Genomic DNA, 56,233 nt, shown 5'->3' on the forward strand with positions numbered 1-56,233 from the left:
GGGCATGAGGGGGCTCCGGTTGGGGGAGCGTCAAGAATACCCTTTTTGGGCAGTCCGGAGCAGGGCGGGAGAGGGGGCGACCGACCGCTTCTGTCGCCCCTTTGCCACCAGCGTGTCGTTAAATGGCAACACTCTGGCGATTTAGCCCCATTCAGGGCTTTGCTGCGAAGATCCGCTCGGCATAACGGGCAAGACCCGCGGCCACCGAGCCGAAGTCATCCCCCCCCTCAAGCGGGATGGACGGGAGCTTCTGGCGGATAAAGCTGGCGATCAGCGGCGAGCGGGCGCTACCGCCGGTGACGAAGATGCGATCCGGCTGCACACCGGCGGCGGCAATCGCTTCGTCCATCAGCTCGCCAATCTTCTCCAGCAGCAGGGCCGATGCGTTGGCCAGCTGTTCGCGGGTCAGCTCCGCTTCCAGCCCTTTTTCCAGCTCGGCCAGCGACTGGCGATTGAGCTCCTGCTCCGAGAGGGCGATCTTGCCCTGCTCGGCACGCCAGACCAGCTGGTGGCTCAGCTTGTGGGCCCGCAGGTTGGCCAGACGCCCCAACTTGCTGCCGGGCTGGCTGTCGAGCTGCAGATCCTGCAGCTGGCGGGCGGTATCGAGGCTGTAGAAGCGGCTCTGGGCGCTGACGTCGTTGATGGCGGCCGCATCCCAGAACAGCGGGTGGGGCAGCGGCTTGCCGGTCTTGAGGGTCTCGTGCATGCCGAGCAGCGGCATCATCCCCTCCACCGTCAGGCGGATGTCGAAGTCGTTGCCGCCGATGCGCTGGCCGCTGTGGCCGAGCAGATCGCCGCTGCGATCCAGCTGATCGCGGTAGCTGGGGCCCATCCGCAGCATGGAGCAGTCGGTGGTACCGCCGCCGATATCCACCACCAGTACCACGGCGTCTTCGGTGAGGCGCGCCTCGAATTCAAACCCGGCGGCCACCGGCTCGTAGAGGAACTCCACCTGCTCGAAACCGGCCAGACGGGCCGCCTCGGTCAGGATGGCGATAGCTTGCTGGTTGCTCTCTTCCCCTGCCAGGCCCTGGAAGTTGACCGGGCGGCCGATCACCGCCTGGCGGATCGGGGCACCGAGTTGCTGCTCCGCCTGCTGGCGGACATGGAGCATCATGGCGCAGACGATATCTTCAAACAGGGCGATCTGGGGGGCCTTGAGGCCATAGGCGCCGAGAAAGGATTTCGGCGACTTGATGTAGTAGCCGTCGTCCGGCTCTTCCAGATAGCGCTCCAGCGCGGCACCACCAAAGCTCAGCTCGTCGATCAGTCCCTCTTCGCGCATCTGGCGGCGAACCATCTGGGCACGGGTGACCACGGGGCCACGCAGCTTGAGGTACTCCGCCTGCTGGGCGGGGGCCAGCCCTTCGGCCAACAGACCGGCGATAGCATCCCGGTGGGGCGCATGCAGGGTGGAGGGGAGATAGCGGGATGCGCCAAGATTGAGCAGCCTGGGGCTACCTTGTTCCATCACGGCCACGGCACAGTTGGAGGTGCCGTAATCAAATCCGATAAACATGGGCGCCAGACTCCTGAATAAAAAAGGGGGGCTAGCCTACCCGAAGGCGCCGGGTCTCACAACCCGGCACCCCGGATATTGAGGGCGCAGGGGAAAATACACAGGGGGAGCATATTGGTGTGGAAAACAGAGGGAATGGCTCCCTCTGTCGTTCATGGCTACGGGTGCGAGAGGATTACTCCACTTCGTTATCGCAGCGACCCTGGTTGGTGATGGCCTGGATGTTGCCGAGGGTAGTGTCGGCAATGGCGTGCAGTGCTTCGCGGGTCAGGAATGCCTGATGGCCGGTAAACAGTACGTTGTGGCAAGCTGACAGGCGGCGGAACACGTCATCGGTGATCACCTCGTTGGACTTGTCGGCGAAGAAGAGATCCTCTTCCTCCTCGTAGACGTCCAGCCCCAGCGCGCCGATACGGGAGGTCTTGAGCGCCTCGATGGCGGCGTTGGAGTCGAGCAGGCCGCCACGGCTGGTGTTGATGATCATCACCCCGTCCTTCATCTTGGCGAATGCCTCCTTGTTCAACAGGTGGTAGTTCTCTTTGAACAGCGGGCAGTGCAGGCTGATGATGTCGGACTGGCGGAACAGGGTGTCGAGATCCACATACTCGGCCCCCAGCTCGATGGCTGCCGGATTCTGGTAAGGATCGTTGACCAGCAGGCGAACCCCGAAGCCCTTGAGGATGCGCAGGGCGGCCAGACCGATCTTGCCGGTGCCGATAACGCCGACCGTCTTGCCATACATGTTGAAGCCGACCAGCCCTTCCAGCGAGAAGTTGGCATCGCGGGTGCGCTGATACGCCTTGTGAATACGACGGTTGAGACACATCATCATGCCCACCGAATGTTCGGCCGTCGCCTCGGGGGAGTAGGCCGGAACCCGCACCACCTTCATGCCCAGCTCCTTCACGGCCGCCAGGTCAACGTTATTGTAACCGGCGCAGCGCAGGGCGATCACCTTGGTGCCGTTGGCGGCCAACTCGGTCAATACCTCGCGGTCGGCATCGTCATTGACGAACAGACACACCACCGGGAAGTCGTGGGCCAGCTTTGCCGTCTTGGCTTCCAGCCGCACATCGAAAAATTCCAGTTCAAAGCCAAATTGGCTGTTGGCATGAACGAAATGCTCTTTTTCATAGCTCTTGGTACTGAATACGGCGACTTTCATGGTGTGCTCTCCTCAGATGATTTGTCGTCAAATTACAACAAAGCCTGTTAACTATCACCGGACAAACCGGCTGATTATTGCCCCCATGGCATAATGGGGACGGCGCTGACTGCACTCTTGTACGAACCATCCACCAGCTTGGTGCTGTAGGTCAGGTAAACCAGTGCATTGCGTTTCTTGTCGTAAAAACGCACCACTTTCTGCTCCTTGAACACCAGCGAGGTGCTGACATCGAACACCTCTTCCCCCGCCTTCAGCTTCGCGGGCAGGGTGATGGGGCCAATCTGGTGGCACGACAGGGAGGCGTGGGAGGGATCTTCCGCCAGTCCCAACCCGCCCTTGACGCCACCGGTCTTGGGGCGGGCCAGATAGCAGGCGACGCCGTCGATGCGTGGGTCGTCAAAGGCCTCTACCAGGATTTTGTGGTTGGGGCCAAGCAGCTTGAAGGAGGTACTGACTTCACCAACGCTGTCTGCTTTGTCGGCCAGTACCGGCATAGCCAGCAGTGAGGCGACCAGCAGCAGTGCCGTGTTCCGTGTTTTCATATCGGTTCCTTGTTGTACCCCGAGAGTCGTAATCAGGTGCAGGGCCACCAGATGGGCAACCCTCTCTGGCCCCATGCTGACGTTTATTGGGGCGGATATTGCCAATATTGGGCCGGAATGCGTTTTAGCAATGGGGTCATGTCAGGGTTAGGCAGATTGATGGTGACCCGTTGTTCGATATTGGCACTGGCAAGGGCCTCGCGGATCTTGGGATTTTCGTTGAAAAACGTCATAAAGCTGCCATCGGCATAGGCCCGCTCCAGCCCGCTCTGAATCGCCTTGGCCAGCTTGGGGTATTCGGGGCTGACGAAGAAGAACTGGGCGAAAGGGTAGCGGATCAGCAGATGTTGCTCGATGGCGAGGTTGGGGTATTGCGCCATCAGTTCGCTGCGTTCGGCGAAGATCTCCACCATGGCGCGCGGGAAAAAGTCCAGCTTGTCGCCGTCATTGATCAGGCGAAACAGGTTGCTGTAACGGCCGGAGACGGTCGGGATGCCCGCATTTTCCAGAATTTTGTTATCGGCCCAGCCGACCCCTTGCGCCGCCTTCAGCTGTTTGAGGTCGGCCAGGGTATTGATCTGGTTGAACCTCTCCTGGTCATTCACGTGGATGAAGGAGAGCCGCAATCCTTCCAGTCCGCGAAACAGCGGAATGGGGACGGCAATCAGGGAGGATTCGAGTGCGCTGGAGGTGCCCATCCAGAAGACGTTGATGGTCTTGCCCTTGCTCAGCTGCTGCTGGAGGGTGAACTGGTTGAGATCGAGCTCGACAGGCTGGATACGAAAGGGTTGCCCGGCGCGGGTCAGGGCCAGTTCCAGCAGCTTGTACTGGTACTCCTGGTCAAGATTGTTGACGGGACGACTGGGCACCTTGACCGTCAGAACCTGTGCTTGTGCCAGCAGCGGCAGGCACAAACACAGTTTAATGAGCCATTTCACACACTGTTCTCCTGTAGATTCCGGAACCTGTCCGGAGTCTAACAGAACTTGTCACCATCTTGCTGCCAGGCTGTGTGCAAGGTTTGGGCATCACCCTGCCTTGTCGCCAGCTGTTGCACCAGAATGGTGACAGTTCTTCGAAGAATCAGGCAACGCGGCGGAACACGTGGGTATCGTTAAATTCCTTGGTGCTCTGGCATTCGACGCAGAAACGGGATTCCGGACGGGCATGCAGCCGCTTGAGGGAGATCTCGTCACCGCACGATTCGCAGTAACCAAAATCCCCTTCGCTGATGCGCTTCAATGCGCCCCGCAGCTTGCGCAGGTGCAGCTTGTCGTGTTCGATGCGGTTCAGCTCCAGACGGCGGGCTTCCTCGATACTGGCACGGTCAATTTCATCAGCCATCTCGTTGGTGTCGGTGGCGATGGCCTGGCTGGCCTGAGAGTTCAGGCGCTCTTCGAGCTCGGCGATCTGCCGCTCGATCTGCCCCTTGTAAAAGGCCAGTTGGTCTTCAGTCATGAAATCACACATACGATTAACTACCAGTCAGTTTACTAACCCAATTATCTCTGTTTATGGGGGCTGTCTGCCTGCAGACCAAGCCCTTGTATCCCGACTTGCACCTGTTTCATGCAAGAGAGTGCAAATCAGGGCGGGCCTTGTACCAAAAAAAAGCAGCCAAGCAAAGCAAATAGGATACGGATTGTGCGCCTTTGCAAATAAATGGCCCCTTTCGGCCTGGAAACTGACGATATCTGACACCTGAATCAGGTCGGCTGGCATCGGCTTTGCACTGGTGAAATATGAAGCTACGAGTGTTTAGTATTTGGTGTCTACTTGGTCATTATATGCGCCATTATTTATAGTTTTTTAAACACACACCTTGACATTGCCCTTGCTGGCGGGCTTTTATGGTGTTGTTGATTACATTTTTATAACAAGGGTGTTCCATATATTAGACACCCTTGCCAATGGCAACCGTAAAGTCGGGGTTTAACATGGACAGTATCAAGGGCTGGATGGAGAGCAATCGCATCACGGAAGTGGAGTGTCTGTTCCCGGATTTCACCGGCAACGCCCGGGGCAAGATCATCCCAGCCAACAAGTTTTTGCGCGAAGGGGGCATGCGACTGCCCGAGGTGATCTTCACCCAGACAGTGACAGGTGAGTATCCGGATGACGACAGCATGATCGACCCGCTGGAGCGGGACATGCAGCTCTACCCCGACCCCAACACCATCCGTTTTGTCCCTTGGGCGCTGGAGCCCACTGCCCAGGTGATCCACGACTGTTTCGACGTCAACGGCAAGCTGATCGATATCGCGCCGCGCTCTGTGCTGCGTCGTGTTCTGTCATTTTACGAGAAGCAGGGGTGGAAACCGGTCGTAGCGCCCGAGCTGGAGTTTTATCTGGTCACCCGCAACGAAGATCCCGACTATCCGCTGATGCCGCCAGTCGGCCGCAACGGTCGCCCGGAGACCGCCCGCCAGTCGTTCAGTATCGATGCGGTCAACGAATTCGACCCCATCTTCGAAGATATGTATGACTACTGCGAGGCGCAGGAGCTGGAGGTGGATACCCTGATCCACGAGTCCGGCGCCGCCCAGATGGAGATCAACTTCCTGCACGGGGATGCCATCGATCTGGCGGATCAGGTGTTCCTGTTCAAGCGCACCATGCGGGAAGCGGCCCACAAACACGGCATCTATGCCACCTTTATGGCCAAGCCGATGAGCAACGAGCCGGGCTCTGCCATGCATATCCACCAGAGTCTGGAGGATATGAACGGCCATAACCTGTTCGGTACCCCGGATGGCGGCAACTCCGAGCTGTTCATGCACTTCATTGCCGGTCTGCAGAAATACACCCCGGCGGTGACCGCCCTACTGGCTCCCAACGTCAACTCCTACCGCCGCCTCACCTTTGGCGAGAGCGCGCCGCGCAACGTCCAGTGGGGTGTCGAGAACCGCACCTGTGGTCTGCGGGTGCCCTTCTCCGACCCGAGCGCACGGCGGGTGGAGAACCGCTTCGCCGGTGCCGATGCCAATCCCTATCTGGCGCTGGCCGCGACCCTGGCCTGTGGCTATCTCGGCATGATGGAGAAGCTGGAGCCGCTGCCGGAGATGAAGTCGAGCGCCTATGACCTGCCCTACAGCCTGCCCCGCTCGCTGGAGGAAGCTCTCAGCCATCTGGAGCAGTGCGAGCCCATCAAGGAGATGCTGGGTGAGCGCTTCACCCGTGCTTTTGTCGCGGTCAAACGCAAAGAGTACGAGACCTACTTCGGGGTGATCAGTCGCTGGGAGCGGGAGTTCCTGTTGCTGAACGTCTGATCCCTCTGTAACGGGGAGGCAGTAGTCGGCCTCTCCGGTCCCTGTATCGAAGAGACCGGAACGCGAGTCAGGTGGCGGCAGTCACCAGTGAGTGGCTGCGAGCATGCAAGTCCGCCTGACTACCCACCTGACTGTTTGACGACTGAATCATGCCAAATCGAAGGCGCAGGGGAGTAACGAATGCAGCAGACACGCCGTGAGTGACTGTGGCTGCGAACGTGCCGACTCACCTGAATATTTGACGACTGAATCTTGCTAAATCGAAGGAACCGAGGAGCAACACATGCAGCAGACAACCCGTGAGTGGCAAAAGCTGGATGCCAGCCATCACCTGCACCCCTTTACCGACTTTCAGGCCCTGAACAAGAAGGGCAGCCGCATCATCACCAAGGCCAGCGGCGTTTATCTGGAAGACTCCGAGGGCAAGCGCATTCTGGACGGCATGGCGGGGCTCTGGTGCGTCAATATGGGTTATGGCCGCCAGGAGCTGGTGGATGCCGCCACCCGTCAGATGCAGCAGTTGCCCTATTACAACCTTTTCTTCCAGACCGCTCACCCGCCGGTGATCGAGCTGGCGACTCTGCTGGCCGAAGTGACGCCAGCCCATCTCAACCACGTCTTTTTCACCGGCTCCGGCTCCGAGTGCAACGACACAGTGCTGCGGATGGTGCGCCACTACTGGGCCAGCAAGGGTCAGCCTGACAAACAGGTGATCATTAGCCGCCACAACGCCTACCACGGCTCCACCGTGGCGGGGGCGAGTTTGGGCGGTATGAAGGGGATGCATGCCCAGGGTGGCCTGCCCATCCCCGGCATAGTGCATATCGACCAGCCCTATCACTTCGGTGAGGGGCAGGGGATGAGCGCCCACGAGTTCGGGCTGGAGCGGGCCCGCCAGCTGGAGCAGAAGATTCTGGAGCTGGGGGTGGAGAAGGTGGCTGCCTTTATCGGTGAACCGATCCAGGGGGCGGGCGGCGTTATCATTCCGCCCGACAGCTACTGGCCCGAGATCCAGCGCATCTGCGATCACTACGGCATCCTGCTCATCGCCGACGAGGTGATCTGCGGCTTTGGCCGCACCGGTCACTGGTTTGCCAGCGAAGGGTTTGGCATCAAGCCGGATCTGATGTGTCTGGCCAAGGGGATCACCTCCGGATATTTGCCGCTCGGTGCCGTTATGGTGGGCGATCGGGTTGCGAAAGTGCTGGTGGAGGAGGGGGGGGAATTCAACCACGGCTTCACCTACTCGGGCCATCCGGTCTCTTGCGCCGTGGCGGTGGCCAATATCCAGCTTATGCAAAAAGAGAGCATAGTTAAGCGAGTGCGTGATACTATCGGCCCCTATTTGCAGCGCCGCTGGGCCGAGCTGGCCGATCATCCGCTGGTGGGGGAAACCCGTGGCCGCGGGCTGGTGGCTGCGCTGGAAATTGTGCAGGACAAGCAGACCAACCAGCGTTTCCCGGCCCAGGCAAATGCGGGTATGACCTGCCGGGAGTTCTGCTTTAACAATGGCTTGGTGATGCGGGCGGTAGGCGATACCATGATCATATCGCCCCCCTTGGTCATCACCGAGGAACAGGTTGATGAATTGGTCAAACTCGCCAGGCTCAGTCTGGATCTGACAGCCGCAAAGCTGAAAGGTTGAGGTAGGCCGGGCAGGTTGGCATGCGCATACAATTTGCTTAGGAGACAAGGATGATGTCTTTCAAAACAGGAGTGATCGCTGCCTCTGTGGCTCTGGTCATGGCAAGTGCCGGAGCAATGGCTGAAGAGAAGGTGTTGCACGTCTACAACTGGAGCGACTATATCGCGCCGGATACTCTGGATAACTTCCAGAAGGAGACGGGGATCAAGGTGGTCTATGACGTGTTCGACAGCAACGAGGTACTGGAAGCCAAGTTGCTAGCGGGTGGTTCCGGCTACGACATCGTGGTGCCGTCCAACCCCTTCCTGGCCAAACAGATCAGGGCTGGCGTGTTCCAGAAGCTGGACAAGTCCAAGCTCTCCAATTGGCAAAATATGGATACCGATCTGCTCAAGGCGCTCGACCCGAGCGATCCGGGCAACCAGTACTCCATCCCCTATCTGTGGGGCACCATCGGCTATGCCTACAATGCCGAGAAGGTGAAGGCGGTGCTGGGGGCCGATGCGCCGGTCAACTCATGGGATCTGGTGTTCAAGCCGGAGAACATGGCCAAGCTGAAAGAGTGCGGTGTCTCCTTCCTCGACTCGCCGACCGAAATGCTGCCGGCTGCCCTGCAATATCTGGGCTTCAAGCCGGATAGCCAGAAGCCGGAGGAGTTGAAAAAGGCCGAGGCGCTGTTCCTCTCCATCCGTCCCTATACCGCCTACTTCCACTCCTCCAAATACATCTCGGATCTGGCCAATGGCAACCTCTGTGTGGCGGTCGGTTACTCCATGGATTTACAGCAGTCCAAGGCGCGGGCGGAGGAGGCGAAGAACGGCATCGCGCTGACCTATACCATTCCGAAAGAGGGGGCGGGCAGCTTCTTTGACATGATCGCCATCCCGGCGGATGCCAAGAACGTGGAGGCGGCTCACACCTTCATCAACTACCTGATGAAGCCGGAGGTGATTGCCAACATCACCAATCAGGTGCATGCGCCCAATGGCAACAAGGCGGCGACCCCGTTGGTTGACGAGGCGATCCGTACCGATCCGGGTGTTTACCCCGACTCGGCGACACTGCAGAAGATCTACACCTTCCCGGATCTGCCGGCCAAGGTACAGCGTCTGATGACCCGCAGCTGGACCAAGATCAAGTCCGGCAAGTAAGTAACGAGTGCCCCTCCCGGTCCGCAGTTCGGCCGGGAGGGTAGTGATGCCATCCATCCGGATGGGCCGCGCGAGAGGATGCGCAGACGGTCAACCACTGAACAGGAGAACTGACACCGTGAATACAACCAGATTGCTAACCATAGCGCTGACCATGGGATTGGCGAATGTGGCCCAGGCTGCCCCTGTGCTGCACTTCTACAACTGGTCTGACTATATCGGCGAGACTACCCTCAGTGATTTCCAGCAGGCGACCGGGATCAAGACCGTCTATGACGTGTTTGACTCCAACGAAACCCTGGAAGGCAAGCTGCTGACGGGGCGGACCGGTTACGATCTGGTGGTGCCCTCCAATAATTTCCTGGCCAAGCAGATCCAGGCGGGAGCCTTCCAGAAACTGGATAAATCCCTGCTGCCCAATCTGGCCAACCTGGATCCTGTGCTGCTCAAGCAGCTCGACAAGGTGGATCCGGGTCATCAGTACGCGGTGCCCTATCTGTGGGGGACCAACGGCATCGGCTACAACGTCGACAAAATCAAGGCGGTGCTGGGGGTCGACAAGATTGACTCCTGGGCCACCATCTTCGAACCGGAAAACATGGCGAAACTCTCTCGCTGCGGCGTCGCCTTCCTCGACTCTGCCGACGAGATGATCCCTGCTGCCCTCAACTACCTCGGACTCGATCCCAACAGTCATGCGACGGGGGATATCAAGCAGGCCGAGGCGCTGCTGCTCAAGGTGCGGCCCTATGTGGCCTACTTCCACTCCTCCAAATACATCGGCGATCTCGCCAATGGCGACATCTGCGTGGCTGCCGGTTTTTCCGGCGACATCTTGCAAGCCGCTGCCCGCGCCGATGAAGCGGGCAAGGGGGTGAAAATTGCCTACAGCATTCCGAAAGAGGGGGGCAATCTGTGGTTCGACATGATGGCGATCCCGTCCGATGCCACCAATGTCAAAGAGGCGCACGCCCTCATCAACTACGTCCTGCAGCCCGAAGTGATCGCAAAGGTCAGCGACTATGTGGGCTACGCGAATCCCAACTCAAGGGCGGGCGAGTTTATGGATGAGGCGGTGCGCAACAATGAGGAGGTATATCCCCCTCAAGCCGTGCTGGAGCGACTCTATGTGCAGGAAGCACATCCCCGCTCGGTACAGCGTCTAATCACCCGGAGTTGGACCAAGATCAAGTCCGGTACCTAACCTTGGTGCCCGTTCGGGGGCGCCAAATCGCTTTAATGGATTGGCCGCAAGGCCGGTATCACCTTAGGGAGTTTGGTAATGGCGATAGCCTCCAGTGCCTACAAGAAAGCCCTCGAGGGCAGCCAGCAACGCAAAGAAGTGCTGGTGAAGATTGATCGGGTAAGCAAGCAGTTCGATGAGACCCTGGCGGTCGATAATGTCTCTCTCAACATCCACAAAGGGGAGATTTTTGCCCTGCTCGGTGGGTCAGGCTCCGGCAAATCGACCCTGCTTCGGATGCTGGCGGGGTTTGAGCGTCCGACCGAGGGACGGCTGTTCCTCGACGGGGTCGATATCACCGACATGCCGCCCTATGAGCGCCCCATCAACATGATGTTCCAGTCCTACGCCCTGTTCCCCCATATGACGGTGGCCCAGAACATCGCCTTTGGCCTCAAGCAGGATGGCCTGCCCAAGGCCGAGATCGATGCCCGGGTGGAGGAGATGCTCAAGCTGGTGCAGATGACCCAGTATGCCCGTCGCAAACCGCATCAGCTCTCCGGTGGCCAGCGTCAGCGGGTGGCGTTGGCTCGTTCCCTTGCCAAGCGTCCCAAACTGTTGCTGCTGGATGAACCCATGGGGGCGCTCGACAAGAAGCTGCGTTCCAAGATGCAGCTGGAGCTGGTAGAGATCATCGAGCGGGTTGGGGTGACCTGCGTCATGGTGACCCACGATCAGGAAGAGGCCATGACCATGGCGGAGCGGATCGCCATCATGCACCTCGGCTGCATCGAGCAGATCGGCAGCCCGATGGATATCTACGAGACCCCGGCCAGTCGGCTGGTGTGCGAGTTCATCGGCAACGTCAACCTGTTTGACGGCCTGCTGGTGGAGGATGAGCAGGACCACGCCACCATCGCCTGCGCCGACTTGGAGCAGCCCATCTATGTGGGCCACGGCATCAGCTCCCGCGCCGAGAACAAGAAGGTGACCTACGCCCTGCGCCCGGAAAAACTGCTGATGAGTCTGCAAAAACCGGAGGAGATCGAGCACCCGGACTTCAACTGGACCAAGGGTGAGGTCTATGACATCGCCTATCTGGGCGGTCACTCGGTTTATCACATCCAGCTGCCCTCGGGCAAAATCGTTCAGGCTTTCATCGCCAATGCCGAACGCCACGGCAAGCGGCCAACCTGGGATGACCAGGTGTTCCTCTACTGGGAAGATGACAGCGGCGTGGTGCTGCAATCATGAAGTTCTTGCAACGACTGAAGCGGGTCGGGGGGCGCCGACTGGTGATTGGCATCCCCTTCTTCTGGCTGTTCCTCTTCTTCCTGCTGCCCTTCGTCATCGTGGTGAAGATCAGTTTTGCGGAAGCGGATGTGGCGATCCCGCCTTACACCGATGTGGTGAGCTGGGCCGACAATCAGCTCACCATCCTGCTCAACATGGGCAACTACCTGCTGCTGCAGGAGGATGAGCTCTATATCGCGGCCTATCTGGGCTCCCTCAAGATGGCCTTCGTCAGCACTTTGCTCTGCCTGCTGATTGGCTATCCGATGGCCTACTCCATCGCTCGGGCCAACAAGGAGACCCAGACCGTTCTGCTGCTGCTGATCATGATGCCGACCTGGACCGCCATTCTGATCCGGGTCTACGCGTGGATGGGGATCCTCAGTAACAACGGCCTGCTCAACAGCGTCTTGCTGGGGATCGGGGTGATCGACGAGCCGCTGCAGATCCTCAACACCAACCTGGCGGTCTATATCGGCATCGTTTACTCCTACCTGCCCTTCATGGTGCTGCCGCTCTACGCCAATCTGGTCAAACATGACCAGAGCCTGCTGGAGGCTGCTTCCGACCTGGGGGCCCGCAACCTGACCCGTTTCTGGCAGATCACGGTGCCGCTCTCCAAAAACGGCATTATCGCCGGTTGCATGCTGGTGTTTATTCCGGTGGTGGGAGAGTTCGTTATTCCGGAAATGCTGGGCGGCCCGGAGACCCTGATGATCGGCAAGGTGCTGTGGCAGGAGTTCTTCAACAACCGCGACTGGCCGGTCGCCTCTGCGCTGGCGGTAGTGATGCTGGCGGTGCTGATCATTCCGATCATCCTCTTCAACCGTAACCAGGCCAAAGAGCTGGAGGGCAAGGCATGATGAAAACAGCGTTGTTCAATCCTGTCTCCATCCACTGCAACCGTAACCAGTTCAGAGCGCTGGAGGGCAAGGCATGATGAAGCGTTTCGGTTTTGCCAAACTGATGCTCTGGCTGGGGCTGTTGTTTATCTACCTGCCCATGATCATCATGGTGATCTACTCCTTCAACGCCTCCAAGCTGGTGACGGTGTGGGGTGGCTGGTCGCTCAAGTGGTACTTCGGCCTGCTCGACAACAAGCAGCTGATCGGGTCTGTGTTCCGCTCGCTGGAGATCGCCTTCTACACCGCGATCGCCGCGGTGGCGCTGGGGACGGTGGCAGCCTTCGTGCTGACCCGAATTCCCCACTTCCGTGGTCGCACCCTGTTCGGCGGCATGGTGACGGCGCCGTTGGTGATGCCCGAGGTGATCACTGGTCTGTCGCTGCTGCTGCTGTTCGTGGCCATGGCCCAGCTGGTGGGCTGGCCCGCCGAGCGGGGCATGCTGACCATCTGGATCGCCCACACCACCTTCTGTACCGCCTACGTGGCGATCGTGGTGTCGGCGCGGTTGCGGGAGCTGGATCTCTCCATTGAGGAGGCGGCAATGGATCTCGGCGCCAAGCCGTGGAAGGTGTTCTTCCTGATCACCATCCCGATGATCGCCCCCTCGCTGGCTGCAGGCGGCATGATGTCGTTCGCCTTGTCGCTCGATGATCTGGTGCTGGCGAGCTTCGTCTCCGGCCCGGGCTCGACCACCCTGCCGATGGAGGTCTTCTCGGCGGTGCGGCTCGGGGTGAAACCCGAGATCAACGCGGTGGCGAGTCTTATCCTGCTGTCGGTGTCGCTCTTTACCTTCGGCAGTTGGTATCTGATGGCGAGGGCGGAGAAGCGCCGTCGTGCCGAGATCGCCATGAGCAACCAGATGCAGGCAGTCGCCTGACTCGTCAGGTGATAAGATCCGCCTACTCTCGTCAACCTGGAGGATGAGTATGCGGATCTCCCTTTTTAGCGGTCGTGGCACCGAGCTGGTGCCAGGCCTCACCAGCGCCATTCACAAGCAACCGATCGCTGCACCAGTTCGCTGTACCTTTGCCGGTCTGGAAGGGGATGAGCAGTGTGACCTGCGCCACCACGGTGGCCCGGATCGGGCGCTTCACTACTATCCTGCCGATCACTATCTCTGGTGGCAGACCTGGCAAATCGCGCTGGGCTTGCCTGCGCCACGTACACCCTGGCAACCTGCCGCCTTTGGCGAGAACCTCTCCGGTCTCGGGCTGACCGAGGCGCAAGCCTGCATTGGCGATGTCTATCGACTCGGCGAGGCGCTGATCCAGATCAGCCAGCCGAGATCCCCCTGCTTCAAGCTCAACCAGCGCTTTGGCTATGGCCAGATGTCCCAGGTGATGCAGCTAAATGGCCGTTGTGGCTGGCTGCTGCGGGTGCTGGAGGAGGGCATGATCGTGCCTGACATGGCCATGGAGCTGGTAGACAGACCCTATCCCGAACTGACGGTGAAGCGCACGGCGGATATCCTGTTCAATCAGGTGCGCAATGAAGCGGATCTGCTGATGTTGCTGGAGAATCCTGCTCTCTCCCCCAACTGGCGCCAGCATGCAGCCGATTGGCTGGAGCATGGCACTGTGGCTGACTGGCAGCGCCGTCTGCTGGGGCCTGCATCCCTGCGCCTGGCCTGACGTCCGGTTGCCGGAATGTCACCAGCTGGCTGCAGTCCGGTAAACGGGTGAAAAGAGTGTTGAATAGTTGAGCGAACGGCACTTTTTTTTCCTGCCAAACGCAAAAAAGGCTTGTGTCGGGTCTGGGCTTTCGGTAAATTCCCGTCCCGCAGACATCGGTGTGTAGCGCAGCTTGGTAGCGCACTTCGTTCGGGACGAAGGGGTCGGAGGTTCGAATCCTCTCACACCGACCAAATTCATCAAGGGCTTAGCTTCGGCTAGGCCCTTGTGCGTTTCTGTCCCTCCAGCTCTGTGGGGCATTTTGATTTTCTGCCCCGTTTACTACAGCTGCAATCGTTAGCTATTGACTCCTCATAAGTTGTTTCCCCTTTCTTGGAAACGTGTTAACTATTTCCTTCCATACAGATTGCCAGACTCGTTGCGGACCTCAAATGAGCGGCTGATTTCAATCTCTTTGAATATCAAGGTTCGGCGGCAGGAAAAGGATGACCAGATATGCAAGGCCAGGAACGGCAATGCCAGGAATTTTACCAGACTCATTTTGCTGGACATGCGCAGCAGCTTGCCCCATTCGTCGCACTTGATGAGTGCTTGCACGACTTTCTGGATCAACGTCCGAGTGGTAAATATACCGCGCACAATCGTGCTGTCGGACTGGCTGCCGCATCCTTTTGGTGGGAGCCAGTCAATCTTGAAGGTGCTCAACTGGCAAGCTTGGCACTGGGACGTATTTTGCATTTTGAGGATGCTATTAGCACTGCGCTGTTGGATCATCTGGCCGCTCGTCATCCAGATGTATTGCGCTGGGCGATTCGTTACTCGAAGCTGTTTACACGCAGCGATTCACCGCTCTGGCGGCATCTTCGGGACAATCTCGTCAGCAAGGATTGGTGCGAATTTTTTGGCGTCTGTGATCGCTTGCTTGAGCAACTCGAACCATTCGATGAAGCCATCGCACTGGCTGAGTCCCACCTGAAGTCGCTTTCGCTACTAGAGCTGCTTTCCTATTTGAGCGTGACCGCTTATGGGCAACTTGGTGCCGCTAAGGATAGAGACAGCAGTGCGGAAGATTGGGATGTCTATGATCGGATTATCGCACGCAAACTGTTGAATTGTTCCGAGCGTGATTTTCAACTGACAGAGGAGGTTCTCGGCCGATCTCTCAAGCGTCATTTGTCGCCACTCCTTTTTCCACAGTCAGGTGTGGGGCGAGAGTGTGTTGCCAACCTAGAATCGGTTGCCCTGCTTATTGCCGCTATGCGCGAGCGAATCGACTACGAGAATTCCATCAATTGGTTCTGTTTTGACAGCGATTGCGGTTACCAGCTCAAGCCGGGACAACCGATCATCTTCAATAAAACTGATTTGGGCTCACAGCGCTGGCAGCGTACCGGGCGCAAAAGCAAGTTGCTTTGGTACTACTGGATGTACCGCGCGATTGACCAATTCGCAGCTTCGGATATGGCTGGCGCCATCATAGGGAGGCCGGAAAACCACGAAGCGAATCAGCTTGCTTACATAAAAGCCATTCGCAGTCAGCTCTACCTGCAGACCATTTTCGGGCTGGGTGAGCGAGTCAGACTGAACGATGGGGCTGAGGTAGCCCTGCACCACGCGATATTAGCCAGTGAGCTGACGACAGTATTCTTCGAGCAGGCGTTTCTTCAGCCTTTTCTTCGCTATATGGCCGACTCAGGGGTAGCAGTGAAGGCTCTGGGTCAATTGGCTTTTGAAGGACTTGGGCAGGGTGAGAACCGCTTTCCCATCACCTGGTCGCAACCGAAAGATAAGATCCGTCGTATTTGTGGTTGGACCGTCAGCCCTGAGCATCCCAAGGGCGACCCCGAGGCGGCCGAGGCCATCCTGAAGTTCTGGACCAGTGATCTGCAGGCTCTATCCGCGCAGATGAGGCAAGTACCAAATATGCCGTCACCACGGCTGTACGAGCGACCGTTCTACAAGATTGGCCGCTACAGTTTTCAGTTCCCCTGGGTTGTCGGTCAACAGAACAATCTGACCGCTGCGGTGAATAACCTGCGTCGTGTTGAACAACGCAGGCCAGCTTTGCGCAGCGAAACGGAGCGTATTGAATATACCCTTGCCGAAGCGCTAAGGCAGAGGGGGTTCCGCGTTGTCGTGGGTTACCAACCGCCATTGAGTGATGAGCGTGATGCGGGTGAAGTGGACCTGATCTGTCACCTGGATGGGGTCGTGTTGCTACTGGAGGTCAAGTCTGGCTTCATTCGTTCAACTCGTCATGAAGTCTGGTTGCATCGAACCAATACCCTGCGCAAGGCGGCAAGACAGTTAAAGCGCAAGCAACCGGTTGTGCTTCAAGCCCTGCAAAATGACCAAGGGTTGCGTTCAGCTCTATTGCTGAGTGATGTTAATCCTCTGCCAGCCCTGCATGCCTGGGTTGTGGATACGTCGATTGAATTTGATGGTGAGGTTGTCGATGGGTTCCACGTCGTCTCCCGCGAGATCATGGAGATAGCTTTGCGCGATGAATCGCATTATCTGCGGGAGTTTGAAGAGATGGACGAGGCTGAGGTTGGGAATGAGGAAGAGACACTGTATGCCGACGGATTTAGTGCGCAAGCTCTTGTTAGGTTGATCGAGTCCGATGGGGTCTGGCGTGATGTGCTGTAGAGCGTGACAAGCAGGCCTGCGGGATTCATGAGGTGTGGGGCACCACACTTTGGCTATCTGCTTGGCAATACAGCAGTAGCTGTGGACATTAAAAGGGCCACCGCTCGGTGGCCCATCGGTGGAGTCTGATCCTGACTCCGGCACTCTAGATTGTGGCAATCTCGCTATGGGTCTTGTCTATGGTGCCCTCCTTGCGCGCCAGGCGCTTGTTCAGATATGCCAGTGCTGATGCCGCAAAGCCTTGAAACTGTGTTGGGGCTGCAAGGCCGCGTGCTTGGGGTACTCACAAATAAAATGTTCGATTCCCTCCATCAGTTGTGCACGTAACGAAATCACGGGCTCATGCCAGGCTTGCAGGCATAGTTGGCCGGGGATCAGCTGCTCCTGATAATCTTCCAGCAGCTGTTCTGGCCAGGGCTCAATACCGGAATTGCGTTGCAGCAAATAGTGGGCGGCGGGCTCACGGGCATAAATGAACTGAATTTGGGCCAGATCGCGTTGGCATAGCGTTTGACTGTTGATGTGACAGGTCAAATATTTTCCCGTTTTCAGATCCAGAAAGTGACCGCGTTGCCGACAGGGAATGATGCGATACCAAGGCAGGGGTGAGGAGAGAGAATATCCCTCAAGCTCCTGTTCCAACCAGTGGCGACACTCGGGTGTCTGTACCTCATCGAGCATGGACTCGATCTGTGTCAACAAGGCTCTGGATGGTTTGATGGCCAGTTTCGCACTCATCGTCTGCAATCCTCCCTCTGCATACAATCCCGATTATCAGTATGGACCTGCTTTAACCAGAGGGGGTAAGGAATCTAATGATTAAAAGTGGATTAGCCGCGTGGTTTTTATGCACTAACTTGGTTCAACCCACCAGATAGGTACCGGTGCCGAAGGCGATGTGGGTGCCCTCTTCGTTGTGCAGTTCCATCCGGGCGACCGCGACCTTGCTACCCGCCCGGATGATGTGGGCGGTGGCAATAAACTCGTTGCCGCGCCCCGGGCGCAGGTAATCCACCCGCAGATCTATGGTGCCGAGGCGGGCGAAGCGCTCCTTGAGATAGCTGGGGGAGAACTCCTCCAGCTCGTCGATGCAGGAGGCGGCGACGATCATGCCGCCCGCTACATCCAGCAGCGTGGCGGTGACGCCGCCATGCAGGATGTTGTGGAAAGGGTTGCCGATCAGCTTGTCGTCCATCTTGATGCGCAGTTCCACCTTGTCGAAGTCGTAGTGGGTCACCTGCATGCCGATCAGCTTGTTGAAGGGCATCTTCTCGGCAAACAGGTTGGCAATGCCACTGAGCGCCATCTTCTTGAGCATCTGTTTCATTCTCTGATCCCAATCCTTGTCATCAAAGCTGAGTAAAAACTCCAGCCAGTCTGCAACAGTTCCTTAACAGTCGCAATGGCAGGTTTATTGTGGGCGGCGGGTGCTTTAGAATGGCGACCCCAAAGGAGAGCCCATGACCGCGATTGCCGAAACCCTGCCAGATCCTCAGTCAGAGAGTCCGCTTGCCCTGCTGCAGGCGGTCTTCGGCTATCAGCAGTTTCGGTCGGGTCAGCTCGAGATCATCGAGCAGATCGTCGCAGGGCGCGATGCGCTGGTGCTCAAACCCACCGGCGGCGGTAAGTCGCTTTGCTACCAGATCCCGGCGCTGCTGCGGCCCGGGCTCGGCGTGGTGGTCTCTCCCCTTATTTCGCTGATGAAGGATCAGGTCGACAGCCTGCGCGCCAACGGCGTGGCGGCGGTCTATATCAACTCGGCCCTCAGTCGAGAGGAGATGATTCAGAACTTCGCCGCCATGCGCCGCGGCGAGATCAAGCTTGTCTATGTCTCCCCCGAGCGCTTGCTGCAGCACGAGTTTATGGATCGGCTGGCCGAACTGCCGCTCGGGCTGTTTGCCATCGATGAGGCGCACTGCGTCTCCCAGTGGGGCCACGATTTCCGGCCTGAGTATGCGGCGCTGGGGCGGCTAAAACAGTGGTTCCCGCAGGTGCCGGTGGTGGCGCTAACAGCCACCGCCGACGAGGCGACCCGCAGCGACATGCTGCACCGTTTGGAGCTCAACGATCCCTTCATCCACACCGCCAGCTTCGATCGCCCCAATATCCGCTACAGCCTGGTGGAGAAGTTCAAGGCGGCCGAGCAGCTGCTGCGTTACGTGCAGAGCCAGAAGGGCAACAGCGGCATCGTCTACTGCTCCAGCCGCAATCGGGTGGAGGAGGTGGCCGAGCGCCTCTCCCGCCACGGCTGCAAGGCCGCTCCCTATCATGCGGGGCTGCCGCTCGAGCAGCGCCAGCAGACCCAGGATGCCTTCCTCAAGGATGACATCGAGATAGTGGTGGCGACGGTGGCGTTCGGGATGGGTATCGACAAGCCCAATGTGCGCTTCGTGGTGCACTACGACATCCCGAAGAACATCGAATCCTACTATCAGGAGACCGGCCGCGCCGGGCGCGATGGCACCCCCGCCGAGGCGCTGCTGCTCTACGATCCCGCCGATATCGGCCGGGTGCGCCGCCTGCTCGACAACATCGAGAATCCCCAGCAGCTGCAGGTGGAGCAGTACAAGCTCAACGTGATGGCGGCGTTTGCCGAGGCACAAACCTGCCGCCGTCAGGTGCTGCTCAACTACTTCGGCGAGTACAACGACAAGCCATGCGGCAACTGCGATATCTGTCTCGATCCGCCCAAGAGCTATGACGGCACTGAAGATGCCCAGAAGGCGCTCTCCTGCGTCTGGCGGGTGGGACAGAATTTCGGGGTGGGTTATGTGGTGGAGGTGCTGCGCGGCTCGCTGAACCAGCGCATCAAGGATCACGGCCACGACAAGCTCTCGACCTACGGCATCGGCAAGGATCAGAGCCACGAATACTGGATGAGCGTGATCCGCCAGCTGATCCACAAGGGGCTGCTGACCCAGAACATCACTCGCAATCTGGTGTTGCAGCTGACCGAAGCGGCCCGCCCTGTGCTGCGTGGCGAGGTGAAGCTGGAGCTGGCGGTGCCCCGCCTGCAGCCTATCTCCAGCCGCAAGGAGAAGCGCAACGGTCTGCTCGACAATGCCAACTATGACAAGCGGTTATTCAAGGAGCTGCGTGGCCTGCGCAAGCAGATTGCCGAAGATGAAGAGGTGCCGCCCTACGTGGTGTTCAACGATGCCACTCTGGTGGAGATGGCACAGCTGATGCCGATGACCGAGGAGGAAATGCTGGCGGTCAACGGCGTCGGTCATCGCAAGCTCGAGCGTTTCGGTGAAGCCTTTATGGACCTGATCATCGACTATTGCCGACGGTAAGAAAGCTTGGCGAAGCACGGCCGAATGGATGCTTCGCCAACGGGGAAGCGCCCGACAGTCGGGCGCAGCAGATTACTTGAGGCTGGCGTAATAGGCCGCCAGATTCTCCATATCTGCATCGGTGAGCGGCGCCATAAAGGGAACCATCAAGGGCTCTTTGCGAGTGCCATCCTTGAACGCTTTCAACTGTTTCACCAGATAGGCGGTATTCTGACCCGCCAGATGGGGATAGTTGGGGATCATCGCCTTGCCTTCCACCCCGTGACAGGCGGCACAGACCGCTGCCTTGGCTTTGCCGGCTTCTATATCGGCAGCCTTGGCCTGATGGCCCCACGCCAGTGCCAGCAAGGGCAGGGCATATACCCATTTTTGCATCTTCTTCTCCTTGAATTGAAAAATGATGGTCGCCAGTTAGCGCAAGCATGGCTGACGGCAGTATAAAGAGTGACACGAGCATACGCAGGGATGAATGGCACAACTATGAAGCTGATCAACACTTTTGCGACCGAGTTGCCCTGGGCCTGTGAACCAGTGGCTCCCCAGCCGCTGCAGCAGCCCCGGTTGCTTCATCTCAACCGGGCTTTGCTGGATGAGCTGGGATTGGGAGGCGTCAGCGAGGCTGACTGGATCGCCTGTTGTGGCGAGGGAAAAGTGCTGCCAGGTATGCAACCGGTAGCGCAGGTCTATGCTGGCCATCAGTTCGGGGGTTATAGCCCCCGGCTTGGGGATGGTCGCGCGCAGCTGCTGGGTGAGCAGCTGGCGCCGGATGGCCAGCGCTGGGATCTCCACCTGAAGGGGGCAGGAAAGACGCCGTTTTCCCGCTTTGGCGACGGCCGCGCTGTATTGCGTTCGAGCATTCGCGAATATCTCGCCTCCGAAGCGCTCCATGCCCTCGGCATACCGACTACCCGGGCGCTGGTGCTGGTGGGCAGCCAGGAGCCCGTTTATCGCGAGCAGGTGGAGACCGGGGCAACTGTGCTGCGCACCGCCCCCAGCCATCTGCGCTTCGGTCATATCGAGTATTTCGCCTGGAGCGGGCAGGGGGAGAAGATCCTGCCGCTCATCGACTATCTGCTGCGCCACCACTTCCCCGAACTGGAGAGTGGTGCCGAACTGTTTGCCGAGGTAGTGCGCCGCACCGCGCGGCTGATTGCCAAATGGCAGGCTGCGGGCTTCTGTCACGGGGTGATGAACACCGACAACATGTCGCTGCTCGGCCTGACGCTGGATTACGGCCCCTACGGCTTTATCGATGCCTACGTGCCCGATTTTGTCTGCAATCACTCGGATCCGGCGGGTCGTTACGCACTGGATCAGCAGCCTGCGGTCGGTTACTGGAATCTGCAGAAGCTGGCGCAGGCGCTGGCTGGCCATGTAGACGGTGATGCGCTGGCTGCAGCGTTGGCCCAGTATGAGCAACAGCTGATGCTGCACTACTCCGAGTTGATGCGGGCCAAACTCGGGCTGGCAGTGTGGGAGGAGGATGACCCGGCGCTGTTCCGCGAGCTGTTCCGGTTGCTGGCGGCCCACAAGGTGGATTACCACCTGTTCCTTCGTCGTCTCGGTGAGGTAACGCAAGAGGGGGCGTGGCCTGCGCCTCTGCTGGCCCTGTTGTCTGAACCAGGTGTTTGGCAGGCGTGGCTGGAACGCTATCGGGCGCGGCTAATGCGCGAAGGAAGCGAGGATGCCGTGCGCAAGGCGCAGATGGATGCCATCAACCCCAAGTATGTGCTGCGCAATGCGCTGGCCCAGCAGGTGATAGACGCCGCCGACGCAGGGGATATGCAGCCGTTCGAGCGGCTGTTCGCCGCCTTGCAGCGCCCCTATGATGAACAACCCGAATATGAGGATCTCGCCACTCCGACTCCGGCATGGTATTGCGGTGGTGAGCTCTCCTGCAGTAGCTGAGAGACAGGGGATGAGTTGGCAAATCAAACAGGTAGATAGCGAAGCTGGCATAGTGACGCTGGATTGTCCGGCGCTCGAGTGGGACACGTTTCCGCTGTTGGCGCAGGCCTTGCTACGAGATTGGGAGCTGCAGCCGCTAGAGCAGGATGCGGGGGCCGACCGCCATAGCTGGTTGCTGGAGTTTGAAGGGAGCCAGTTCAGACTGGAGTTTGAGCACTACAGCGGCTGCTGGCTGGAGGCGGTGCGCCCGGCGGATCGGGAGGCGCTGCTCTGGCTCGCCAGACAGCACAAGGCGTGACTATCGCCCACAAGGCATTCTCTTTGTCTGGCCAACTTGGGCGAGCGTAATCGCATAAAGATTGAACTATCGGTTTTGGGGCGTATAATCCTGCCCCTCGATTATCGCCAATGGTGGCGATATGGGTTCCCTAACCCCATTAACCAAAAAGGTCACAAGATGAATCTGACCCCTGCGCAGTACCAAACGGCGCTCGTTCGCCTGTCGTTGTTCCACATCCTGATCATTGCCAGCAGCAACTATCTGGTGCAGCTGCCGATCACCGTGTTTGGCTTCCACACCACCTGGGGTGCGTTCAGCTTCCCGTTTATCTTCCTCGCCACTGACCTGACGGTGCGGATCTTCGGTGCCGGTCTGGCGCGCAAGATTATCCAGACCGTGATGCTGCCAGCACTGGCGGTCTCCTATGCGCTCTCCGTACTCTTCTTTGAAGGGAGCTTCCAGGGCGTTGGTCATCTGGCCGAGTTCAACCTGTTCGTAGCGCGTATCGCGCTGGCCAGCTTTATGGCCTATCTGGTAGGGCAGTTCATGGATGTGGTGGTGTTCAACCGGCTGCGTCTGCTCAAGCAGTGGTGGATTGCACCTGCGGCCTCCACCCTGTTCGGTAATCTGGTCGATACCATCGCTTTCTTCAGTGTGGCCTTCTGGCGCACTACAGATCCTTTCATGGCAGATCACTGGGTCGAGATCGCAACCGTCGATTACGTATTCAAGTTGCTGATAAGCCTTGGTCTGTTCGTGCCGCTCTACGGTGTCTTGCTGCGCTACCTCAGCCGCAAGCTGGTGGGCGAGGCCGGATTATCCAGCCTGCCAACGGCCACCCGGCAAGCCTGACCATATTGACCACCCTTCGCGGTGGTCAATTTTTTGCACTTTCTGCAAATAGCGCTTGCCTAGTTAAATGAGAATGATTATTGTTAACTTGTTTTCCGGGAAAGACTTCATTCGTTCCAACGTGATGGACTTCTTGTGAAGGCACGACATTGCTCACATTGCTTCCAGTTAAGGGCCAGTTTATCTGGCCCTCTTTTTTTGTCATTTTTCAGCAAGTTACAGGCATAAAAAACGGGAGCCTTGGCTCCCGTCGTCACTCTGTCTGTGGCTTACTCGATATCGAGTGCCTCGGGGGAGAGGATCACCCCTGTGGTATCGGCGTAGAGGTGGTCGTCAGGCAGGAAAGTCACCCCACCGAAGTTGACCGGCAGATCGGTCTCCCCTACATCCTTGCTGTCGGCCCCGACCGGAATGGCTGCCAGTGCCTGAATGCCGATATCCAGATCTTCCAGAATATCGACTTCGCGGACGCAGCCGTAGCAGACAATCCCTTCCCACTCGTTCTCTGCTGCGGTTGTGGCGATGTCGCTGTCGATCAGGGCGCGGCGCATGGAGCCACCGCCATCGATCAGCAAGACGCGTCCCAGTCCGTTCTCTTTGACGAGTTCACGGATAAGGCCATTTGATTCGAAGCATTTGACGGTGGTGATGACGCCGCCGAAAGAGGCACGGCCGCCGAAGGAGCAGAGCATGGGTTCAAGTACATCCACCATGTCCTGATAGATGTCGCACAGTTCTGAAGTGTTGTATTCCATAGTGTCACATCCACGGCTGGAAACAGGTGGATCCAGTATAAGGAGTGAGACCGGCATTTCAATGAATATTCCTTGAACAGTCACAGGGATAACGTTTTCTACATCGGCTCGATGCAGCTCATCCGTACAGGTGAGAGGCTCATTGGGCTGATCTGTTGCAAGTGGATCTTCAATAGCGTTCAGGTTGCCGTTGCCATGCCACTATTGAGCGGCCTGCCGAGAAAGGGGTCATGCTCCGCAAGGACATGGCATTTGCCAATAGGCCAAGCTACTCAGCAAGGCGATGCCAACTGTAGGGTTTAGTGAGCGGACTGGCATCCTTGTGAGGTTTTTGCACCAGAGTGGCAATGATTTGATCGTAATGGCTGTTATTGGGGTAATTCGCTCATATAATCGCCGCCACTATGATGATTCGGAAGGATTCGATGGCAAAGTTGCTGGTGGCCGTATTCGGGCTGCTCTGTTCCTGTCTGGTGTTGGCAGGGCCGGCACCTCAGGCTACCCCACTCAAGCCCGGTATGGAGCCGCTACTCAGCTGGTTCAATGGGGCCTTTACGAGCCGGGAGCAGGCCAGTTACGACAGCCGCTTTACTAGTGCCGAGCTGCGCCTGATGGAGATCTGGCCCGGCTATCAGGGCTATCGCTGGGTCTATGCCGAGCAGTATCTGAGCATGCGCTCTATTCGCCCCTTTCGTCAGCGCATTTATCGCTTCTCACCCGCCCCTGACGGGCGGATCCTGATGGCCGAACTGACCATGCCTCGGGCTACCGATTTTGCCGGTGCCTGGCATGATCCCGCCCTGCTCGACAGTCTGACCCCGCAGCAGCTCTCCTTGCGCCACGGTTGCGAGATCTGGCTGACCCGCACCCCCTCCGGCGAATATGCCGGTCATACCCGGGTGGGCCATTGCTCCACCGATTTTGGCGGTGCCACGACGCTGGTGCAGCATATCTGGATTGGCCCCGATAGCGTCAGATTGCTGGATCGCGCCTATGACAACGCAGGGAGCCCGCGCTGGGGTAGCCCGGGTGAGGGGTATGTCTATTTGCGTCGTGCCAGGGGGGTTGGCCAGTAGGATCAGTACGGCTGGTTGCGGGCAGCTGAAGGAAGAAAAAAGCCATAAAAAAAGCGCCCATTGGGCGCCTTTTTCAGAATTCTTCAGAAGTAAAATTACTTCTTGGTGGTCATCGCACCGAAACGCTTGTTGAACTTGTCTACGCGGCCGCCGCTAGAAACTTCTTTCTGCTTGCCGGTGTAGAACGGGTGGCACTCGGAGCACACGTCCAGGTTCAGATCTTTACCGATGGTAGAGAAAGTGTTGATGACGTTACCGCAAGAGCACTTGGCGGTGATGGCTACGTAGTCAGGATGGATACCAGCTTTCATGGACAACCTCAAAGTAATAGGCCGTGTCGCCATCCGATCTCTTGTCGGACACCACACGATTGTTGAACACAGTTTCAAAGGCTGCGAATAATATAGGAAATGCCTGAGATCAGGCAAGTGGCTTCGCAGAAAAAATAGGCAACCTCTGGTGAATTCTTCCCAAACGCTGGATCTGGTTCGTGTGGCTGTACCGGTGCCACTACGCCGTCATTTCGACTATCTCTCCCCCCTGCCGTTACCTGCTCCCGGTTGTCGGGTCGAGATCCCTTTCGGCCCGCAGACATTGGTCGGGCTGGTGGTGGAACACCCGGCCGACAGTCAGGTGCCGCGCAACAAGCTCAAACCCATCAAGCGGGTGCTGGATAGCGCCCCTGTGCTGGGGCCCGACATTCTGGCGCTGATGAACTGGAGCGCCAGCTACTACCAGCATCCGCTGGGGGAGGTGCTGCCCCATGCCCTGCCGGTGCTGGTGCGCAAGGGGGAGCCTGCCGCTTATCGTGAACTGGAGTTCTGGTTTGCCACCGAGGCTGGCATGGCCATCGACCTTAACGAGCTCAAGCGGGCGGCCAAGCAGCAGCAAGCGCTCGCCTTGCTGCGCAAGGGGCCACAGACACCTTCCGCTCTCAAGCAGGAGGAGATCCAGAGCGCAGCTCTCACCGCGCTGGAGAAGAAGGGGCTGCTGGAGAAGCGCATCCTGGAGCCGAGCCACGATGGCGACTGGGCTGCCCGCTTTGAGCCGGGGGAGGGGCTGCGTCTCAACGGCGAGCAGGCGCTGGCCGTCTCTGCCGTTACCAGCCAGAGCGACAAGTTCGGCGCCTTCCTGCTGGACGGCATCACAGGTTCCGGCAAGACCGAGGTTTACCTGAGCATCCTCGAGCCTCTGCTCAAGGCGGGCAAACAGGCGCTGGTGATGGTGCCCGAGATCGGCCTCACCCCGCAGACCATCAACCGCTTCCGACGCCGCTTCAACGTGCCGGTGGTAGCGATGAACTCCGCCATGAACGATCGGGAACGGCTCGACGCCTGGCTCGCCTGCCGCGACGGCGGCGCCGCCATCCTGATCGGCACCCGCTCCGCGGTGTTCACCCCGTTTCACAACCTCGGCATCATCATCATCGACGAAGAGCACGACGGCTCCTTCAAGCAGCAGGACGGTTTTCGCTACCACGCGCGGGATCTGGCGGTGATGCGGGCCCATCGTGCCGGTATTCCGATCCTGCTTGGTTCGGCTACCCCATCGCTGGAGACATTGCACAACGCCCGCACCGGCAAGTATCACCATCTCACCCTGACTCGCCGCGCCGGCAATGCCCAGACCGCCCGTCAGGTGATCCTGGATATCAAGAACGTGCGGTTGCAGGCCGGGCTCTCCCCTCAGCTGGAGCAGTTGATGGCGGAGCATCTGGCGGCGGGCAACCAGGTGATGCTGTTTCTCAACCGCCGTGGCTATGCCCCGGCTCTTATTTGCCACCAGTGCGGCTGGAGCGCTGCCTGCGAGCGCTGCGATGCCTGGTACACCTGGCATCAGGCCGGACGACGGCTGCACTGCCACCACTGTGACAGCGTGCGCCCGTTGCCCCACCACTGCCCCGAGTGTGGCAGCAACGAGCTGATCGGATCGGGAGTGGGCACCGAGCAGCTGGAGCAGCTGCTCACTACGGTGTTCCCGCAATATCCGGTAGTGCGCATCGATCGGGACAGCACCCGCCGCAAGGGGGAGCTGGAGACCCATCTCGGCGACATCAAGGCGGGCAAGTACAAGATCCTGATCGGCACCCAGATGCTGGCCAAGGGCCACCACTTCCCGGATGTGACGCTAGTGGGTCTGCTGGATGTGGATGGCGCTCTGTTCAGCGCCGATTTTCGCGCCGCCGAGAAGCTGGCCCAGCTCTACACCCAGGTGGCGGGCCGCGCCGGTCGCGCCAGCAAACCCGGGTTGGTAGTGCTGCAGAGCCACCATCCGGAGCACGCCCTGCTGCAGGATCTGACCCAGAACGGTTACGGCCACTTCGCCGATACGGCGTTGAAAGAGCGCCGCCTGCTGGGGTTGCCGCCGTTCAGCTATCAGGGGCTGTTTCGGGCCGAGGCCAACGGCCGTGACGAGGTGCAACTGTTCCTCTCTCGCCTCGCCGATACCCTGCGCAGCGCCCGCTATCCCCACGTTCAGGTGCTGGGGCCCATCAGCGGTTTTATGGAGCGCAAGGCGGGCAAGTTCCGGATGCAGTTGCTGGTGCAGGGGCCGAATCGGGCACCGCTGGCCCAGCTGCTGGACTGGGCGGTTAAGGAGCTGGAAGGCTGGCCCGAGACCAAAAGGGTGCGCTGGAGTCTGGATATCGACCCCACCGAGCTGAGTTGATGGCGGCACCGGAGCCGGTCGCTGACAGTTATCGTCAGCGACCGATGGGTGATTTCATTTCAAGGCTCAGACCCGCAGATCGATCTGCTGCACCCAGCCTCCTTTACCCTGTTCGGTGAGATAGAGGCCGGATTGGCGCAGCACCCCCTGATTGCCGCTCTCCCCCAGATGGTTGAAGGGGGTGTCGAGGGGGCGTAGCAGGATGGCGCCGATCCCCAGTTCGACCAGCGCGATGGGGGCGTGCTCGGGATGCCAGAACTGCAGGGCTGAAAACTGGCTATCCCCCTCGTCCAGCACACCGTTGCCATCCTCATCCAGGGTTGCCAGCTCGCCGAAGCCATTGCCGGAGCGAGCACCAAACAGCTCGCCCCCATCGTCTATGGTGCCGTTGCCATTGCGATCCAGCGCCACAAAGCCGCTGCCTTCCCGCAGACCCGGCAGGCTATCCTCTTTGCCATCCTGATCAATATCGAAAGTGACCCGTGCCTCGGTCAGATCGGCAATCTTGCCATCCAGACTGAGCACCAGCGGATCCTTGAGGGCATTGAGGGTGGTGCGCCGCTGGCTCACCTCCAGCTGGCGCCAGTCGAGCACAAAGCCGAGATCGAGCTGAATAGTCTGACCATCCCGAGTCGCTACGCTGGCCGATGCCACCACGTTGAGCTGCTCCTGTTGCAGCAGGGTATCTGTCACCTCCACCAGTTGATCCGGCTCGGCGGCCTGAGCTGCGGCTTCTCCTTGGGTCACCCCTTCGCCCCCCTCTTCGGAGGAGTTGATCGGCTTGGGCAGCTCGATTTCGTGGCCCAGCATCGCCTCGATCATCAGCTTGATCAGCCGCTGGCGGTTATCCAGCCCATCGTCGGGAATGCCATCCTGCTCTTTGCCGACGTCCGCTGCGGGCGGTGTGGGAGGCGTTGAAGCTTGCTGACTGGCGGTGGATTGCCTCGCGGTTTGCAGCGTCAGGGCGCTGGTGAGGGTCAGGGTGCTGCTGCGTTCGCCGGCCGCGGCCGTGTTGTTGCCTTCCGGTGGATTGACGACGGGTGGCACGGGCCCAAGGTTACGCACCTTGCGGCTCTGGGCCTGTTGTTGCCGGTATTGCACCTCCCCCTGGAGGTCGTAGTGATCGATGCGCATATCTTCGCCCTCGGCGCTATACATCTGGTCAGTTATCGACCGATAAATAAACCGGGATTAACACCAAATCGGACTAACAGGAAGAATTGTTAGTTCCATGTTGCAAAGTGACGGTGAGGCTGGATGATGGGCATTCAGGTTGCCAGCCCGGTGGCCGGGACGACAATGGAAAGGGGAGATAGGATGAGAAACTGTCTGGTGATGGGGGCGGCGGGCTATATAGGCTCCTATCTGGTGCCCCACCTGCAAACCCTGGGCTACAAGGTGATTGCCGGGGCGCGCCGTCCCTGCCGCTTGCCTGAGGGAGTCGAGTTTCGCCTCGCCGACAGCCTCAAGCCCATCACCCTGCTGCCTGCGCTGGCGGGCATAGATACTGTCTTCTATCTGGTGCATGCCATGGGGGCAGGGGCAGACTTTCACCGGTTGGAGCAGCAGGGGGTGAAGAACTTTGCTGCCGCCGCCCGCGCTGCCGGGGTGCGTCGCATCATCTATCTCGGGGCGATCCAGCCAGAGCAGTGCAACAGCCGCCATCTCAACTCCCGCCGCTACTGTGGCGAGTTGTTTCGTGACTCCGGCGTGCCGACGGTGGAACTGCGTGCCGGCATCATCATCGGGCCCGGTTCGGCGGCGTTCGAGGTGATGCGGGATCTGGTATTCAACCTGCCGCTGATGGTGACACCGAAATGGGTGCGCTCGCGCACGCCGCCGATTGCGCTGTCCAACCTGCTGCACTATCTGGGCGGGCTGGTAGAGGCCGACGAGGTGGATGGCCGCATCTTCAACGCGGTCGGCCCCGAGCTGCTCAGCTATCAACAGCAGTTGCAGAAGTTCGCCGCCCATATCGGCAAGCGCTGCCCCATCATTCCCATCCCGTTTCTGAGTCCGCGCCTCTCCGCCTGGTGGCTGCAGTTCGTCACCTCGGTACCGCAGCCGGTGGCCAAGGCGCTGGTGGGTGGCCTCAAGCACGATATTCCGGCCGACGATGGCCCGCTGCGCGCCTTGCTGCCGCAGACCCTGCTCAGCTTCGACGAGGCGCTGGCGGAGAGTCTGGCGCTGGAGCAGACGCTGGGTGCCGAACAGCAGGGGCAGGAGACGCCGCTTGGCCTGCGCTGGCGCCATCCCGAATATGGTTTCTATGACCGTACCGCCAGCGGCGAGGCCATCTGCCTCGCCTCTCCCGAGGTGGTGTGGCAGGTGTTGCAGCAGCTGGGGGGTGAGCAGCGCTACTTCTACATGAACCAGCTGTGGGTGGTGCGCGAATGGATGGATCACCTGATCGGCGGCCCGGCCCGCACCCGTGGCCGTACCAATCCCGACCGCTTCGTTAAGGGGGATATGCTCGACTCCTGGCAGATCCTCGGGGTGGATGAGGGGCGCAGGCTCGATCTCTTGTTCAACATGAAGGCCCCGGGTGTCGGGCGGCTGGAGTTTAACATCCTGCCGGAGGAGTCCGGGTTGACCCGCATCCGGGTCACCGCTCACTGGCACCCGCAGGGCGCCTGGGGGCTGGCCTACTGGCTCGCCATGCTGCCGTTCCACCTCTTTATTTTTCAGGGGATGACCGAGGCCATCGCCCGTCAGGCCGAAGCGAGGGCAGGTATCCCGGTGATGGATTAAACCCTCTTCACATCATTCCCGCTGATAGAGTGCCCCGTTCGGGGCACTTTTTATGCGGCGGCCATGCCCGGTTATGGCAGATAGTGGTAGGCGTCTCATGGCAAAGGCTGGCATCATGCCGCGGTCTTGTTTACCGCGGATAGATAATCAGTCAGAAAAAGAAGGGATTATGAAGAAAAAACCGTCAATTTTGGGGGGCGCCTGCATCATTGCCAGCGTCTGCGTGGGAGCTGGCATGCTCGGTCTGCCGAGTTCGGGGGCGGGGGCCTGGACCCTCTGGTCGGTGCTGGCGCTGACCGTCACCATGGTGATGATGACCCTCTCCGGCTGGATGCTGCTGGAATCCTTCCAGCACCACGACATGCGGGTCTCCTTCAATACCGTGACTCGCGAGCTGCTGGGAGAGAAGCTCAATCTCCTCAACAACCTTTCGGTCTACTTTGTTGGCGGCATTCTGCTCTACGCCTATATCACCTCCTCCGGTGCCATCCTGCAGGGGATTCTGGGGATCGACAGCAAGCTTGCATCCGTGCTGTTTGTGGCGCTCTTCTCTGCGGTGGTGTGGAACTCGACCCGCGCCGTTGACCGCATCTCTGTGGTGCTGATCGCCTTCATGATCCTCAGTTTCGCCCTCGGTGTGGCCGGTCTGCTCGGCAGTATCAAGCTGCCGACCCTGCTCGATCTGGCGGGCAGCGAGAGTCGCTACGCCCCCTATGCCATGGCGATGCTGCCGGTGGCGCTCACCTCGTTTGGCTATCACCACTCTGTTGCCTCCCTGCGTGCCTATTACCAGAACGAGCAGCAGGCCAGATGGGCCATTCTGGGGGGAACCCTGATCGCGCTGGCGCTCTACGTGCTCTGGCTGCTGGGGATCTTCGGCAACCTGCCCCGTCAGGATTTTGCCCCCGTGATTGCCAAGGGGGGGGACGTGAGTGTGCTGCTCTCCGCGCTTTCAGGGGTGATCGAATCGGAGAAGGTGGCCAGCGCCATCAACGGCTTCTCCATGGCGGCCATCCTCTCCTCCTTTATCGGGGTGGGGCTCGGGGTGTTCGACTATCTGGCTGATCTGTTCAAGTTCGACAACAGCCGCGTCGGTCGCAGCAAGACCTGGGCGGTCACCTTCCTGCCGCCGCTGCTGCTCTCCCTGCTCTTCCCGTTCGGCTTCCTGCTGGCCATCGGCTATGCCGGTGCCGCCGCCACCATCTGGACTTGCATCATCCCGGCTCTGCTGGTGTTGCGCACTCGGGCGCGGGCCGAGCGGGGCGAGGTGACACCCCACTTCGTTACCCCAGGCGGCAAGCTGATGGCCTGGCTGCTGATCCTGTTCGGGTTGGCGACCGCGCTGTTCCACTTCCTGTCGATGGCAAATCTGTTGCCGGTCTATCTGGGCAACTGAGTCAGCTCTACAGCACTGACCGAAAGGGCGGCAAGGCCAACTTGTCGCCCTTTTTTGCTCCATTTTCCGCCCAGCCCGTACCGGGCAAAATGGCCATCGCCCTGACCAAGTCTGCCGAAACTACCCACGATCTGGTGCTGGCGGCAGTGGCCTCTGGCGTCGCCCGCATCGAGCTGCCCGTGGACTACATGCTGTAATCCGGCGTTGCAAACGGCCCCATAGCGGGGCCGTTTTTATCTCTGCTTCTGACGACAGCCAGAGACGCCAGCTGGGTAACAGGTTGGGGCATATGGAGGCAAATCGGGTTCAAAGGTGGTCAAACAGCGCTCTCCTCTGACACAATATTGCCACTATGACGCTAACGAGAATCAAGATGCAGCAGCCTGTCAGCGGCCGTTTGGCCCACGCACTCTCCTTCTTGCGCCATGATGGTCGCCACTTTGCCCAGTTTGTCTGGGGCCGTTTCCAGCAGGACAGATTGACGGTTACCGCCGGTTATCTGGCCTATGTCACCCTGCTTTCGCTGGTGCCGATGATCGCCGTGGTCTTTGGCATGATGTCCGCCTTCCCGGTGTTCCAGAGCCTCAAGCAGGCGATGGAGCAGTTCGTCTACCACAACTTCGTGCCGACCGCGGGCGAGATGCTCAAGGAGTACATCGACGGCTTCGTCGCCAATGCCACCAACACCACGGCAGTGGGGATTGGGGCGCTGGTGGTGGTGGCGCTGATGCTGATCTCCGCCATCGACAAGAACCTCAACTACATCTGGCGTTCGACCCAGAGTCGCCCGCTGGCGCAGGCGTTTGCCATGTACTGGATGATCCTGACCCTGGGGCCCGTGCTTATCGGGGCCAGTATCGCCATCTCCTCCTACATCTTCTCGCTGCGGCTGTTTGGCGCCGAGAGCCTGTTCGGTATCGGTTATCTGCTGTTGCGCGGTTTGCCGTTCCTCTTCTCGGTGCTTACCTTCCTGCTGGTCTATACCGTGGTGCCTAACTGCAAGGTGCGGCTGGCTCACGCCTTTATCGGTGCGCTGGTAGCGGCGACCCTGTTCGAGCTGGCCAAGCGCGGCTTTGCCATCTACATCACCAGCTTCCCCTCCTATCAGGCCATCTACGGCGCGCTGGCCACCATCCCGATCCTGTTTGTCTGGGTTTACCTCAGCTGGCTGGTGGTGCTGCTCGGCGCGGAGACTACCGCCTGCCTCGGCGAGTACGAGAAGCCGGCGAGCGAGGAGCTTGGCTAAGCCATCGCCTTGGCCACCGGTTTATTGGTAGCATCGACGACCGCCCCTGCAATCGAGCCGGGGCGGTCGTTCTGTTTTGAGAGGAGAGGGATGTGATTGCACTGATTCAGCGGGTCTCCGAGGCCAGCGTGACCGTCGAGGGGGAGGTGACCGGCGCCATCGGTCAGGGGCTGCTGGTGCTGCTCGGGGTGGAGCAGGGGGATGACGAGGCCAAGGCCGACAAACTGCTGCACAAGGTGAGCAGCTATCGGGTCTTCAGTGACGAGAATGGCAAGATGAACCTGAATGTCGGCCAGATCGGTGGCAGTCTGCTGGTGGTCTCCCAGTTTACCCTGGCGGCCGATACCAAGAGCGGGATGCGACCCAGCTTCTCCTGCGGTGCCCACCCGAGCGAGGCCGAACGCCTCTATGACGACTTCGTGGCGAAGGCTGCTGCCAGCGGCATCCCGACCGCAACCGGGCGTTTTGCCGCCGACATGAAGGTGGCGCTGGTCAACGACGGCCCGGTTACCTTCTGGCTACAGGTCTGAGGATGCCTGATCCCGCGGTATGACGTGGACGATCACGTTGATGAGCCCAGCGACCGGATAGGGGGTAGCGGGGCCAATCCACTGCTCGATCAGTGTCAGGGCGTGGGTTAGCTCCAACGCGGTGCGCGGCAACAGGTTGATGACCAGAGTGCCGTTCAGCCGGGGGGCCAGCGCCCGGTAGAGCTGCTCCTGAAACAGCAGCAGCGGGTTGCCATCCTGACTGAAGAGATCGAGCAGGATGAGATCGTACTGCTGTTCGCTCTGCTCCAGAAAGGCGAGGGCATCGGCCTGATGGAGTGCCGGAGCGGCGTGTTCATCGCTCTCCTGATGCTGGAAAAATTGCTGATAAACGGTCAACACCTCTTCGTCGAGGTCAACGCACTCGTGGCGAGCATCGGGCCAGCGTTGGCAGAGATGGCGGGTGAGATCGCCGCCACCCAACCCCAGTTCGAGGATCTGCCCGGCCTGTTCCGGCAGCAGGCAGGCGATGACCCGCTGATGGGGCAGACAGAGGGTGGCGGGGTTGGCGAGCGACATGGCGGATTGCACCACGCCGTCTATCTCCAGCCAGCGGTGCTGGTCATTTTCCTGTACCGTGAGGCGTCGCTGGGGTTTGACGCTGAGGTGCAACAAGTGATCGGCTTGGTACGCTTGCAGATTGAAGTCCATGAATTTGCACGGCAAGATGGTTTCCGACCAGTGTAACTCAAGGATGAAACTATGTACCGGGTAGTCACCCCTCAGACAGCAGCCGAGCTGGGTACTTACTGCAAGCTGCGCTGGAAACGTCTGTGCAAGTCTTTCCATCAGCCAGTCGGCGCAAACTCAAGGATCGCTTTATGTATCAGGTAGTCACCCCTCAGACAGCAGCCGAGCTGGATGCCTACTACCAGTTGCGCTGGGAACTTCTGCGTAAGCCCTTCAATCTTCCCGTCGGTTCCGAGCGGGACGAATACGACACCGTTGCCATTCACCGACTGATGCTGGCCCCCGATGGCACCCCCATCGCAGTGGGGCGCCTTTTTATCGGCGGTGACGAGGCGCAGATCCGCTTTATGGCGCTGCGTCCCGAATATCGCGGCCAGGGGCTGGGCGCCAAAATGGTGGAGGATCTCGAGCAGCTGGCTCGCAGCGAGAAGGTGAAACGGCTGGTGATGAATGCCCGTCAGGAGGCGGTGGAGTTCTATCGCAAGTGCGGTTTTCTCGAAGTGGGGGGCGGCCCCGTCACCTTTGGCCGCATTCCCCATCGCCAGATGATAAAATCCCTGAGCCCGCTGCAGACCATCCAGTACCGCCCGGAGTGGTGTCAGGATCTCACCACCCGCTGGTCGCGCGGGGTACCCATCAGCGAGAAGATGGGGATGCACATCAGCCACTACGATGGTCAGACTTTCCACCTCAAGGCCAATCTGGCGGCCAACTGCAACGTGCATGGCAGCATGTTCGCCGGCAGTGTCTATAGCCAGTGCGTGCTGGCGGGTTGGGGGCTGATCTGGCTGCAACTTAAAGAGGAGGGGCTGGTGGGCGAGCCGGTGCTGGCCGAGAGCACCATCAAATATCATGGCCCGGTCGATGAGGAGCCGGAGGCGCGAGTGGCCCGCGAGGGGATGCCCGCCGTGCTGCAGCCGCTCAAACGGGGCGAGCCTGCCACCTTCAGCCTCAAGATCCAGCTGTTCAGCGGCAGCAAGCTGGCGGCGGAGTTCTGCGGTCACTACGTGGTGCAGCCACCCCGTCGTCCGGGCCAGTAACCGCGTCGCTTCCCCATCAAACAACAAGGCCTCATCATGAGGCCTTGTCTGTTTTTACCCTTGCTGGCTGTCGCTTGTCTGCCCGGCTTGGGTCTGCACTTGGGCCTGGTTTTGGGCTTTCGTTGCGGGAGCCGGTCGCCAGAGCGGGGCGCTGTTGCCTTGCGGCGGATAGCGTACTCCCACTTCCCAGCCGCAGGCGTCCTGCTTCTGCGGGAAGCTCCAGGCCAGTGTGGGTGCCGTCAGCGGCCCGCGCCACTGGCCGAGCAGCTCGGCGCAGCGATTGCCGTTGAGGATCCCCAGATCGAGCTGCCACTGTTCGTTGACCAGATCGATCCCCCCTTGCAGCGCCAGCAGATGAGTGATGGTGGAGGCGCCAGCCTGCTCGACTTGTAGTTGCCCCTTGTCGATCTTGCCCTGCAGCTTGATGCGGTAGAAGGGGGTGTCACCCTCCTGCATCGCCTGCCACAGCTGATCCGGCGTCAGGGTGGGCGGGGTCGCCCCTTTGAACCACTCATCCAGCAGCGGATCTATCTTCACCTTGTCCCAGAACGGCTCGTCGGCATCGAGGGCAAAGCTGCCTTGCAGGGTCTGGCGCCACTCGCCCGCCGTTTTGCCGTGTTCGGCTTGCAGGTCGGCGCTCACGTCCGCTTTGCCGGCAAAGGAGACCGGGGAGTGGAATATCTTGCCCCACTGCTGCAGATCCAGCTTGGTCGCCTGCAACTGCAGGCGGCTGCTCTGGCCCGGTTCGCGGCCCCACTGGCCACTCAGGCTGAGAGTGCCCTCATCCGGCAGCGAGCTGGTGAGCTTGCCCAGCTGCCACGAGCTGGGGGTGAGTTCGCCATCCAGTTCGCCGTTGCGGGCGCTGAGGCCATCCCACACCAGTTCGAACCACTTGCTCTCGATGCGGGCGCGACCGAGCAGCGGGCCGGGTTGGTTATCGCGCAGGGCGAGATCGCTCAGATAGAGCTGCCAGCCGGTCAGCGACAGGGGCAGGGTATCGTCGAAGGAGAGCACCTTGAGCTTGTCGAACGCCAGCTTGCGGATATCCACCTGCTGCGGGCGCCAGCTCTGCCAATCCTGCCACCACCCCTGTGGCAGGCTGATATCCATGCCGCTCAGCGCCACGTCTTTCAGGGTCAGCTTCTGCTGCTGGCTATCGAGGGAGAGCTCGACATTGAACTCCCCTTCATAGGCCTTGCCCTGTAGTTCGCCGTCGATCTGTTGGGGCGAGAAGGCGAGTTTGCCCTTGATCTCCTCCAGCTGGAACAGGCCGCGCCCCATGTCGCCCAGGGTGCCGCTCAGATAGCCGGTGGGCTGGTTGCCCGCCTGCCAGTTGAAGGCGGTGAGCTGGCCGCTGAAGTTGTTGAAGGAGAGCTCCTGATTGATGTCGTTGAGGCTGACGCCGTCCAGCTGACCGCGATCCAGCGACACGCTTTGCAACGGGAAGCGCTGCGGGAAGCCTTGTTGTGTCAGATCCCCCAGCTCCACCCGCATGCCGCGCGCCTTGAGATCGTGCAGTTGCAGGGTGCGAGCGGGCCAGTCCAGCACCATGCCGGTCTCCAGCAGACCGTCGAACAGGTTGGTCACCAGCTTGTCGCTGCGCAGCACTTCTCCTTCCAGCCGTCCTTGCAGGTTGAGACGGGCGAAGGTGAACTGCGGAGTCTCCAGCTGGCCGATATTGAGGCTCAGGTTGGCCTGTGGTTGCCGTTTCGGGTCGATCAGCTCCCAGTCACTCAGGGTGGCATTGAGGCCGCGCAGGGTCAGCTCGGGGCTTTCCAGACTGAGCCGGTCTATGGTGCTGTCGCTGATGGTGAGGGAGTGCACCGGCAGGCTAGGTAGCTGGTTGGGCAGCGGCAGCTTGATGGCGGGGCGAATGAGATCGAGATGGGCGATCCGCACGTCGCGGCTCAGCCAGTCGATGCTCTCGATCTCCAGATAGATCTTGTCGAGGGAGACTGCATCGCCGTAGCGTACCTGTTCCGCCAGCAGGGTGTAAGGGTGCAGCGGGTTGAACACCAGTCGCCCTATGGTGACCGGCACGCCGGTCTGCTGGCTGATCCAGCTGGCGATGGGGCCTTTGGCGCGCTCGGCGTCGAACAGGCCGAGGGCAACCCAGACAAACAGCAGCAGGAAGGCGAAGGTGTAGAGCAGGCCGCGTAGCCAGGAATTCATAAGTGCTTTCCTCCTGTATTGGTTGAGTGATCAGGCGTTGGCAGCGTGATCCCGCAGGTCAGGCATTGGAATAGTGATCCCGCAGGCCGAGCCAACGGCGAATCAAGGGTTCGACATGGCTTGGGTGCCTATCCATGAGGAAGCGCGCCATTTTTTGCACCTGTGGAATAAGCGGCTGATCCCGCACCAGATCGGCGATCTTGAGATCGGCCAGACCGGTCTGGCGGGTGCCGAGCAGTTCCCCCGGGCCGCGCAGTTCCAGATCTCGCTGGGCGATGAGAAAGCCGTCGTTGGTCTCCCGCAGCACCCCGAGCCGGCTCTGGGCCGTCTTGGACAAGGGGGCATGATAGAGCAGCACGCAGTGAGAGGCTACCGCGCCCCGGCCAACCCGCCCACGCAGCTGGTGCAACTGCGCCAGCCCGAGCCGTTCCGGGTTCTCGATGATCATCAGGCTGGCGTTGGGCACATCCACCCCCACCTCGATGACGGTGGTGGCGACCAGCAGTTGCAGTATGCCCGCCTTGAACTCCTCCATCACCCGCTGTTTCTCCACCGGCCGCATCCGGCCGTGCACCAGCCCGATATGCAGACCGGGCAACAGGTTCTGCAGCTCGGCGGCGGTATCCTCGGCGGCCTGACACTCCAGCACCTCCGACTCCTCGATCAGGGTGCAGACCCAGTAGGCCTGCTTGCCCTCGGTGCAGGCGAGCTTGACCCGCTCGATCACGTCGCCGCGACGGCTGTCGGGCAGCGCGACTGTGGTGATGGGGGTTCGGCCCGGCGGCAGTTCGTCGATGACCGAGGTATCGAGGTCGGCATAGGCGGTCATCGCCAGGGTGCGGGGGATGGGGGTAGCGGTCATGATGAGTTGATGGGGATGTACCCCTTCCCGCTCCCCTTTCTCGCGCAGGGCTAGGCGCTGATGCACCCCGAATCTGTGCTGTTCATCGATGATGACCAGCGCCAGACGCTGGAACACTACCTGCTCCTGAAAGATGGCGTGGGTGCCCACCACCATCTTGACGCTGCCGTCTTTGATCGCGGCCAGCGACTCTTCCCGCGCCTTGCCTTTCTGTTTGCCCGCCAGCCAGCCGACTCCGATGCCGAGCGGTTCCAGCCACTTGGCGAAGTTGATGGCGTGCTGTTCCGCCAGCAGCTCGGTCGGCGCCATCAAGCCCACCTGACAGCCGTTGCCGATAGCCTGCAGGGCGGCCAGTGCCGCGACCAGGGTTTTGCCGGAGCCCACGTCGCCCTGCACCAGCCGCATCATGGGGTGGCTCTGTTGCAGATCCTTACTTATCTCGGCCACTACCCGGCTCTGGGCGCCGGTGGGCTTGAACGGCAGGGCGCCGAGCAGCTGTTCGACCAGCGCGGGCGCCGGTTTGAGGGCGCGGGCCAGCTGGGTTTGTGCCTGAGCCCGCACCTTGAGTACCGAGAGGTTGTGAGCCAGCAGCTCCTCCAGCACCAGTCGCTGCTGGGCCGGATGCTGGCCGCTTTCCAGCAGCGGCAGTGCCACCGAGGGGGATGGACGGTGCAGCAGCTTCAAGGCGGCGGCCAGTTCAATCTGGTGGGGATAGAGGCCGGCGGGCAGCAGCTCCTCCACGCCGTAGAGGTCGAGCTGGGCCAGCGCCTGATCGGTGAGGTTGCGCAGGGTGAGCTGGCGCAGCCCTTCGGTGGTCGGGTAGACGGGGGTGAGCGCCTCTTCGGTCTGGCCGGCTTGCTCCTCGCCGAGCAGCTTGTACTCGGGGTGGGCCATCTCCAGCCCGTATTTGCCGGGGCGCACCTCGCCAAAGCAGCGGATCAGGCGGCCCGCCGCCAGACTGTTCTTCTGGGCGGCGGTGAAGTTGAAGAAGCGCAGGGTGAGGGTGCCGGTACCGTCGCTGATGCGACAGACCATCATGCGGCGGCGCCCCATCACCAGCTGAGTGTCCTGGATTTCGCCCTCGACGGCGCCGTGCAGACCGGGCGGCAGATCGCCGATGGGCCACACCTGGGTGCGGTCCTCGTAGCGCAGGGGAAGGTGGAACAGCAGATCCTGTACCGTGGCCAGTCCCAGCCGCTCGAGCTTCTCCTGCATCTTGCTGCCGACACCCTTGAGGCTGTCGAGAGGAATTTTATCCAATTTCATCAATTAGATGCCCGAAAACACTGTAAATATGTCCAGATGATAGGGGTTGTTGAGGGGCCGATGCAAGCCGAGTTGCTGCTGGCAGGGCCGTCAAGGCGGGGGAAACGGCGGATAGAACAAAGGCCTGCCGAAAACGGGAGGCCTTTGTGCGGTTGCTAACAGGCAAGGTGCGGGCGCATGGCGCCCGGGGTCAGATAATCCGCTTGAGCAGCAGATGGGCCTTGACCCGGTGGATCCGTCCCAGCAGCTTGCGCACCTGTTCCGGGTAGTCCTGGATCTGCTCCACCTGATCGAAGTGGCTGATGCGCTTGGTGTTGGTCAGGATGTTCTCCCGCTCCGCGTTGAACTGGGGACGCAGCAGGTGGCGACGATCGTGTACCAGCAGGCCGTTCTCCAGATCGAGCGCCCAGGCGCGGGGGTTGAGGTTGTTGCCGGTGAGCAGGGCCCACTCGTCATCCACGAAGATCCCCTTGAGATGGTAGGAGTTGCGCTCGCAACACCAGAGCATCAGGTTGAGGCGACCGTCGTCGATGTGGCGCTGGTTGCGCTCGGCAAACTTGCGCAGGTTGGTCTCGTAGAGATAGGGCAGACCACCGATGGTTGAGAACTTCTCTTCCGGAGGAATGAAGAAGTCGTTGGCGGTCTTGTCGCCCACCACGATGGTGACTTTGCAGCCGCGCTGCAGCAGATCCTCGATATCCTTGCTCAACTCCTTGGGGGGGTTGAAGTAAGGGGTGCAGATGAAGATCTCACGCTCGGTGGCGCGCACCAGATTGCGGATCATCAGGTTGAGCTGATTGTTGTGCTTGCCCAGACCCACCATGGGGGTGACAGCCACCTCTTGGGTGTTGACCGGCATGGTGCTGAAGCGGTACTGGCTCTGGCGCAGGTTCTGCTTAAAGCGGCGGATTGGACCCTTCAGCTGTTTGGCGCTGGGGATATCGCTGTGATCCAGTCGCTGCACCGCGTCGCTCTTCACGAACAGGTCATCCACATAGTTGACCATGCTGCGGGCCAGCTCCGGGCTGGTGATCTGGTGATAGCGATCGAAGCGGTAGCGATCCTGCTGGTGCAGGTAGATGTCGTTGAGGCTGGCGCCGGAGTAGAGCACCACATCATCAAAGATGAAACCCTTGAGGTGGAGCACGCCGAGCAACTCGCGCCCTTTGACCGGCACGCCGTAGATTTCGATCTGGTGCTCGTGTTCGGCAGCCATGGCCTGATACATCAGGTGGTTGCCGCCCTGCTTGCCCTTGCCGATCAGGCCGCGCTGGGCACGGTGGAAGTCGACGAACAGCTTGATGTCGAGGGCCGGATTGCGCTGCTTGGCGGCGTAGAGGGCGGAGAGGATCTCCCGGCCCGCCTCGTCATCCTGCAGATAGAGTGCAACCAGATAGATGCGCCGGGTGGCACTGGCGATAAGCGCAAGAATGCGGCGTTTGAAATCCTGGGCGCTGTAGAGCACTTCAAACTGATCTGCTGCGACGGCGATCTGGGGCAGGCGCGCCAGCAGTTGTCGATAATGGGCCGATGAATGCATAGATAAACCTGAAATCACGGGGTTAAGCGTTCCACTCGGAGCGATGAATAGGCGATTCTAGCAATCTCGCCCTCTCAGCCAAAGAAAGAATCATCAGAAAGATGAAAAAGGCCTCACGAGTGAGGCCTTTTTCTGGCAACGGTTGCGAATGGCGGACGGACGCGACCCGCCTGCATCCTTGTGACGGGATAACTAGTCATTTAGAAAAGCATGCTGGCCAACGCCACAATGAGGAAGGCTATGGTACCAAGTAGTGTTTCCATGACGGTCCAGGTTTTAAGGGTTGTCTTCTCGTCCATGTTGAGAAAGCGACTGACCAGCCAGAAACCAGAGTCGTTAAAGTGGGAAAGTACGGTCGCTCCGCCTGCGATGGCGATGACGATAAAGGTAAGATCAAGCTCGCTTAGTCCTGTGGTAGCAGCTATGGTCGGCGCCATCAGCGCAGCTGTGGTAGTCAGCGCTACGGTAGCCGAGCCTTGAGCAACCCGCAGAGCGGCAGAAACAAGGAAGGCGGCAAGGATTACTGGCATGCCGGTGTCGGAGAGGACATCAGCAAGCGCGGTGCCGATGCCGCTCGCACGCAGCACCCCACCGAACATGCCACCGGCACCTGTTACCAGAATGACGGCACAGACGGGGGCTAATGCATCGTTGCAGAACTTTTCGAGCTGTACCTTGCCCTGAGCCTGGCGGAACATAAAGAGGGCGTAGATCACGGTTATTAGCAGGGCCACCGGGGTCTTGCCAATCATGCGTAGCACGTTGACCCAGTCCGCTCCCTTGTCGATGACTCCCATGGTACCCAAGGTATTGAGGCCGGTATCCATGAAGATCAGCAGTAGCGGCAGCAGCAGGATGGAAATCACTTGGCTGAAGCTGGGGGCCTTGTCAGCTTCCTGCTCGGCGTTGGCAGTAAAGCTCGGGGGCAGGGGGAGGTCAAACTTCTTGCCGGACCAGAGCCCGAATAGGTAGGCGCCTATGTACCAGGTGGGCAGCGCGACCAGTAGACCCACGACAGTCAGCAGACCAATGTTGGCACCCAGCAGTTCGCTGGCGGCCACTGGGCCTGGGTGTGGTGGCAGGAAGGCGTGCATCACCGCAAAGGCACCGGCGGAGGGGAGAGCATATTTGAGGACGGAGCCGCCAAACTGCTTCGCCACGCTGAAGATGATGGGCAGCATGACGATGAGGCCGGCGTCGAAGAAGATCGGGAAGCCGAATAGCAGGGAGGCCACACCGAGCGCGAAGGGCGCGCGGTGAGATCCGAAGCGGTTTATCAGGGTATCGGCCAGAACCTTGGCACCCCCCGTCATCTCCAGGATTCGGCCAATCATGGCGCCCAATCCGACCAGTAGTGCCACCGAGGCGAGCGTGCCGCCGAAGCCGGTTAGCATGGTGGGGATCACTTGATCATAGGTGACGCCGGTAGCCAATGCTGTCAGCAGACTCACCAGGGTCAATGCCACGAAGGCGTGAACCTTGAACCGCATGATGAGCATTAGCAACATGACGATTGCCCCTACTGCAACCGAGAGCAGATAGGTTACATCTGGCGTGTTCATTGCTCCGTCCATAAATGTGTCCTCAAATAATACCGATTGTTGTTATGCACATTTCTGTGCTCCACTTCACATTGCGCAACGTTACCGGTAACATGTTACCGGTAACGTGTTAGATTAGAACCCATCAACAGCTGGTTTTTTGAAAAGTGGGACAGAGGTCAAATTATGGCGGGTAAGTGCATTATCGTGATGGGTGTGTGTGGTAGCGGCAAATCCAGCGTGGGTCTGAAAGTGGCCGAAGCGCTGGGCGCCAAGTTCATCGATGGTGATGACCTGCACCCCAAGGCCAACATCCAGAAGATGGCTGGCGGCAACCCCCTCAACGATGAGGATCGTGCCCCCTGGCTGGAGCGGATCCGCGACGCCGCCTACAGTCTCGAGCAGAAGAACGAGACCGGCATCATCGTCTGTTCCGCTCTCAAAAAGAATTACCGCGACCAGATCCGCGAAGGCAACGAGTCGGTCAGCTTCATCTTCCTCGACGGCAGCCAGCCGCTGATCCTCGAGCGGATGCGTGCCCGCAAGGGCCACTTCATGCGCGAAAGCATGGTACAAAGTCAGTTCGATACTCTGGAGCGCCCGGATGGCGAAGCCGGTGTATTCCACATTGATATAGACGGCACCTTCGAACAGGTGGTTGACCGCGCCGTCACAGCATTGGAGCAAGCCCAATGATTCATAAGGTAATTTCCGATGTCACTGCCCGCATCCGCGAGCGCAGTGCCGCCCGCCGTCAGGCCTTTATGGCCCGCATCCAGCGTCAGGCCGAGCAGGGCAAGACCCGCGCCGCACTGGCCTGCGGCAACCTGGCCCACGCCGTGGCCGCCTGCAGCAGTGACGAGAAGGGTCGCATCCTCGACATGACCCGCGCCAACGTCGGCATCGTCACCGCCTACAACGACATGCTGAGTGCCCATCAGCCCTATCAGGGCTATCCGGATATCATCAAGGGCGCGCTGGCCGAACTGGGCCACAGTGCTCAGGTTGCTGGCGGCGTGCCCGCCATGTGCGACGGCGTGACTCAGGGTCAGCCGGGGATGGACATGTCCCTCTTCTCCCGCGACCTGATCGCTCAGGCCACCGCGCTGTCGCTCTCTCACAACACCTTTGATGCGACCCTGCTGCTCGGTATCTGCGACAAGATCGCCCCGGGTCAGATCATGGGGGCCCTCTCCCACGCTCACCTGCCGACTGCATTTGTTCCTGCTGGCCCGATGGCGAGCGGCATCAGCAACGACGAGAAGGTGAAGGTGCGTCAGAAGTACGCTGCCGGTGAAGTGGGTCGCGATGCCCTGCTGGAGATGGAGTGCGGCGCCTACCACGCGGCAGGCACCTGCACCTTCTACGGCACCGCCAACACCAACCAGCTGGTATTCGAGGCCATGGGCCTGATGCTGCCGGGCTCCGCTTTTGTGCACCCGCACAGCGAGCTGCGCCATGCCCTGACCATTGAGGCGGCACGCCGCATCAGCGCCATGATCCCGGGTTCCCCGGCCTATCGCCCGTTGAGCGAGGTGCTGGATGAGCGCTCGTTGGTCAACGGTCTGGTGGCCCTGCTCGCCTCCGGCGGCAGCACCAACCACAGCATCCACATGGTGGCGCTGGCCCGCGCGGCCGGTCTGGTACTGACCTGGGATGACATCAGCGATCTCTCCGACGTGGTGCCGCTGCTGGTTCGCATGTACCCGAACGGCCCGGCCGACGTGAACGCCTTCGAACAGGCGGGCGGCGTGCCCGGCCTGATGCGCCGTCTGGCCGAAGAGGGGCTGATCCACATGGATGCCACTCCGGTCTTTGGCGAGATGCAGGATTACCTCAGCCGTCCGGTACTGGTCGATGGCCAGCTGGTATGGCAGCCGGTCGGCGAGAGCGGCGATGCGAGCGTGTTGTCGCCTTCCGGCAGCGTATTCCAGGCCACTGGCGGCACCAAGCTGCTGGCGGGCAATCTGGGCCGCGCCGTGGTCAAGGTCTCCGCCGTGGCTCCCGAGTATCGGGTGATTGAAGCGCCAGCGCGTGTCTTCTCCTCCCAACATGCGGTGGAAGCGGCCTACAAGGCGGGCGATCTCAATCAGGATGCCGTCATCGTGGTGCGTCACAATGGCCCGGCCGCCAACGGCATGCCGGAGCTGCACAAGCTGATGCCGGTGCTCGGCAACCTGCAGAAGGCAGGCTACAAGCTGGCGCTGGTTACCGATGGCCGTCTCTCCGGTGCCTCCGGCAAGATCCCGGCCGCCATCCACGTCACCCCGGAAGCGCTGCACGGCGGGGCCATCGGCCTGCTTGCCGATGGCGACCTGCTGCGGGTTGACGCGGTAAACGGCAGCCTCGACTGCCTGACCGATTTGAGTGGCCGTACCCAGGCCGAGATTGACCTCACTTCGGAACAAGAGGGGTGGGGCCGTGAACTGTTCAGCGTGATGCGTCGCGCGGTATCGAGCGCCGAGTGTGGCGCCACCATCTTTGAATAAGGAAGAGCTATGCAGAACTGGAAAGTGACCCCGGCCGAGGTGTTTGCCGCCTCCCCGCTGGTACCCGTGATGGTTATCAATGAGCTGGATCAGGCCCTGCCGATGGCCAAGGCGCTGCTCGACGGCGGCATCTCGGTGTTCGAAATCACCCTGCGCACCCCGGTGGCGCTCGATGCCATCGCCCTTATCGCCAAGGCGATGCCGGATGCCATGGTCGGTGCCGGTACCGTGCTCAACTGCGAGCAGTTTGACGCAGCCGTTGCTGCCGGTGCCCGTTTCGTCATCTCCCCGGGGATGACCCCGGCCCTGCTGGCCCACGCGGCCAAGAGCACTGCACCGCTGATCCCGGGTGTGGCTACTCCGTCTGAAGTGATGCAGGCGCTGGAAGCGGGCTATGACCATCTGAAGTTCTTCCCGGCCGAAGCGAATGGCGGCACCAAGGCGCTCTCCGCCATTGCCGCGCCGTTGCCCCAGGTGAAGTTCTGCCCCACCGGCGGTATCGGCCCGAAGAACGTGGCTGACTATCTGGCGCTCAAGTGCGTCGCCACCGTCGGCGGCTCCTGGATGCTGCCGGCCGATGCGGTCAAGAGCGGCAACTGGGAAGAGGTGACTCGCCTCTCCCGCGAAGCGGTCGAGATGGTGCAACGCTAAGCGCCAGTCGTGCAGAAAACAACAGAGGCCACCTTCGGGTGGCCTCTGTTGTTCTGGCGTGTCAGCGGGGGATGACCCTTAGCCAAGACTTTCACCCTCATAAAGGGAGAAGCCCATATCCTTGCAGCGCTCGGCCAGTGGCTGGCCGCTGAGGCGAGCGAGCAGCATGGCGGCGGCTTCCCGGCCGATCCCCTCCCGCGGGGTGACGATGCTGGCCAGTTTGGGGGTCATGGCATGACCGATGTCGAGAGAGTGGCTGCCAGCGATGGCGATCTGCTGGGGCACCGGGATCCACTTGGCTTGACACTGCAACAGAGCACCGACCGCCAGGTCATCGTTGGTACAGAACAGGCCGTCCAGGTCGGGATAGCGCACCAGTGCCAGATCCAGCAGCTCGCCGCCGAGGGTAAAGGTGGAGGATTGCTCGGTCAGCAGATGCTGGCCGGTGAGGCCGAACGCGTCCATCGCCTGATAGTACCCCTCCATCCGCAGCCGGGTGCGTACATCGAGTCGCGCCCCCAGATAGACCACCTTGCGTCGGCCCCGACGCAGCATCTCTGTTACCATGGCCCGAGCTGCAGCCTTGTGGTCCATGCCAACCACCATGTCGATGGGATCATCGGGCAGGTCCATGGTCTCCACCACCGGAATGCCTGCGGTGGCGATCATCTTGCGGGTGCGCTCGGTATGCTGGCAGTCGGAGAGAATGAGGCCATCAACGTTGTAGGAGAGCAGGGAGGCCACCTGCTCCTCTTCCCGTTCCGGGCTATAGCCGTAGTGGGCCAGCAGGGTCTGGTAGCCAGCTGGTCGGGTCACCGACTCGATGCCGTGGATCACCGCCGAAAAGACCTGGTTGGAGAGGGAGGGGATCAGGATGCCGATCGCCTTGCTGGTCGCGTTGGAGAGAATATCCGGCGCCCGGTTGGGGATATAACCCAGCTCTTCCACCACCGCGGCGATCCGCTCGCGGGTCCCCTCCGCCACGGTCTGCGGGTCGCGCAGATAGCGGCTGACAGTCATCTTGGTCACGCCGGTCTGGTCGGCGATATCTTGCAGGGTGGGGCGGCGTTTGCGGGTGGGGATCATAGGGGTGTCCAGCGTGGATGTTACATGTAACATTACCGTTTTTGGCGGATAAAGTCAGCATATGAAGCCATTTTTGCAGGAGTTTTCCGATGATCAGAGGCAAGCAGTTTGTGGATGTCCGGTTCGAGCAACAGGATGTGGAGGGGGAGCAGTTCTCGGAGTGCCGCTTTATCGGCTGCAACTTCTCCTGGCTGGATCTGAGCGATAGCCGTTTCATTGACTGCAGCTTCTACGATCGGGAGAGTGAACGGGGCTGCCTGTTGCAGGGTTGCGATCTGCGCGAGGCCAGCTTTCTGCGCTGCGATCTCACCATGGCTGATTGCAGCCGCAGCCAGTGTCTGGGGTTGGAGCTGCGCGACTGTCAGGCGGTCGGTATCAACTTCGGCCACGCCAGCTTCGCCAACCAGATCACCGCCAAAAGCTACTTCTGCGAGGCCCATCTGACTGGCAACAACTTCAGCTACGCCAGCTTCGAGGGTTGTCTGCTGGAGAAGTGCGAGTTGACCGGCAACCGCTGGCAGGGGGCCAACCTGTTTGGTGCCTCGCTGGCGGGTTCCGATCTTAGCGGCTCCGAGTTTGGCCAGATTGACTGGACCAGCTTCAAGCTGCAGGGCTGCGATCTGCGCCAGTGCGATCTGCCGGGGCTGGATCTGCGCCGGGTCGATCTGCAGGGAGTACAGATCAACGAGGATCAGCAGCAGACCTTGCTGGAGCAGATCGGTCTGGTTGTCTTCCCCTGAGCCGAGCGAAAAATTAGGTAATTTTTCATCAAATGGGACCGACAGTGGGGGGCTATGCTCCTGAAATGACAAAAGCCTGCGTGATGCAGGCTTTTGCTAGTGAGCGTGTGACGCGCTTGTCGGCCGGGTTAACTCAACCCTTGGCTAGCCATTTGGTCGGATTGATCGCCTCGCCCTGATAGCGAATTTCGAAGTAGAGGCCCGGTCTGTCCTGACCGCCGCTGTCACCGACCAGTGCCACCGGTTCACCCTGTTCCACATTCTGGCCAACCTGTCGCAGCAGCGACTGATTGTGACCGTAGAGGCTCATATAGCCTTTACCGTGGTCGATCACCAACAGCATGCCGAAGCCGTCGAGCCAGTCGGCGTAGACCACTTGTCCCGGTGCAACCGCCTTGACCTGGGTTCCCTCGCTGGCGCCGATCAGGGTGCCTTTCCACTTGAGCTCGGCGGTGCGCGGCGAACCGTAGGCGATGAGGATCGGCCCCTGTACCGGCCAGCGCAGGCTGCCATTGGTCTTAAGGCCGCTGTAACCGTTGCTGCTCGCCTGGGCACTCTTGCGTGCCGCTGCCTGCTGCTCGGCGACCCTCTCCTGTTGCTCGGTGACTCTCTGCTGCTGGGCTGTGAGCCGTTGCTGTTCGTCAACCTGCCGTTTCTGGGCTGCAATACGTTGTTGCTCTGCGAGTCGCTTCTGCTCCGCGGCCAGACGTTGTGCTTCCAGCCGTCGCTGGCGTTCTTGCTCGGCCTTGATCTTGGCAAGTCGCTCCCGCTCGGCCCGTTCACGGCGCTCCTTCTCTTCCCGCTGGCGGCGAAGCTCTTCCAGTCGGGCCTTGAGCGCCTTCTCTGCCTTGACCAGCTTGGTGAGCTTCTGCTCGTCATCCTGTACCGACTGCTGCAACTGGTTGCGTACCTTGGCCCGGCTCTGCTGGCTGGTCAGCAGGGTCTGGTGATGCTCCTGCTGTTCGGTAAGCAGGGTCTTCAGTCTGGTTTCGGTCTCTTTGGTAGCCTGCTGGTTTTTCGCCAGCTTGTCGCGGGTGGCGCGCAGGGCATCGATGGCCTCGATACGGGCCTTGTTGAGGTAGTCGTAGTAGTCGAGGGAGCGGCTCAGTTTGGCCGGATCCTGCTGATTGAGCAGCAGTTTGAGGTAATCGTGGTTGCCTGCCTGAAAGGCGCTCTCCGCCTGCTTGGCCAGCAACTGCTTTTGATGTTTGGCTTGAACTTCCAGCGCCAGCTTGTCTTTTTGCAGGGTCGCCAGCGTCTGCTGGTTCTGCTTCAACTGCTGCCTGGTCTGGTTGAGTTTGGCGGCAGCGGCCGAGATGGCCTGCTCGTCAGTTTTGAGCTGGGCGTTGAGCTTGGCCAGCTCCTGCTTGCTGAGCTTGATGGTCTGCTGTTGTTCCTTGATCTGGGACTGCATGGCGCCCAGCTGCTGATTGGCGGCCAAAACCGGTTTGCTGGCGCCAAACGACAGGCAAAAAAACAGCGCGCCGGCCAACAGGCCGACGCGACTGGTTTTTGGTGAAATAACTTCGCATCCCCGCATGGGGAAGGATTATTTCAGAATCATCAGGGGCTTGCCAGTCATTTCCGGCGGCACCGGCAGACCCATCAGGGTCAGCATGGTGGGGGCCAGATCGGACAGTTTGCCACCTTCAGCAACCTCGGCTTTGCGACCGAAATAGATGAGCGGAACCGGCAGATTGGTGTGGGCGGTGTGAGCCTGACCAGTCTCTTCGTCCATCATCTTCTCGGCGTTGCCGTGGTCGGCAGTGATCAGGCACTCGCCACCCACTTCGGCCAAGGCGTCGGTCACGCGACCGATGCAGTGGTCAACGGCTTCACAGGCTTTGACGGCGGCATCGAACACACCGGTGTGACCAACCATGTCGCCATTCGGGTAGTTACAGATGATGACGTCGTACTTGCCGCTCTTGATGGCGCCGACCAGCTTGTCGGTCAGCTCTTCGGAGCTCATCTCCGGCTGCAGGTCGTAGGTGGCCACTTTCGGGCTGGCGACGATTTCGCGATCTTCGCCAGTGAAGCAGGCCTCTTCGCCACCGTTGAAGAAGAAGGTGACGTGAGCGTACTTCTCGGTTTCGGAGATACGCAGCTGGGTCTTGCCTTGCTTGGCCAGCCACTCACCCAGGGTGTTGACCAGAGCGGTCGGCGGGTAGGCACAGGCGGTTTTGATGTCGGCCGCGTATTCGGTCAACATCACGAAGTTCAGCTTCGGCTCAACTGCACGAGCGAAGCCGGTGAAGTCGGCGTCAACGAAGGCGCGGGTGATTTCACGGGCACGGTCGGCACGGAAGTTCATGAAAATCAGCGCATCGCCGTCGATCATCGGTGCAGCTTCGCCGATGCGGGTGGCTTTGACGAACTCGTCGTTCTCGTCGCGAGCATAGGCGGCAGCCAGCGCTTCGGTGGCGCTCTCGGCGGTGAATTCGCCCTTGCCCTGGGTCATCAGGTCATAGGCTTGCTGCACGCGATCCCAGCGGTTGTCACGGTCCATGGCGAAGTAACGGCCGATCATGGAGGCGAAACGGCCCTTGCCCAGCTTGGCAAACAGAGCGTCGAACAGCTCGATCGAGGACTGGGCGGAGCGCGGCGGTACGTCACGACCATCCAGGAAGGCGTGGAAGTAGATCTTCTCGGCGCCACGTTTGGCGGCCATCTCGATCATGCCCATGATGTGCTCTTCGTGGCTGTGTACGCCACCCGGGGACATCAGGCCCATGATGTGAACGGCTTTGCCGTTGCTCACGGCAGCGTCAACAGCCTTGGCAATCTCCACGTTCTCGAAGAAGGGGCCGTCCTGAATATCTTTGGAGATGCGGGTCAGCTCCTGATAGACGATGCGACCGGCACCGATGTTGACGTGGCCTACTTCAGAGTTGCCCATCTGGCCATCCGGCAGACCAACGTCCAGACCGGAGCCGGAGATCAGGGTGCTGGTGTAGTCACGGGCCAGACGATCGAGGTTGGGAGTCTTGGCGGCAGCGACGGCGTTGTGCTCTTGCTTGGTGCTGTAGCCCCAACCGTCCATGATGACCAGAACCAAAGGTTTCTTAGCTGTTGACATAAGACTATGTCCTCTCGGATTGGAAAAAATGCGGGAAATGAAACTAGCGTAATATTACTACATCTGCCGAAATAGTCACCTGATAGCCAAGGGGCGTTCCCGCGGCCCCGCAAGCCACGCCCTTCCTGCCATGCTCGCTGTCCAATGATGATGGGAGCCTGCTCGCGCTTTGCCGCCAAGATGGCTGATCTTATCAATACCCCCATGTATACTCGGGCCCTTGTCTTGGTCCCTGGATAGTAGAAGATGCAAGAGTATTTGGATTTTGCGGCCCGTAACCCGCTGCTGACCGCAGCCTGGTTGGGCCTGGCTGGCACCCTGGTTTACACCACTGTGCGTGCCCGTTTGTCCCCGGTAAAAACCGTCAACAACCACACCGCGACCCTGCTGATCAACCGCGAGAACGCCACCGTGGTGGATATTCGCAGTCAGGAAGAGTACGTCAAGGGGCATCTGGCCGGTGCCCAGAACCTGCCGCTGGCCCAGATCCAGAGCAATAATCTGGGCCCGGTTGAAAAGCATAAAGATGCCCCCATCATAGTGGTGTGCGAGTCGGGAATGACTGCGGGCGGCGCGGGCCGTCAGCTGAGCAAAGCTGGCTTCAAGCAGGTTTATGTGCTCGGCGGTGGCATGGCCCAATGGCGTGCAGAGAATCTGCCGGTAACCAAGAAACGCTGATTTAAGCAGGGCCTGAGCCCACTTATCCATATAACAAGGAATCAAACGAAATGGCTGACGAGATCAACAACCAGGAAGTACAACCGGAATTCCACATCCAGCGTGTTTACACCAAGGATGTCTCTTTCGAAGCGCCCAATACCCCGCACATCTTCCAGAAAGAGTGGCAGCCGGACGTCAAGCTGGATATGGATACCAAGACCAACATCCTGGCTGACAACGTGTACGAGGTTGTGCTGACCCTGACCGTAACCTGCAAACTGGAAACCGAAACTGCCTTCCTGTGCGAAGTACAGCAAGCCGGTATCTTCACCATCGGTAACCTGCCGGAGCCGCAACTGGCTCACTGCCTGGCTGCCTTCTGCCCGAACATCCTGTTCCCGTATGCCCGCGAAGCCGTAGCCAACATGGTGAGCAAGGGTTCCTTCCCGCAGCTGAACCTGGCACCGGTCAACTTCGATGCCCTGTTTGCCCAGCACATGGCGCAAGTACAGGCCCAGCAGGCGACAGCGGAAGCCTGATAATGGCTGAGCAGATCGCTATCTCGGTCATGGGGGCGGGGTCTTATGGCTCCGCCCTTGCCATTTCTCTGGCGCGCAATGGTCATCCGACCCTGCTGTGGGGTCACGACCCCGCCCATGTCGCCGAGCTGGAACAAGACCGCTGCAACAAGGCATTTTTGCCTGATGTCCCTTTTCCTGCCGATCTGCAGCTGACTGCGGATCTGCAACGTGCGGTACAGGCTGCCCCCGTGCTGCTGCTGGTCGTGCCGAGCCATGTATTTGGTGATGTACTGACCCGGATCAAACCCTTCCTGCGCCCCGATACCCGTATCGCCTGGGCCACCAAGGGTCTGGAGCCGGACAGTGGCCGTCTGCTGCAGGATGTGGCCCGTGAAGTGCTGGGTGACGAGATACCGCTGGCGGTGATCTCCGGCCCCACCTTCGCCAAGGAGCTGGCTGCCGGTCTGCCGACCGCCATCTCGGTCGCCTCGACTCACGACGAGTTCGCCGACGATCTCTCCCACCTGCTGCACTGTGGACGCTCGTTCCGGGTCTATACCAATCCGGACTTCGTCGGTCTGCAACTGGGTGGAGCGGTGAAGAACGTCATCGCTATTGGTGCCGGTCTCTCCGACGGGCTCGGGTTTGGCGCCAATGCCAGAACCGCGCTTATCACCCGGGGTCTGGTAGAGATGCAGCGTCTGGGTGCGGCGCTGGGTGCCGATACCAAAACCTTTATGGGGATGGCGGGGCTCGGGGATCTGGTGCTTACCTGTACCGACAACCAGTCGCGCAACCGTCGCTTCGGACTGGCGCTCGGGGTTGGCAAGGATGTGAACACCGCCATGACCGAGATCGGTCAGGTGGTGGAGGGGTATCGCAACACCAAAGAGGTGCATCTGCTGGCGGCCCGCTGCGGCGTCGAGATGCCCATCTGCGAGCAGATCTTCAAGGTGCTCTACGAGGGTAAGAACCCGAAAGAGGCGGCCATCGCCCTGCTGTCGCGAGACAAGAAGGACGAGTAATCTGCCGATTGCCCATGCAAAAGGCCCCGCCAGATGGCGGGGCCTTTTCTTTGCCGCATGTCTTTGCCACAAGGGCAGCAAATCAGTAGTAAGAGTGGTCGCCGCGCTGGTGCTCGGTGGCGTCTTTGACACCCTTGAGTTCGCCCGGGAACTTCTCCAGCAGCTGCTTCTCGATACCCTCTTTCAGGGTGTAATCGACCATGGAGCAACCGTTGCAACCGCCGCCAAACTGCAGGATGGCGTAGCCGTCCTCGGTTAGCTCGGTCAGGGTCACCTTACCGCCGTGACCGGCCAGCATGGGGTTCACCTCGGAGATGAGGGTGTACTCGATGCGCTCGATCAGCGGTGCATCGTCGGCAACCTTGCGCATCTTGGCATTTGGCGCCTTCAGGGTGAGCTGGGAGCCCATCTGATCGGTCACGAAATCGATGGTGGCATCCACCAGGAAGGGGGCGCTCAGGGGATCGACCATGCAGTCGAAGCCGCTGAAGGGCAGGTGTTGATCTTCCGGGTCCACGGCATCGGGCGGGCAATACGATACGCCACACTCGGCATTCTGGGTTCCCGGATTGACCACAAACACCCGGATATTGGTGCCATCAGGCTGTTTTTCCAGCAGTTTACGGAAATGGGCCTGGGCGGCGTCGGAAATGCTGATCATCACTATCCTCATAAACCTGAGTGTACGACTAGGGTATTCATGATAACGCGGTTAGCAAGGCTTGGGTAGCATGCCGATGGCTACTTGCTGTGCCGCAGGGTACGACAGATTGCCCACACTTCTACCTTTGTGACCCCGCTCTCATGAAGCAGACGGGTGAGTTGGCTGGCAGTTGCGCCTGTGGTCACGACGTCATCGAGCAGGGCGACATGACGGTATTGGTGGGAGCGGATCCGGAATGCCCCGTGCAGATTGCGGCGCCGCTGCCCGGCGCTCAGGGTTGTTTGCTGCGGGGTCGTCTTGATGCGCTGCAACAGGGAGTTGTCGCAGGGAATGCCGGTGAACTCGCCAAGGGCTTGTGCGATCTCCTCCGCCTGATTAAACCCGCGCCGCCACTGCCGCCACCAGTGAAGGGGAACCGGAATAATCGCCTCCGGCCGGTCATCGCAATCGAGATGATCTGCCAGCAAACGGGCCAACAGGGGAGCTAGCAGGATTTGCCCCGAATACTTCAGGCGCGGGATCAGGGCCGGGTAGGGCGGCTGATAGTCACCGATCACCTGTAGTCGCTCCCACGGCGGTGGCCGGCGCTGGCAGCGGCCGCATACTACCTCGGTCAGTATCTCTTCCGGCTGCAGTGCGGCGCAGAGGCGGCATCTCGGTTGTGACTGGTGCAATGCCTGCCGGCACCAACTGCAGAGCAGGGGTTCGTTGTCGCATGGCTGATGACAGAGGAGGCAACTTCCTTGCCAGTCACCGTGGCTGCCGAGCAGCGGGCTTGCTTTAGCGAGCAGTCGCTTTAACATGCTGACCCCAAGAGCATGAACAGGGATCTTGAGTCTAGATGAGCATATCGGTAGAGCAGTTTGGCCAGGGGCCCGATCTGGTGCTGTTGCACGGGTGGGGGATGAACGGTGCGGTCTGGCATGGCATTGCCCAGCAGTTGGCGTCTCACTATCGGGTTCATCTGGTGGATTTGCCAGGTTTTGGCAACAGCCCGCTGGCAGACGAGGTGGATTACAGCCTGCCCTGGCTTGCCGAGCAGGTGGCCGCCATCTTGCCGCAGAAGTGCCATCTGCTTGGCTGGTCGCTCGGCGGTCTGGTGGCAAGCCAGTTGGCGCTGACGCATCCTGATCGGTTGCACTCCCTGATCACCGTGGCCAGCTCCCCCTGTTTCATGGCCCGCGATGAGTGGCCAGGGATCGCCCCCAAGGTTCTGACCGGCTTCAACCAGATGCTGGCAGGGGATTTTCGCCAGACCATAGAGCGTTTTCTGGCGATCCAGGCAATGGGCAGTGAACATGCCCGGGACGATATTCGCCAGTTGCGTCACTGGCTGGCCGAGCGTCCGGCACCCCAGTTTGCCGCACTCGAGGCAGGTCTGACGCTGTTGGCCGATATTGACCTGCGCGAACCGCTGCGGGAGCTGGATCTGCCCTGGTTGCGGATCTATGGAAGACTGGATTCATTGGTACCCAAGTCAGCCATTCCCCTGCTGGATGATCTCTATCTTGCCAGCCGCAGCGTGACCCTCAATAAGGCCTCACATGCACCCTTTATCTCCCACCCTGACGAATTCATTGAAATCGTTCGAGATTTTGTTGGTTAAAAAACAGCCTGAAAGCTTCATTAATCCTCTGGTCTGGCTGATAATTAAGCTGTGACCAGAGGAGTAACATCATGCGTATTGATTCTGCTTTCAACAGCGGGGTACAGGGATTTCAGCGAGCCGAGCAGATTGCCGACAAGGCATCCAATCAGATCGCCCGCCTCAACACCCCCAGCGGGGGTCAGGTGCAAGTGACTGATGAGCTCGTCAATCTCAAGGTAGCCGAGCAGCAGGCAGGCGCTTCCGCCAAGGTAGTGCAGACCGCCAGCGAGATGATGGGAACCCTGATCGACATCCGGGTGTGAGATGAACATTAATGTCACTCTGCCCCCGCTTATTCCGAACCAGCTGCATCCCCAGGTGGAAGCGGCGAGGACGGATAACCGCCGGGCAGAACTGATCCCGCAGGCCCGTGGGGGTCAAGCTTCCGCAGCCGAATCTGAAGTCGGCTCCCAGAAAGAGAAATCCAAAGCCGGTCAGGCCTCCAGCAATCAGACCTCCCAGAACAGCCGTGAAACCGGGCAATTAGCCCCGACGACACTGCCAGATAATCGCTTTGTCGAGGCCACTGGTGAGGATGGGCAGCGCAAGCAGCAAGATCCCAAACAACAGGAGCAGCAACAGCGGCAAGAGCAGCAGGTTCAGGATCTTGTCGAGCGTGACAAGGAGGTGCGTACCCACGAGCAGGCTCACCAGTCTGCGGGTGGAGAGTACGCCAGCTCGCCCACCTATCAGTTTACCCAAGGGCCGGATGGCAAGCGTTATGCGACGGGTGGCGAAGTCCAGATCGATACCAGTGTCGTACCCGGTGACCCTGCCGCTACCATCGCCAAGATGCAGCAGATCCGCACTGCAGCGCTGGCGCCTGCCG

The 56,233-nt window shown here is 60.1% G+C and carries 51 protein-coding genes and 1 tRNA gene (1 of these 52 cut by a window edge); 31 read left to right on the forward strand and 21 right to left on the reverse strand.

Going from position 1 to position 56,233, the window contains the following annotated elements; translation table 11 throughout:
* Positions 1–151 precede the first annotated feature (151 nt).
* The 5 genes from yegD to ACRAUW_RS00025 all read right to left on the reverse strand — a co-directional run bounded on the left by yegD (position 152) and on the right by ACRAUW_RS00025 (position 4,699).
* A complete protein-coding gene (gene yegD, locus ACRAUW_RS00005) occupies positions 152–1,519 on the reverse strand; it encodes a molecular chaperone (RefSeq protein ID WP_431360646.1) in 1,368 nt (455 codons plus the stop codon).
* 175 nt (positions 1,520–1,694) lie between these two features.
* Complete coding sequence (locus ACRAUW_RS00010; protein WP_431360647.1) at positions 1,695–2,684, reverse strand: 2-hydroxyacid dehydrogenase; 990 nt, start codon at positions 2,682–2,684, stop codon at positions 1,695–1,697.
* Between the two features lie 74 nt (positions 2,685–2,758).
* Positions 2,759–3,229, reverse strand: a complete 471-nt coding sequence (locus ACRAUW_RS00015; protein WP_431360648.1) for a CreA family protein — start codon at positions 3,227–3,229, stop codon at positions 2,759–2,761.
* An 83-nt stretch (positions 3,230–3,312) separates the two neighbouring features.
* Positions 3,313–4,167, reverse strand: a complete 855-nt coding sequence (locus ACRAUW_RS00020; protein ID WP_431360649.1) for a hypothetical protein — start codon at positions 4,165–4,167, stop codon at positions 3,313–3,315.
* A 145-nt stretch (positions 4,168–4,312) separates the two neighbouring features.
* On the reverse strand, positions 4,313–4,699 hold the full coding sequence (locus ACRAUW_RS00025; RefSeq protein ID WP_421231146.1) for a TraR/DksA family transcriptional regulator: 387 nt from the start codon (positions 4,697–4,699) through the stop codon (positions 4,313–4,315).
* 467 nt (positions 4,700–5,166) lie between these two features.
* Here ACRAUW_RS00025 and ACRAUW_RS00030 point away from each other — a divergent pair, with 467 nt between their 5' ends.
* The 10 genes from ACRAUW_RS00030 to ACRAUW_RS00075 all read left to right on the forward strand — a co-directional run bounded on the left by ACRAUW_RS00030 (position 5,167) and on the right by ACRAUW_RS00075 (position 16,955).
* Positions 5,167–6,498, forward strand: a complete 1,332-nt coding sequence (locus tag ACRAUW_RS00030; protein ID WP_431360650.1) for a glutamine synthetase family protein — start codon at positions 5,167–5,169, stop codon at positions 6,496–6,498.
* 283 nt (positions 6,499–6,781) lie between these two features.
* Positions 6,782–8,143 (forward strand): aspartate aminotransferase family protein, encoded by a 1,362-nt coding sequence (locus ACRAUW_RS00035; protein ID WP_431360651.1) that lies wholly within the window; start codon positions 6,782–6,784, stop codon positions 8,141–8,143.
* A 53-nt stretch (positions 8,144–8,196) separates the two neighbouring features.
* On the forward strand, positions 8,197–9,294 hold the full coding sequence (locus tag ACRAUW_RS00040; protein WP_431360698.1) for an extracellular solute-binding protein: 1,098 nt from the start codon (positions 8,197–8,199) through the stop codon (positions 9,292–9,294).
* A gap of 118 nt (positions 9,295–9,412) precedes the next feature.
* Positions 9,413–10,498, forward strand: a complete 1,086-nt coding sequence (locus ACRAUW_RS00045; RefSeq protein WP_431360652.1) for a polyamine ABC transporter substrate-binding protein — start codon at positions 9,413–9,415, stop codon at positions 10,496–10,498.
* A 78-nt stretch (positions 10,499–10,576) separates the two neighbouring features.
* Positions 10,577–11,731 (forward strand): polyamine ABC transporter ATP-binding protein, encoded by a 1,155-nt coding sequence (potA, locus tag ACRAUW_RS00050; RefSeq protein ID WP_005340704.1) that lies wholly within the window; start codon positions 10,577–10,579, stop codon positions 11,729–11,731.
* On the forward strand, positions 11,728–12,633 hold the full coding sequence (locus ACRAUW_RS00055) for an ABC transporter permease subunit (RefSeq protein WP_005340703.1): 906 nt from the start codon (positions 11,728–11,730) through the stop codon (positions 12,631–12,633). The genes potA and ACRAUW_RS00055 overlap by 4 nt, the downstream gene beginning before the upstream one ends.
* Positions 12,634–12,706: 73 nt before the next feature.
* A complete protein-coding gene (locus tag ACRAUW_RS00060) occupies positions 12,707–13,552 on the forward strand; it encodes an ABC transporter permease subunit (protein ID WP_407704708.1) in 846 nt (281 codons plus the stop codon).
* 49 nt (positions 13,553–13,601) lie between these two features.
* Complete coding sequence (locus ACRAUW_RS00065) at positions 13,602–14,306, forward strand: MOSC domain-containing protein (RefSeq protein ID WP_431360653.1); 705 nt, start codon at positions 13,602–13,604, stop codon at positions 14,304–14,306.
* Positions 14,307–14,462: 156 nt separating this feature from the next.
* Positions 14,463–14,539 (forward strand) — tRNA-Pro (locus ACRAUW_RS00070).
* A gap of 262 nt (positions 14,540–14,801) precedes the next feature.
* Positions 14,802–16,955, forward strand: coding sequence for a nuclease-related domain-containing protein (locus ACRAUW_RS00075; RefSeq protein ID WP_431360654.1), 2,154 nt, complete (start codon positions 14,802–14,804; stop codon positions 16,953–16,955).
* Positions 16,956–17,165: 210 nt separating this feature from the next.
* On the opposite strand, the gene ACRAUW_RS00080 is transcribed toward ACRAUW_RS00075, so the two are convergent.
* Both ACRAUW_RS00080 and ACRAUW_RS00085 read right to left on the reverse strand, forming a co-directional pair.
* Positions 17,166–17,693: an AbiTii domain-containing protein gene (locus tag ACRAUW_RS00080; RefSeq protein WP_431360655.1), complete on the reverse strand. Its 528-nt coding sequence runs from the start codon at positions 17,691–17,693 to the stop codon at positions 17,166–17,168.
* Positions 17,694–17,817: 124 nt separating this feature from the next.
* Positions 17,818–18,282, reverse strand: coding sequence for a thioesterase family protein (locus ACRAUW_RS00085; protein ID WP_042054246.1), 465 nt, complete (start codon positions 18,280–18,282; stop codon positions 17,818–17,820).
* A 133-nt stretch (positions 18,283–18,415) separates the two neighbouring features.
* Between ACRAUW_RS00085 and recQ the strand changes: the two genes are divergently transcribed.
* Complete coding sequence (recQ, locus tag ACRAUW_RS00090; RefSeq protein ID WP_431360656.1) at positions 18,416–20,251, forward strand: ATP-dependent DNA helicase RecQ; 1,836 nt, start codon at positions 18,416–18,418, stop codon at positions 20,249–20,251.
* Between the two features lie 72 nt (positions 20,252–20,323).
* Here recQ and ACRAUW_RS00095 read toward each other — a convergent pair whose 3' ends face one another.
* Entirely contained in the window at positions 20,324–20,626 is a 303-nt protein-coding gene (locus tag ACRAUW_RS00095) for a c-type cytochrome (protein WP_431360657.1), read from the reverse strand.
* A gap of 105 nt (positions 20,627–20,731) precedes the next feature.
* Here ACRAUW_RS00095 and ACRAUW_RS00100 point away from each other — a divergent pair, with 105 nt between their 5' ends.
* The 3 genes from ACRAUW_RS00100 (at position 20,732) to ACRAUW_RS00110 (ending at position 23,291) form a co-directional block, all read left to right on the forward strand.
* Positions 20,732–22,159 carry a protein adenylyltransferase SelO gene (locus ACRAUW_RS00100; protein WP_431360658.1) on the forward strand — a complete coding sequence of 476 codons (1,428 nt, stop codon included), beginning with the start codon at positions 20,732–20,734 and terminating at the stop codon, positions 22,157–22,159.
* A 10-nt stretch (positions 22,160–22,169) separates the two neighbouring features.
* On the forward strand, positions 22,170–22,457 hold the full coding sequence (locus ACRAUW_RS00105) for a DUF3630 family protein (RefSeq protein WP_431360659.1): 288 nt from the start codon (positions 22,170–22,172) through the stop codon (positions 22,455–22,457).
* Between the two features lie 159 nt (positions 22,458–22,616).
* Positions 22,617–23,291, forward strand: coding sequence for a 7-cyano-7-deazaguanine/7-aminomethyl-7-deazaguanine transporter (locus ACRAUW_RS00110; RefSeq protein WP_431360660.1), 675 nt, complete (start codon positions 22,617–22,619; stop codon positions 23,289–23,291).
* A 269-nt stretch (positions 23,292–23,560) separates the two neighbouring features.
* Here ACRAUW_RS00110 and rraA read toward each other — a convergent pair whose 3' ends face one another.
* Positions 23,561–24,046 (reverse strand): ribonuclease E activity regulator RraA, encoded by a 486-nt coding sequence (rraA, locus tag ACRAUW_RS00115; RefSeq protein ID WP_431360661.1) that lies wholly within the window; start codon positions 24,044–24,046, stop codon positions 23,561–23,563.
* A gap of 425 nt (positions 24,047–24,471) precedes the next feature.
* On the opposite strand from rraA, the gene ACRAUW_RS00120 reads away from it, so the two are divergent.
* A complete protein-coding gene (locus tag ACRAUW_RS00120; protein WP_431360662.1) occupies positions 24,472–25,122 on the forward strand; it encodes a chromophore lyase CpcT/CpeT in 651 nt (216 codons plus the stop codon).
* Between the two features lie 95 nt (positions 25,123–25,217).
* Here the strand turns inward: ACRAUW_RS00120 and rpmE are convergent, their stop codons facing one another.
* On the reverse strand, positions 25,218–25,433 hold the full coding sequence (gene rpmE / locus ACRAUW_RS00125; protein ID WP_005340673.1) for a 50S ribosomal protein L31: 216 nt from the start codon (positions 25,431–25,433) through the stop codon (positions 25,218–25,220).
* 148 nt (positions 25,434–25,581) lie between these two features.
* On the opposite strand from rpmE, the gene priA reads away from it, so the two are divergent.
* The gene (priA, locus tag ACRAUW_RS00130; protein WP_431360663.1) at positions 25,582–27,789 is read left to right on the forward strand and encodes a primosomal protein N'; all 2,208 of its coding nucleotides are present in this window, start codon (positions 25,582–25,584) and stop codon (positions 27,787–27,789) included.
* 66 nt (positions 27,790–27,855) lie between these two features.
* Here the strand turns inward: priA and ACRAUW_RS00135 are convergent, their stop codons facing one another.
* On the reverse strand, positions 27,856–28,947 hold the full coding sequence (locus tag ACRAUW_RS00135; protein WP_431360664.1) for a hypothetical protein: 1,092 nt from the start codon (positions 28,945–28,947) through the stop codon (positions 27,856–27,858).
* 159 nt (positions 28,948–29,106) lie between these two features.
* Here ACRAUW_RS00135 and ACRAUW_RS00140 point away from each other — a divergent pair, with 159 nt between their 5' ends.
* The 4 genes from ACRAUW_RS00140 (at position 29,107) to dtd (ending at position 33,712) form a co-directional block, all read left to right on the forward strand.
* Positions 29,107–30,540: a DUF2867 domain-containing protein gene (locus ACRAUW_RS00140; RefSeq protein ID WP_431360665.1), complete on the forward strand. Its 1,434-nt coding sequence runs from the start codon at positions 29,107–29,109 to the stop codon at positions 30,538–30,540.
* Positions 30,541–30,709: 169 nt separating this feature from the next.
* Complete coding sequence (locus tag ACRAUW_RS00145; protein ID WP_431360666.1) at positions 30,710–31,936, forward strand: aromatic amino acid transporter; 1,227 nt, start codon at positions 30,710–30,712, stop codon at positions 31,934–31,936.
* Positions 31,937–32,309: 373 nt separating this feature from the next.
* Complete coding sequence (locus tag ACRAUW_RS00150; protein WP_431360667.1) at positions 32,310–33,182, forward strand: virulence factor BrkB family protein; 873 nt, start codon at positions 32,310–32,312, stop codon at positions 33,180–33,182.
* A 92-nt stretch (positions 33,183–33,274) separates the two neighbouring features.
* Positions 33,275–33,712 carry a D-aminoacyl-tRNA deacylase gene (dtd, locus tag ACRAUW_RS00155; protein ID WP_431360668.1) on the forward strand — a complete coding sequence of 146 codons (438 nt, stop codon included), beginning with the start codon at positions 33,275–33,277 and terminating at the stop codon, positions 33,710–33,712.
* Here dtd and ACRAUW_RS00160 read toward each other — a convergent pair.
* Positions 33,701–34,381: a spermidine synthase gene (locus ACRAUW_RS00160; protein ID WP_431360699.1), complete on the reverse strand. Its 681-nt coding sequence runs from the start codon at positions 34,379–34,381 to the stop codon at positions 33,701–33,703. The genes dtd and ACRAUW_RS00160 overlap by 12 nt on opposite strands.
* Before the next feature lie 170 nt (positions 34,382–34,551).
* Between ACRAUW_RS00160 and ACRAUW_RS00165 the strand changes: the two genes are divergently transcribed.
* On the forward strand, positions 34,552–35,460 hold the full coding sequence (locus tag ACRAUW_RS00165) for a YiiD C-terminal domain-containing protein (RefSeq protein ID WP_431360700.1): 909 nt from the start codon (positions 34,552–34,554) through the stop codon (positions 35,458–35,460).
* A gap of 54 nt (positions 35,461–35,514) precedes the next feature.
* On the opposite strand, the gene ACRAUW_RS00170 is transcribed toward ACRAUW_RS00165, so the two are convergent.
* From ACRAUW_RS00170 to ACRAUW_RS00185, 4 genes are all read right to left on the reverse strand, one after another.
* Positions 35,515–37,632 carry an AsmA family protein gene (locus ACRAUW_RS00170; RefSeq protein ID WP_431360669.1) on the reverse strand — a complete coding sequence of 706 codons (2,118 nt, stop codon included), beginning with the start codon at positions 37,630–37,632 and terminating at the stop codon, positions 35,515–35,517.
* A gap of 58 nt (positions 37,633–37,690) precedes the next feature.
* The gene (gene recG / locus ACRAUW_RS00175; RefSeq protein WP_431360670.1) at positions 37,691–39,760 is read right to left on the reverse strand and encodes an ATP-dependent DNA helicase RecG; all 2,070 of its coding nucleotides are present in this window, start codon (positions 39,758–39,760) and stop codon (positions 37,691–37,693) included.
* A gap of 190 nt (positions 39,761–39,950) precedes the next feature.
* The gene (gene pssA, locus ACRAUW_RS00180; protein ID WP_431360671.1) at positions 39,951–41,300 is read right to left on the reverse strand and encodes a CDP-diacylglycerol--serine O-phosphatidyltransferase; all 1,350 of its coding nucleotides are present in this window, start codon (positions 41,298–41,300) and stop codon (positions 39,951–39,953) included.
* A 200-nt stretch (positions 41,301–41,500) separates the two neighbouring features.
* Positions 41,501–42,862 (reverse strand): GntP family permease, encoded by a 1,362-nt coding sequence (locus tag ACRAUW_RS00185; protein ID WP_431360672.1) that lies wholly within the window; start codon positions 42,860–42,862, stop codon positions 41,501–41,503.
* Between the two features lie 165 nt (positions 42,863–43,027).
* On the opposite strand from ACRAUW_RS00185, the gene ACRAUW_RS00190 reads away from it, so the two are divergent.
* Genes ACRAUW_RS00190 through ACRAUW_RS00200 form a run of 3 tightly spaced genes read left to right on the forward strand, consistent with a single transcriptional unit; the run spans position 43,028 to position 45,981 of the window.
* Positions 43,028–43,537, forward strand: coding sequence for a gluconokinase (locus ACRAUW_RS00190; RefSeq protein ID WP_431360673.1), 510 nt, complete (start codon positions 43,028–43,030; stop codon positions 43,535–43,537).
* Positions 43,534–45,330 carry a phosphogluconate dehydratase gene (gene edd / locus ACRAUW_RS00195; RefSeq protein WP_431360674.1) on the forward strand — a complete coding sequence of 599 codons (1,797 nt, stop codon included), beginning with the start codon at positions 43,534–43,536 and terminating at the stop codon, positions 45,328–45,330. Before ACRAUW_RS00190 ends, edd begins: the two co-directional genes overlap by 4 nt.
* Positions 45,331–45,339: 9 nt before the next feature.
* The gene (locus ACRAUW_RS00200; protein WP_431360675.1) at positions 45,340–45,981 is read left to right on the forward strand and encodes a bifunctional 4-hydroxy-2-oxoglutarate aldolase/2-dehydro-3-deoxy-phosphogluconate aldolase; all 642 of its coding nucleotides are present in this window, start codon (positions 45,340–45,342) and stop codon (positions 45,979–45,981) included.
* Positions 45,982–46,059: 78 nt separating this feature from the next.
* Here the strand turns inward: ACRAUW_RS00200 and ACRAUW_RS00205 are convergent, their stop codons facing one another.
* Entirely contained in the window at positions 46,060–47,067 is a 1,008-nt protein-coding gene (locus ACRAUW_RS00205; protein ID WP_431360676.1) for a substrate-binding domain-containing protein, read from the reverse strand.
* An 89-nt stretch (positions 47,068–47,156) separates the two neighbouring features.
* On the opposite strand from ACRAUW_RS00205, the gene ACRAUW_RS00210 reads away from it, so the two are divergent.
* Entirely contained in the window at positions 47,157–47,807 is a 651-nt protein-coding gene (locus ACRAUW_RS00210; protein WP_005342664.1) for a Qnr family pentapeptide repeat protein, read from the forward strand.
* Positions 47,808–47,940: 133 nt separating this feature from the next.
* Here the strand turns inward: ACRAUW_RS00210 and ACRAUW_RS00215 are convergent, their stop codons facing one another.
* Positions 47,941–49,347, reverse strand: a complete 1,407-nt coding sequence (locus ACRAUW_RS00215; protein ID WP_431360677.1) for a peptidoglycan DD-metalloendopeptidase family protein — start codon at positions 49,345–49,347, stop codon at positions 47,941–47,943.
* 9 nt (positions 49,348–49,356) lie between these two features.
* Entirely contained in the window at positions 49,357–50,886 is a 1,530-nt protein-coding gene (gpmM, locus tag ACRAUW_RS00220) for a 2,3-bisphosphoglycerate-independent phosphoglycerate mutase (RefSeq protein WP_431360678.1), read from the reverse strand.
* A 246-nt stretch (positions 50,887–51,132) separates the two neighbouring features.
* Here gpmM and ACRAUW_RS00225 point away from each other — a divergent pair, with 246 nt between their 5' ends.
* Genes ACRAUW_RS00225 through gpsA form a run of 3 tightly spaced genes read left to right on the forward strand, consistent with a single transcriptional unit; the run spans position 51,133 to position 53,092 of the window.
* Complete coding sequence (locus tag ACRAUW_RS00225) at positions 51,133–51,564, forward strand: rhodanese-like domain-containing protein (RefSeq protein ID WP_431360679.1); 432 nt, start codon at positions 51,133–51,135, stop codon at positions 51,562–51,564.
* Positions 51,565–51,614: 50 nt separating this feature from the next.
* A complete protein-coding gene (gene secB / locus ACRAUW_RS00230) occupies positions 51,615–52,085 on the forward strand; it encodes a protein-export chaperone SecB (protein ID WP_431360680.1) in 471 nt (156 codons plus the stop codon).
* Positions 52,086–52,087: 2 nt separating this feature from the next.
* On the forward strand, positions 52,088–53,092 hold the full coding sequence (gpsA, locus tag ACRAUW_RS00235; protein WP_431360681.1) for an NAD(P)H-dependent glycerol-3-phosphate dehydrogenase: 1,005 nt from the start codon (positions 52,088–52,090) through the stop codon (positions 53,090–53,092).
* 82 nt (positions 53,093–53,174) lie between these two features.
* Here the strand turns inward: gpsA and nfuA are convergent, their stop codons facing one another.
* Both nfuA and ACRAUW_RS00245 read right to left on the reverse strand, forming a co-directional pair.
* Positions 53,175–53,753 carry a Fe-S biogenesis protein NfuA gene (gene nfuA, locus ACRAUW_RS00240; protein WP_033115597.1) on the reverse strand — a complete coding sequence of 193 codons (579 nt, stop codon included), beginning with the start codon at positions 53,751–53,753 and terminating at the stop codon, positions 53,175–53,177.
* Between the two features lie 80 nt (positions 53,754–53,833).
* On the reverse strand, positions 53,834–54,559 hold the full coding sequence (locus tag ACRAUW_RS00245) for a ComF family protein (protein ID WP_431360682.1): 726 nt from the start codon (positions 54,557–54,559) through the stop codon (positions 53,834–53,836).
* Between the two features lie 38 nt (positions 54,560–54,597).
* Here ACRAUW_RS00245 and bioH point away from each other — a divergent pair, with 38 nt between their 5' ends.
* The 3 genes from bioH to ACRAUW_RS00260 all read left to right on the forward strand — a co-directional run.
* Positions 54,598–55,362 carry a pimeloyl-ACP methyl ester esterase BioH gene (gene bioH / locus ACRAUW_RS00250; protein ID WP_431360683.1) on the forward strand — a complete coding sequence of 255 codons (765 nt, stop codon included), beginning with the start codon at positions 54,598–54,600 and terminating at the stop codon, positions 55,360–55,362.
* A 71-nt stretch (positions 55,363–55,433) separates the two neighbouring features.
* A complete protein-coding gene (locus ACRAUW_RS00255; RefSeq protein WP_374808752.1) occupies positions 55,434–55,667 on the forward strand; it encodes a flagellar basal body rod C-terminal domain-containing protein in 234 nt (77 codons plus the stop codon).
* A gap of 1 nt (position 55,668) precedes the next feature.
* Positions 55,669–56,233: the 5' portion of a putative metalloprotease CJM1_0395 family protein gene (locus ACRAUW_RS00260; RefSeq protein ID WP_431360684.1), read on the forward strand. It continues 203 nt past the right edge of the window; only the first 565 of its 768 coding nucleotides appear in the window; it begins with the start codon at positions 55,669–55,671; its stop codon lies beyond the right edge, outside the window.

Origin of the sequence: Aeromonas sp. (genome assembly GCF_050633025.1) — a bacterium.
Lineage (GTDB): Bacteria > Pseudomonadota > Gammaproteobacteria > Enterobacterales > Aeromonadaceae > Aeromonas.

Coding starts and splice junctions, on each gene's coding strand:
- yegD (WP_431360646.1), bottom strand. CDS start 1,519: ATGTTTATCGGATTTGATTACGGCACCTCCAACTGTGCCGTGGCCGTG.
- ACRAUW_RS00010 (WP_431360647.1), bottom strand. CDS start 2,684: ATGAAAGTCGCCGTATTCAGTACCAAGAGCTATGAAAAAGAGCATTTC.
- ACRAUW_RS00015 (WP_431360648.1), bottom strand. CDS start 3,229: ATGAAAACACGGAACACGGCACTGCTGCTGGTCGCCTCACTGCTGGCT.
- ACRAUW_RS00025 (WP_421231146.1), bottom strand. CDS start 4,699: ATGTGTGATTTCATGACTGAAGACCAACTGGCCTTTTACAAGGGGCAG.
- ACRAUW_RS00030 (WP_431360650.1), top strand. CDS start 5,167: ATGGACAGTATCAAGGGCTGGATGGAGAGCAATCGCATCACGGAAGTG.
- ACRAUW_RS00035 (WP_431360651.1), top strand. CDS start 6,782: ATGCAGCAGACAACCCGTGAGTGGCAAAAGCTGGATGCCAGCCATCAC.
- ACRAUW_RS00040 (WP_431360698.1), top strand. CDS start 8,197: ATGTCTTTCAAAACAGGAGTGATCGCTGCCTCTGTGGCTCTGGTCATG.
- potA (WP_005340704.1), top strand. CDS start 10,577: ATGGCGATAGCCTCCAGTGCCTACAAGAAAGCCCTCGAGGGCAGCCAG.
- ACRAUW_RS00055 (WP_005340703.1), top strand. CDS start 11,728: ATGAAGTTCTTGCAACGACTGAAGCGGGTCGGGGGGCGCCGACTGGTG.
- ACRAUW_RS00060 (WP_407704708.1), top strand. CDS start 12,707: ATGATGAAGCGTTTCGGTTTTGCCAAACTGATGCTCTGGCTGGGGCTG.
- ACRAUW_RS00065 (WP_431360653.1), top strand. CDS start 13,602: ATGCGGATCTCCCTTTTTAGCGGTCGTGGCACCGAGCTGGTGCCAGGC.
- ACRAUW_RS00075 (WP_431360654.1), top strand. CDS start 14,802: ATGCAAGGCCAGGAACGGCAATGCCAGGAATTTTACCAGACTCATTTT.
- ACRAUW_RS00080 (WP_431360655.1), bottom strand. CDS start 17,693: ATGAGTGCGAAACTGGCCATCAAACCATCCAGAGCCTTGTTGACACAG.
- ACRAUW_RS00085 (WP_042054246.1), bottom strand. CDS start 18,282: ATGAAACAGATGCTCAAGAAGATGGCGCTCAGTGGCATTGCCAACCTG.
- recQ (WP_431360656.1), top strand. CDS start 18,416: ATGACCGCGATTGCCGAAACCCTGCCAGATCCTCAGTCAGAGAGTCCG.
- ACRAUW_RS00095 (WP_431360657.1), bottom strand. CDS start 20,626: ATGCAAAAATGGGTATATGCCCTGCCCTTGCTGGCACTGGCGTGGGGC.
- ACRAUW_RS00100 (WP_431360658.1), top strand. CDS start 20,732: ATGAAGCTGATCAACACTTTTGCGACCGAGTTGCCCTGGGCCTGTGAA.
- ACRAUW_RS00105 (WP_431360659.1), top strand. CDS start 22,170: ATGAGTTGGCAAATCAAACAGGTAGATAGCGAAGCTGGCATAGTGACG.
- ACRAUW_RS00110 (WP_431360660.1), top strand. CDS start 22,617: ATGAATCTGACCCCTGCGCAGTACCAAACGGCGCTCGTTCGCCTGTCG.
- rraA (WP_431360661.1), bottom strand. CDS start 24,046: ATGGAATACAACACTTCAGAACTGTGCGACATCTATCAGGACATGGTG.
- ACRAUW_RS00120 (WP_431360662.1), top strand. CDS start 24,472: ATGGCAAAGTTGCTGGTGGCCGTATTCGGGCTGCTCTGTTCCTGTCTG.
- rpmE (WP_005340673.1), bottom strand. CDS start 25,433: ATGAAAGCTGGTATCCATCCTGACTACGTAGCCATCACCGCCAAGTGC.
- ACRAUW_RS00135 (WP_431360664.1), bottom strand. CDS start 28,947: ATGTATAGCGCCGAGGGCGAAGATATGCGCATCGATCACTACGACCTC.
- ACRAUW_RS00140 (WP_431360665.1), top strand. CDS start 29,107: ATGAGAAACTGTCTGGTGATGGGGGCGGCGGGCTATATAGGCTCCTAT.
- ACRAUW_RS00145 (WP_431360666.1), top strand. CDS start 30,710: ATGAAGAAAAAACCGTCAATTTTGGGGGGCGCCTGCATCATTGCCAGC.
- ACRAUW_RS00150 (WP_431360667.1), top strand. CDS start 32,310: ATGCAGCAGCCTGTCAGCGGCCGTTTGGCCCACGCACTCTCCTTCTTG.
- ACRAUW_RS00160 (WP_431360699.1), bottom strand. CDS start 34,381: ATGGACTTCAATCTGCAAGCGTACCAAGCCGATCACTTGTTGCACCTC.
- ACRAUW_RS00165 (WP_431360700.1), top strand. CDS start 34,552: ATGTATCAGGTAGTCACCCCTCAGACAGCAGCCGAGCTGGATGCCTAC.
- ACRAUW_RS00170 (WP_431360669.1), bottom strand. CDS start 37,632: ATGAATTCCTGGCTACGCGGCCTGCTCTACACCTTCGCCTTCCTGCTG.
- recG (WP_431360670.1), bottom strand. CDS start 39,760: ATGAAATTGGATAAAATTCCTCTCGACAGCCTCAAGGGTGTCGGCAGC.
- pssA (WP_431360671.1), bottom strand. CDS start 41,300: ATGCATTCATCGGCCCATTATCGACAACTGCTGGCGCGCCTGCCCCAG.
- ACRAUW_RS00185 (WP_431360672.1), bottom strand. CDS start 42,862: ATGAACACGCCAGATGTAACCTATCTGCTCTCGGTTGCAGTAGGGGCA.
- ACRAUW_RS00190 (WP_431360673.1), top strand. CDS start 43,028: ATGGCGGGTAAGTGCATTATCGTGATGGGTGTGTGTGGTAGCGGCAAA.
- edd (WP_431360674.1), top strand. CDS start 43,534: ATGATTCATAAGGTAATTTCCGATGTCACTGCCCGCATCCGCGAGCGC.
- ACRAUW_RS00200 (WP_431360675.1), top strand. CDS start 45,340: ATGCAGAACTGGAAAGTGACCCCGGCCGAGGTGTTTGCCGCCTCCCCG.
- ACRAUW_RS00205 (WP_431360676.1), bottom strand. CDS start 47,067: ATGATCCCCACCCGCAAACGCCGCCCCACCCTGCAAGATATCGCCGAC.
- ACRAUW_RS00210 (WP_005342664.1), top strand. CDS start 47,157: ATGATCAGAGGCAAGCAGTTTGTGGATGTCCGGTTCGAGCAACAGGAT.
- ACRAUW_RS00215 (WP_431360677.1), bottom strand. CDS start 49,347: ATGCGGGGATGCGAAGTTATTTCACCAAAAACCAGTCGCGTCGGCCTG.
- gpmM (WP_431360678.1), bottom strand. CDS start 50,886: ATGTCAACAGCTAAGAAACCTTTGGTTCTGGTCATCATGGACGGTTGG.
- ACRAUW_RS00225 (WP_431360679.1), top strand. CDS start 51,133: ATGCAAGAGTATTTGGATTTTGCGGCCCGTAACCCGCTGCTGACCGCA.
- secB (WP_431360680.1), top strand. CDS start 51,615: ATGGCTGACGAGATCAACAACCAGGAAGTACAACCGGAATTCCACATC.
- gpsA (WP_431360681.1), top strand. CDS start 52,088: ATGGCTGAGCAGATCGCTATCTCGGTCATGGGGGCGGGGTCTTATGGC.
- nfuA (WP_033115597.1), bottom strand. CDS start 53,753: ATGATCAGCATTTCCGACGCCGCCCAGGCCCATTTCCGTAAACTGCTG.
- ACRAUW_RS00245 (WP_431360682.1), bottom strand. CDS start 54,559: ATGTTAAAGCGACTGCTCGCTAAAGCAAGCCCGCTGCTCGGCAGCCAC.
- bioH (WP_431360683.1), top strand. CDS start 54,598: ATGAGCATATCGGTAGAGCAGTTTGGCCAGGGGCCCGATCTGGTGCTG.
- ACRAUW_RS00255 (WP_374808752.1), top strand. CDS start 55,434: ATGCGTATTGATTCTGCTTTCAACAGCGGGGTACAGGGATTTCAGCGA.